The sequence below is a fragment of the Nocardia uniformis NBRC 13702 genome, assembly GCF_001613345.1.
Classification (GTDB): domain Bacteria; phylum Actinomycetota; class Actinomycetes; order Mycobacteriales; family Mycobacteriaceae; genus Nocardia; species Nocardia uniformis.
In genome coordinates, this window is the sequence record NZ_BDCE01000060.1 from 1 (window position 1) to 57,671 (window position 57,671).

Here is a 57,671-nt window from a genome sequence, read left to right on the forward strand (position 1 = left end):
GGGCCGAAACCCCCACTCCTCGGCCCGCGATGGAAAGGACACCCCCAGTGACGATTTCGCGCGCAGTACGCGGCACCGTAACCGGTCTGGCCGCGGCACTCATCGCCGTATTCCCCGCCACCCTTACCCCCGCCGCAGCCGATATCCCGATCTCGGTATTGCAATCCCCCAAGAGCGGCTCGCTCGAGATCTCCGCCCCCAATGCCCGTGACCTGGGCGGATATCCGACCCAGGGCGGCGGCGGCAAGATCAAGCCCGGGTCGGTCTACCGCGCCGACGCGCTGAACAAGTTGACCGCCGCCGACCAGCAGGCGCTGGTCACGGCGGGCATTACCAAGGTGATCGATTTCCGCAGCCCCGTCGAGCGCGATCAGAATCCCGATCAGCTGCCCGGCTCGATTCCCGCGGTGCACCTGCCGATCTACGACCCCGCCAATGATTTCTACGTCTTCTTCGGCAAGCTCGTCCAGGGCGGGCCGGAAATGCAGCAGGAAGTGCTCGGCAATGGCGGCGGCGCGAAGTATATGAGCGACTACTACGCGTGGATGATCAGCGACGCCACCGCCCGCTCGCAGTTCGCGGCGGCCTTCACCGAGATCGCCGACTCCCCCGGTCCGGTGCTCTACCACTGCACCGCCGGTAAGGACCGCACCGGCCTGATGAGCGCCATCCTCATGAGCGCGCTCGGTGTGCCGCGTGGCCAGATCTACAACGACTTCCTGGCCTCCAATGCGAATCTGGCCGCGAGTAACCAGGCCACGAAGGATTACCTGGTGTCCACCGGCAAGGTGACCGATCCGTCGCTGTTCGATTCGGTACTCGGAGTCTCGCGCGAATTCCTGGACTCCGCCTTCAATCAGATCGACGCCTCCTACGGCTCGTTCGACAACTTCCTGTCCTCCGGTCTCGGCATCGACGCCGCCACCGTGGACGCGGTGAAGGCCAAGCTGCTGGATTAGCCCGGCAATCGCTGAAAAACGGTGTGCCGACCCCACTTCGCCATGGGGTCGGCACACCGCAGCGCAGCTGGACCCGGCCCGATCATGTACCACTGCACCTCCGGTAAGGATCGCACCGGCGTGACCACCGCGATCCTGATGGGCCTGCTCGGGGTGTCACGGGCCGACATCATGGCGGACTTCCTGCTGTCCAACGACCGCTTGGCCGCCAGTAACAACGCGACGCTGGACTACCTGATCTCGCACGGTCTGATCACCGACCGGACACTGCTCGAGCCGATCATGGGCGTGCAGGCCGATTTCCTGGACTCCTTCTTCGGTCAGGTACGGAAGTCCTACGGCATTATCGAGCAGTTCGTCATCCGAGGCTTGGGCGTCGATGCGGCGACCGTCGCCAAACCGCAGAACAAGCTGCTGCAGCAGACCCGACGGTATGCCGACAATCCCGACCCTGCCGGCTGGCGGCTGACGGGTTGAAGCTGAAACCTATTGAGTAGAACGGCAGTTCGGGTCGGTACCGCCTGTGGGTCGGTGCCGACCTTTTACGTATCCGCAGTCGATCTTGCCCCGCGCCACGGCTCTCACATGCGAAAATAGTTTCGGTGCAGGAGATCTGGCGGCTCGACGGGCGGCGCACCCGATCGATCAGCGCGGAAAACCCGACGGGGCAACCCGGGGCGGGGGGTCGAGCCATCTCCGGCACCGGCGCCTACGCGGCGGCGGGGCTGGGACGCGGCTGGAAGGTCTCGCCGTCGATCGATATGGAACCGGGCGAAACCGTCACACTCGCCGATATTTCCGGGCCCGGGGTAATCCGGCATTTCTGGCTCAGCACCGACTGCACCATGCTGCACGACTTCACGCTGTACGTGTACTGGGACGGCGCGCAGAATCCGGCGATCCGGGTGCCGCTGGGCGATTTCTTCTGCAATGGCTGGGATCGGCTGGCGCTGGTGAACTCCGAGCCCGTGGTGGTCGCGCCCGCGGGCGGACTGAACAGCTACTGGCCCATGCCGTTCGGCACACACGCCCTGGTCATGCTGCACAATGGCGGCGAGCGGACCGCGCCGGTGTACTACCAGATCACCTATCTCGAAGAGGATGTCCCGGATTCGGCCGGACGACTACACGCGCTGTGGCGCAGCAGCGATCCGATCGGCAATCCCGCCGTCCATCCGATTGTCGAAGCGGCCGGCGGACCGGGTCGATATGTGGGCACCTATCTGGCGGTCGAACCGCGGGCACCCGGCTGGTGGGGTGAGGGCGAGATGAAGTTCTATCTCGATGACGACACCGAATACCCGACCATCTGTGGCACCGGTACCGAGGACTATTTCGGTGGTGCCTGGAATTTCGACCTCAATGGCGCGTACCTGCCCTACTCGACGCCGTATCTGGGGCTGGTGCAGGTGCATCCGCCGGATCGCATCTATGAACCGCAGCAGCGATTCGGCATGTACCGCTGGCACATTCCCGACCCGATCTGTTTCGAGTATTCGCTGCGGGTCACCGTACAGACGCTGGGATGGCGTGCGGACGGGCACTATCGGCCGCTCGAACACGCCTGTGTCGCGAGTACCGCGCTCTGGTATCAGGCGTGAGCGGCCCAGACAGTACAGCGCGACACCCGAACTCCGATCCCATTGCGTCCCCCATTTCCCCGCACACACCCCCCAATGGGGGAAAACGCATCGGCCACCCCTACCTCGGGTGCATGGTATTTATATGCGCGCGTTGCTCGTCGAGAAGTCTGGACAGTTCTCGGTGGAGACGGTGCCCGATCCGTCACCGGGAGTGGACGATGTGGTGGTGCGGGTCGACGCGGTCGGCATATGCGGCACCGATATTCACATTGTGGCGGGGGAATTTCCGCCGACGCCCTATCCGATCATTCCCGGAGACGAATTCGCCGGAGAGGTGGTGGCGCTCGGCGATGCCCGGAACACCTTCCGTTCGGGTGTCGGCCGCAAGATCCAGTTACGTCCCACCGCAAGGACATCGAGGTAAGACCAATGACGGTCATCGCCGGAGTGGACAGCTCGACCCAATCCTGCAAGCTCGTGGTGTGCGATGCCGATACCGGAACGGTATTGCGGCACCGCCAGATTCCCCATCCGGACGGCACCGAGGTGCCGCCGACCATGTGGTGGGAGGCGCTACGGCAAGCCTGTGAGCGCATGATGCGGGAGGTGGAGGCCATTGCCGTCGCCGGGCAGCAGCACGGCCTGGTGGTGCTCGATTCGGCCGGACACCCGGTGCGCGATGCCCTGCTGTGGAACGACACTCGCTCCGCCGAGGCGGCCGTACAACTGGTACGCGAATTCGGCGGGCCGCAGGCGTGGGCCGACGCGGTCGGCAGTGTGCCGAAGGCCGCGCATACGGTGGCGAAACTGCGCTGGTTCGCCGATCACGAGCCCGAACTCGCCGACCGCACCACCCGGGTGATGCTGCCGCACGACTACCTGACCTGGCTATTGCGCGGCGGTGAACCGGATATCGAAATGACCACCGACCGCGGCGACGCCTCCGGTACCGGCTACTGGTCACCGTCCGGTGAGCACTACCGAATGGATCTGCTGGCGTTGGCCTTCCGGGGCCGCACCCCGCAGCTGCCGCGGGTGCTGGCTCCCACCGAAGTCGCCGGTCGGACGCCCGGTGGTCGGGTGGTCGCCGCGGGCACCGGCGACAATGCGGCCGCCGCACTGGGTTTGGGTATCGGCGAGGGCGATGTGGTGGTATCGCTGGGCACCAGCGGCACCGTCTTCTCCCGGTCGCTGCAACCGATCGCCGATCCGACCGGTGAGATCAACGGTTTCGCCGACGCCACCGGGGCCTTCCTGCCGCTGGTGTGCACCCTCAATGCCGCCCGGGTACTCGATGCCACCGCAGCGCTGCTCGGTACGGACCCGTCGGGACTGGAAGTCCTTGCCGCACAGTCTCCGCCGGGTGCCGACGGCCTGGTTCTGATCCCCTATCTGATCGGCGAGCGCACCCCGAATCTCCCGCACGCCGCCGGCAGTCTGCACGGCCTGCGCCCGCACACCATGCGCCCGCATCATCTGGCACGTGCCGCCATCGAGGGCATGCTGTGCAATATGGCCGATGCCCTGGATCGGCTACCGACCGTTCCCCGCCGCATTCTGCTGATCGGCGGCGCGGCCCGCTCGCGCCTCATCGCCCACACCGCCGCAACGATTTTCAATGCCACGGTCACGGTGCCCGAACCCGGCGAGTATGTGGCGCGCGGTGCCGCCCGGCAAGCCGCCTGGGCCCTGCGCGGCGGCTCACGCCCACCGGACTGGCCGCCCCCGGCGGCTACCGAGTTCCCGCCGCCCGCCGTCAGATTCGGGGCAGCGATCCGCGAACGCTATGCCGAGGTGCGGGATATGTACTATCCGCCGGAGCGGAACTGACCGCGGTGGACAGCGCACTGTCGGCGCGGCCGAGCAGGCGGGCGCGCCGAGCCGTCACACCATCGCGCGGTCGAAGGTGAGGTCGTCCCAGGTGCGGTGCCGCTCCAGATAGGTGCGGACGGCATCGCGGGTGATCTCCTGCTTCGACCGTCCTTCCAATGCCGACTGCGCGCCCAGCGCAGCCTCGTCGTCATCGCTGAGTCGCAACGTCCATGCCACTGCGAAGTAATACCACTTCAAACTGAACTTCGCGCATGTTCACCGCATGGCCGGACCCGGTCGCCCTAGCGAGCGGAGCGGTGCTGTTCGGCGGCCAGGAAATGGGCGGTGGCGCGGGTGGATTCGTAGAGGGTGCGGTAGTGGCGGTAGTACGAGTCGTACGCCGCGGTGCGGGCCGGATCGGGTACCACCGTCGCTACCACCGGGTTCCACGCGGAGGTATTCAAGCCGACCGCTTCGGCCGCCAGCCGGGCGTTGCCCAGCGCCGCTCCCACCGTATCGGCCGGAATCTGTTGGGGCAGACCGGTGATATCGGAGATGATCCGGGTCCACAGACCACCCTTGGTGCCGCCACCCACCGCGATGAGGCGCTCGGCGCGGCCGCCCGCCTCGGCCATGGCTTCGAGGTTGTGGCGCACGCCGTAGCCGATACCCTCCAGCACGGCGCGGTAGAGATCGGCGCGATTGTGGCCGAGCGTGAGACCCGCGATCATGCCGCGCGCATTCGGATCGAACAGTGGGGTGCGTTCACCGGCGAAATACGGCAGGACCAGCAGGCCCCGGCTGCCCGCCGGAACCTCGGCCGCCTCGTCGAGCAGATCGGCGAATTCACTGTCCACCAGGGTGCGCAGCCAATCGGTGACCGCGCCCGAGGTGGCCATACCCGCGGCCAGGGTGTAGGTGCCGGGCCAGGTTCCGCAGGTACCCCACAGTCCCGGATGCGGGCGGGGTTCGGTGAGGACCTGGACCAGGAACATGGTGGTGCCGTACATGACCATGGCGTCACCGGGTGCGCGCACACCGACGCTGTCGGCTTCGGCCCAGGCGTCGATGGTGCCGGTGGTGACCGGGAGGCCCTCGGGCAGACCGGTGACGGTCGCGGCCGCGCGGGTGACGTAGCCGATGACTTCGGTGGGCCAGGCCAATTCGGGCAGCGGGAGACCGGGGGCGATGCGTGCGGCCCAATCGGTAGCCCAGGCCCGGGCGCGCAGGTCGTAGAGCGGAGTGCATTGGCTGGCGGATTGGTGGTCCAGGACGTAGCGGCCGGTGAGCCGGTGAACGAGAAAGGAACTGGCCATCAGGAGCAGGTGGGTACGCGCGCATACCTCGGGCTCGTGCCGGGCGAGCCAGCGCAGTTTCGGACCGATGGCCTGACTGGTGAGCGGTGAACCGCACCGCGCGAGAATGGCATCGGCACCCAATTCGCGGTTCAGCTCATCGATTTCGTCTCCGGCCCGGGTATCGACGCCGTAGAGGATCGCGGGCCGCAGTGGATGACCGGACGCGTCGGCGGGCAGCAGGCACGGGCCGATTCCGCTGACCGCCAGGCCATCCAGCTCAGCGGCGTCGGTGGCGGCGACCAATTGGCGGGTGATACTGACGAATTCCTCCCACCACACGCTCTCGGCATCGTGCTCCACCCACCCGGGGCGCGGGGTCGAGACACCGTGCTGCCATTGCGCTCTGGCGACCACGGTGCCGCCGCGTTCGACCAGCACGCCCTTGGCGGCGGAGGTGCCGATATCTACGCCGAGCAGCATCAGCGGGCGAATTCGTCAGTGGTGATGAAATCCGCGATGCCCGCGTGCACATAGTCGCGGCCATCGGAAACGCTGATCACGCTGATTCGGGCCATTGCCGGTCCCTCCCCGTGGTAGGTAGGTTGGTCGACTCGGATTCAACAATCGCAGCAGTCCTGCCCCGCCGCGCCGGATTCCGGGTATCAGCTTCGCTCCGTCTCACCCCCGGTAGGTGCGGGGAGCCGGAAGACACCGCCCTGTCCCCAGCCCGCGGCGGGCACCCCCGGGTCACCGTCATCGTCGATGACCTCGGCCGCAGGGGCCGCGATCCGGCCCACTCGGTCGCGGGCATCGTCGCCGTCGCGGAACAGCGAGCCGGCCGTCACGTGTCCGGCCGCACCACCCACGCGCCCGGCGTGGCCGCGGCCCGCTGCTATCTCCGCCGTCGCGCGATGATCGATGGCTACGATCGAGATCGTGCGGTCAGCGTCGCGGTTCTCCGGTCTATTCGCCTTCCTGTTCCTGGTGGCCGTCGCCGCGGCGGTGGCCTGGGAGGGGCAGCCGAGCGGATACCGCACCGCGGACGCGCCGGCCGATGTGTTCAGCGCGGAGCGCGCTATGCGAACGATCGAGGAGATCGCCCAGCAGCCGCATCCGCCGGGAACTCCCGAACACGCCCGCGTCCGCGAATATCTCGCCGATGAACTGCGGAAGCTGGGTTTGCAGACCGAGATCCAGGAGGGTATCGGCCGCTGGCCCACCACGTTCGAGCGCGAGGGGCTGGCCCTGGGGCAGGTCTTCAATATCGTCGCCAGCAAGCCGGGTACCGCTTCCACAGGCACCGTTTACCTTACGGCGCACTATGATTCGGTTCCTTCCGGACCGGGCGCCAATGATGACGGCGCCGGTATCGCGGCGATCCTGGAGGCCGTCCGCGCACTCGGGGCCGCGCCCGATTCCGCCCTGCGCAATGATCTGGTCGTACTGCTCACCGATGGTGAGGAGAACGGACTGCTGGGCGCGGAGGCCTTTGTCGCCGCCGGACAGGACGGCAAACGCACCGGCGTGGTCATCAATCACGAGGCGCGCGGTGCCAGCGGCCCGGTATTGCTGTGGCGGATAACCCATCCCGACGGCCATCTCATCGACGCCGTCGCGGCGGCGCCGCATCCGAATACCGATTCACTGTCCACGGCGCTGGGCGGTGCGCAGACCTCGAGCAATACCGACTTCGTATCCTTCGAACCCGGCGGCTTGCAGGTGCTGGACTGGGCATTCGCCGGTAGCAGCGCCTACTACCACAATCGCCTCGACGATCCCGCACATGTGAATCCGGCGACCGTGCAGCAGATGGGCGATAACACCCTCGCCCTGGCCCGCGAGTACGGCGATACCGATCTCGCGACCCTGTCCGGCGGCTCCGATCGCTCCTACTTCCAGCTGCCGTTCGGCATTCTCATCGTGCTGCCGATCTGGGTGATCATCGCCTTGGCGGTGGTTTCCGTCGCTCTGTTGGCATGGGTTGCCTGGACGGTCCGGCGCAATGGGGAGACCAAGCTACGGAAAATATTCGCCGCCGGGGCGACATTCCTGCTCGCTGTCCCGGTCGCCATGGGCGCGGTCTACCTGCTGTGGGAGGCCTTGCAGTTCATCCGACCCGAGTATCGAACGCTCGAGTATGTCGATCCCTATCGCCCGGAGAGCTACTACGCGGCGGTTCTCATGCTGTCGGCCACGGTCCTCGCCGTGTGGTGGCTGCTGGCCCGCCGCCTGTTCGACACCACGGCGTCCGCTGTCGGACTGCTGGGCGCGGTGACGGTGGTCGGTGTGGCATGCACCGTCCTCGTCCCATCCGGGGCGCAGATGCTGATTGTTCCGCTCTTCGCGGCGGCCATCGGCTTCGCGGTCACTTTCGTGGTGCCGCAACCGTGGCGGCTACCGACACTCACACTCTTCCTGATTCCGGCTGCGATATTCCTCGGCGGTGCCTCTTGGGCGGTGCTGCAGACCGGGGTTTCCGCCTCGCCATTCATGGTGGCCCCCTTGGTGGTCCTGCTCGGCGGGCTGGTCACCGTGACGCTCGTGCGGACCTGGCCGCCGCGGCGGAGCTGGCTCATCCCGACGACGACATTGACACTCACGATCGCGCTCTCGGCCCTCGGTTTGTTCGTCGACCGCTTCGATGCCGAGCATCCGCTGCCGTCGCAGTTGCTCTATGCCTTCGATGCGGATGGCAATGAGGCACGGTGGCTTTCGCAGCGTGAGCCCAACCGCTGGACCGACGAATTCGTCGACGCTGCCGCCCCGGGCGCTCAGTTCGCCGAGCTGTGGCCGAACGCGGTGGCCAGCGGGCCGGCGCCGACGTCGGCCTTGCCGCCCCCGACCGCCGAAATCGTTTCCGACACCACCGATTCCGGACAGCGAACCGTCACACTGCGGGTCAAGTCGGCACGCGACGGTATTCGGTTGGATCTGCGTTTCGATTCCGCCGTCGAGGCCCTGCGGGTGGGCGGACGCGAGGTGACTCCGGTCCCGGCGCAAGGGTTCCAGTTCTTCGCGCCCCCGGCCGAGGGGCTCGACGTCGAATTGGTGGCACCGGCCGGGCCGGTATCGCTGCGGCTGATCGACTACACCTGGCTGACGGATTCCGGGCTGGATTTTTTCGGGGCTCCACCGGCGGATATCTACCTGCGGGAGAACAGCACGGCCGCGGTATTCGTCGCCGTGCGAGGTCTGTGAACCCCCTCGGAGAATTAGGACAAGAACTGACCTATCTATCCGCCAGAATGGGCATATGACGGAACTATCGCTGCGCGAGTTGAATCGCACCCTGCTGCTGCGCCAGATGCTGGTCGACCGGGTCTCCATGCCCGCCGCCGACCTCATTCGTCATCTGGTCGCGGTGCAGGGTCAGGAGCCGAACTGGCCCTATGTGGGGCTGTGGACGCGGCTCACCGATTTCCGCCACGACGACCTGGCCACGCTACTGCGGGATCGAACGGTGGTGCGCAGCACTATGATTCGCCGGACGGTACATCTGGCCACCGCCGATGACTTCCGGTGGCTGTATCCGACGGTGGAACCGATGGTCGCGGCGTCGACACAGTTGGCCTATTATCGCGAGGCCATGGGGGAGATCGACCCGGAGCAGTTGCTGGCGGCCGGGCGGGAGTTGCTCACCGGTCGCACGGTGCCGCGTCGCGAATTGGGACGCCAACTGGCAGAACGGTTTCCGACACCGTATCCGGGTCGACTGGCGGCGGCGCTCAATGTGATGACGCCGCTGCTACACGATGCGGAGGCGGGAATATGGGGCCGCTGGCGCAATCGGTACGTCTCGGTATCGCTGGCCGAGGAGTGGATCGGCGCGCCATTGGAGGCATTGCCGCAGCCGGAGCGGATGGTGCTGCGCTATCTGGCCGCGTTCGGTCCGGCGAGTGTGGCCGATATGCAGGCGTGGTCGGGGGTCACCAGGCTCGGGCCGGTGGTGGCGTCATTGCGTCCACAGCTGAGGGTCTACCGCGACGACACCGGCCGCGAACTCTTCGATATCCCCGACGCGCCGCTCGCCGATCCGGATCTGCCGGTACCCGTGCGGTTCCTGCCCGCCTTCGACAATGCGCTACTGGGCCATCACGACCGTCGCCGCATGATCAGCGACGTCGATCGCGCCCGGATCAGCAAGGAGGCGTCGGGGGGAGTGCCCATGTACCTGGTCGACGGATTCGTGCACGGCCGTTGGTCATTGGACGGGGAGACCATCCGGATCATCCCGTGGCATCCGCTCTCCGCCGTCGACGAGGCCGCCGTGCGCGCCGAGGCCGAACGGCTGATGCCCGTGATCGCGGCGGGCGCGGGCGGGAAGATCATCATCGATCGGAGTTGAGCCCACCTGCATTGCTATGGCGGGCGGTCGGTGACAGTCGATCAGCAGGCGGCCCATTCGTTTGGCGCGCTGCGCCGCGAGCTGATCGCCCTCGGCGGCGGAAATGATCGCGCCTTTCATGAGAATGTGCCAGGAGCGGGCGAAATTATCCGGATCGGTGAGGTCCGCGCTTTCGGCGCGAGTACGGACGATATCGCGAATGGTGCCGAGGTGTTCGATTCCGGCCCGCCCGATGGGATGATCCGCACCCATTTCCAGCAGCACATTGATGAAGGTGCAGGCATCGAAATCATCGGTGCCGAACCATTCGTCGAAGACATCGAAAACGGCCAGCAGCTGTTCCAGTGGGGTCGCCCCACGTTTGCGGGACTGCTCCTCGATCAGGGCGAAGGTCCAGAGTTCTTCCCGTCGCCGCAACACGGCAATGACCAGGTCGTCCTTGCTGGCGAACAGCTCTCGGAGCGTCTCCGAGGTGACGCTCGCGCGTGCCGACACTTCGTCGATATCAACATCTCGGACGCCGCGGCGAGTGAACAACTCGTACGCGGCAGCCACGATTCGTTCGCGGGCCCCGACAACCGCGTGGCTGCTGGTCGTCATTCCTCCACCCTATCCCCGCAGCGGGTTTCCGGCGACCAGCCAACCGTCCAGTTTCAAGCGGTCGGGTCCACCAGTACGGCACCGAGCCGATCCAGTTCCGGTTCCGAAACACCATTGGCGAGCAGCCATTTCGCCGCACCGCCGTATTCGGTACGCAGATTCTCCAGAAAGCGCAGCATGACGCCCGGCTCCACGGCGAGGATGCCGGTACTGACCGGTGGTAGTCCGGCGTAGGAGGGCAGGTCGTCGAGGCGATCGCGGACTCGTCGCATACGTTCATTGGTGAGCGCGTAGTCGTGCGCGATGGCCTCGGGCACCACGCCCACCGCATCCAGGAGGACGGCGGCCAGCACGCCGGTGCGGTCCTTCCCCGCCGCGCAGTGGAACAACAGCGAGGAGCGGTCCGGGTCGATAATGAGCCGGACGGCTTCGACAATGTGCTCACCGCTGCCACTCAGCAGCTGGCGGTACAGGTCGACCAAATCCACACGGGATTTGTCGGGCACCAGATCACGTGCGGCCAAGGAGGATTGCGGGGACTTGCGGATCGGGAGATTCGCGATGGTCACATCGGCCGGACCGATCAGCCCGTACCCTTCGCGCTCCACTTCGTCGGGTAGGCGCAGATCGATGACCGTGCGCAGACCGTGAGTGCCGAGCAGCAGATCCAGGTCGGCGGCGGTGGCCTGCTGCAGGGTGCTGGAGCGGAAGAGCACACCGAAGCGAGTACTGCCGCCCGTTGTGACGGGGAGACCACCCAGATCACGCACATTGTCGATCTGCGCGAACTCCAGCCACCGCTGTCCGGCGACAGCAGGTTGGGGGGCAGCGTCGGAAGCGGATTCGGTCGGCACGGCGATATCAGTCAGCCTCAGGTTGTCGGTATTCTCGGTCGGTCCGGCATGGTCAGTGGGCACGCCCGGCCGCCGCTTCCTCGGCGCGGGTGCGGCCGCACAGTCCGATCAGGTCTTCGTGCAGTTCGAACCACACGGTGTGGTAACTGTCCATAATCGGGCGCGCCACGTAGGTGTGGTCACCGGCGGCTATGCGCTCCACCGCGCGGTCCAGGCGGGCCGCGTAGCGGGTCAGGCGCGGGGCAATGGCACCCAGTCGTGCGATGAGCGGTCGCAAACGCTGGTGGGTCGCGGTGAGGCGGCCCAATACGGCGGTGTCGTAATCGGCGTCGGCGTGATCATTGACGGTGGCCGCGTCCTTCATCTGCCAATCGGTGATGATGACCTTCAAATCCTGGTTGTAGACGCAGAATTCGTCGTAGGCACCGGTAATCGCGGCGTGGTCGACGGTGCCGCACTCGGCGGTCAGCAGCTCGTTCAGGCGCGGGCGGCCATCCGGGGTGAGACGGAAACCGGCAGGGGTGCTGGCACACAGTCCCGCCGTCACCAGATCCGCACAGCGGGCGGCGATGTCGTCGACCTCGGTGCCGAGGCTGGCGGCCAGATTCTCGGCATTGACCCGGCCCTTGATCCCGATCAGGCGGAGCAGGTCGAGCTCGGTCACCGGGGCCTGCTCGCACACCTGTTCCCGCGCAGCGTCTTCCGGTGCGGCAGCACGCTCTTCGAGGCGGGCGGGCAATTGATCCGGATTCGCTTCCGCCCAGACGGCGAGTTGGCGGATATCGGCGAGAATGGCTTCCTCGACGGGCTTTCCGGCGATCTCCCCGGGCCATACGATGCCCGCGCCACCATCGACCGTGATGGTCCGACCGGTGAGCGCGGCCACCACACCCGGGCCGCAGCCCACCACGCAGGGGCGGCCGAGTTCTCGGCTGACCAGTGCCGCATGCGAAGTCGTACCACCCAGTTCGGTGACAATGGCACGGGCGGCAATCATGCCGTGCAGATCGTCGGGGCTGGTGGTGGGCCGCACCAGAATGACGGCCTCGCCCGCTTCGGCCCGAACCTCGGCCTCATCCGGGTCGGTGACCACGACGCCGGAAGCCAGCCCGGGGCACGCGGATTCGCCGCGGGCGAGGGCTATTTGGCCGGTGATATCACCGGAAGCGGGTCGCAGCACCTCGCGTACCTGATCGGCGGTGACGCGGTCCAGCGCCTCGTCGGTGCTGATGAGCCCCTCGTCGGCCATGGCGACCGCGGCACGTACGGCGGCACGGGCGGATCGTTTGGCCGGCCGGGACTGCAAGAGCCACAGCGTGCCGGATTCGACGGTGAACTCGATATCCTGCATATCGCGACCGTCGCGTTCCAGCAGCTGCGCAGCGGCGACGATCCGCTGGTGCACCTGCGGTTGGGTGGCGGCCAGTTCGTCGAGCGGGCGCGGGGTGAGGCGGCCCGAGACCACATCCTCGCCCTGGCCGCCGACCAGCCACTCGCCGTACACCGGCCCGTCGCCGGTATTCGGGTTGCGGCTGAAAAGCACTCCGGTGCCCGATAATTCGTCGAGATTGCCGAATACCATGGCCTGTACGGTCACCGCGGTACCGAGGACGTCGGAGACACCTCGATTGCGGCGATAGGTTTTGGCGCGCGGGGAATCCCACGAGCGGAATACCGCCTCGATCGCGGCGCGCAGCTGCGCCCACGGATCCTCCGGTACCGCGCCGTGCTCGTCGCCCAGGACGGTTTCGCGATACTGATTCACGAAGCGTTGCCGAGTGTCGTTGGCGTAGTCGGGATTCCGTGTCTGCTCGGCGAGGGCGCGCTGTACCGCATCGGTCATGCCGAGATTGAGGACGGTATCCATCATGCCCGGCATACTGATGGCCGCGCCGGAGCGCACCGATACCAGCAGGGGCCGGTCGGTGGAGCCGAACCGCCGCCCGGTGCCACGCTCGATCATGGCGATACCCTCGCGCACCTGCTGCCAGATCGCCTCGGCGATACCGCCGCGCCGGGTGTAGTCCGCCCACCCGTCGGTGGTGATCACGAAGGCGGGCGGTACCGGCAGTCCGAGCGCCCGCATATGGTCGATGCTCCAGGCCTTGCCACCGATCTTCGTCCGCGACAATCCACAGTCGCCATCGAGTTCGACGACGGTCACGGCCTCGGCCGCCACGTTCGGTCGCTGGGCAAGCTCCGCTCCCGCGGTCATGTCACTCCTTCGGTTCATCTGCGCACCACGCCCCCGCGCCTCCCAGTCACCGGGGTCATGAATCGAGCGTGCCGCGTCGAGGCCTCCGATCCCCAACTCGGTCTCGATCAGCGGAACGTTCGCCACCGAGTGACGCGCCGAAGGGCGGTAGACGGGCCGGTCATCGGGATTCGCCGGGTGAAATCCGATATCGACGACCCGGTCGTGCGGCAGGATGGGCGCATGGATCGGCGGGACACGGCGGGGGTCGGTGCTATCGCGACCATTCCGGCCCTGCTCACGGACCGGGCCGAGCGATTCGGTGAGGTATTCGCCATCAGCGGACCCGAGGGGCGCCTGACGTACACCGAATTGGCGGAGCGGGCGGCGCGGGTCACGCGGGCGGCAATGAGTTCCGGGATCGAGCCCGGCGACCGGGTGGGGATATGGGCTCCGAACAGCGCGCGCTGGGTGGTGACCGCGCTCGGACTGCTCGGTGCGGGAGCCACGGTGGTGCCGATCAGCACCCGGCTGACCGGTGTCGAGGCGGCGGATATGCTGGCGCGCAGCCACACCCGGGCGCTGTTCACGGTGCGGGGGTTTCTGGGCTACGACTATCCGCGCATGCTCGCCGAAACCGGGCGGGAGCTGCCCGATCTCGCGCGGACCATCGTGGCGAGCGATGCGGACTCGTGGTCGTCGTTCCTCGAATCCGCCTCCGCGACAACCGTGGAGGAGGCGCGGGCCCGGGCCGCCGCCGTCGACCCCGACGACATCTCCGACATCCTGTTCACCTCCGGCACCACCGGCGCACCCAAGGGTGTACTCGCGACCCACCGCCAGACCCTCGCGGTGTTCTCCGGCTGGGCCGACGCGGTCACCCTGCGCCAAGGCGACCGGTATCTGCTGGTCAACCCGTTCTCGCACACCTTCGGCTATAAGGCGGGAATCATCGCGTCACTGCTGCGGGCGGCCACCATGGTTCCGGTTCCCCGCTTCGAAACCGATCTGGTGTTGGATCTGATCGAGCAGGAACGAATCACCATGATCGCGGGCGCACCCACCCTGTTCACCGATCTGCTCCACCGCGATCGCACCCGCCACGACCTGAGCTCACTGCGGCTCGCCGGTACCGGAGGCGCGACCGTCCCCACCGAGCTGGTGGAACGTATTCGCACCGATCTCGGTGTCCCCCAAGTCTTCACGGCTTACGGGCTCACCGAATCCATCGGGGTGGTGTCCGTCTGCCCACCCGACGCACCCGCCGACCTGGTCGCCACCACGGCCGGGAAAGCTCTCCCCGGCACCGAAATCCGCCTGGTCGATCGCACGGGAAACCCCGTACCCCTGGGCGATCCGGGGGAAATCACCGTCCGCGGTGCGAATGTCATGCGCGGCTACCTCGATGATCCCGAGGCCACCGCCGCCACCATCGACACCGATGGGTGGCTGCACACCGGTGATATCGGCACCCTCGACGCCGCGGGCTATCTGCGCATCACCGGTCGTCTCAAGGAGATGTTCATTGTCGGCGGCTTCAATGCCTACCCTGCCGAAATAGAACAAACCCTGTTGCGGCATCCGGGGATTCAAGATGTAGCGGTGGTGGGCATTCCCGATTCCCGGCTCGGCGAAGTCGGCCGAGCGGTGGTGGTACCGACCGACCCGGCGGCCGCCGACGCCGCCGCGATTCTCGACTGGGCGCGGTCGCGCCTGGCGGGCTACAAGGTACCGAGGGAGGTCGTCTTCACCAACGCCCTCCCCCGCAATCCCGGTGGCAAGGTACTCAAGAGCCAGCTCCGAGACCCGCGCTAACGCCCCGACATCGACGGCTCCTCATCGACCAGTTGCAGACGATCGCCAGGTCGGAGACGAACACGCGCTCCGGGTCGACGGTGTCGCGGATATGACGCCACTCCCGCAGCCGGGGGTACATCGCTCGGACCATCTCCGGTGTGGTCCGAGAGTCCCTGGCGAGGTCTCTCCCCTCAGCGGGTCGGCCAGACGTCCTTCAACAGCGGTGCGGCGTCGGCGGCCTGGCGGACTCCGGCTTCGAAGGCGGGGTGTAGCGCCGCCCGGCCGAACAGGTCATTGCCGAACGCCGCAATGGCCGCGGTATCCGGAATGATGGAAATCTCGCGTGCTGAACCCAATTCCCGGTCGGCCGGGGTTCGCGGAAAGATATGTGCCAGTGGCTCGACTATGACCACGATATCGGCGGGCAGTGCCAGATCCGCATTGATCGAGGATCGCACCCCACCGTCGATGTAATCGTTCCCGGCGATCGGAATCGGCGGGAACACACCCGGTACACAGGTGGTGGATGCGAGCGCCTGTTCGAGCGTCGCGGCCCCACCGCGCTCCCACGCCCGCAATTCCCCCGTGCGCGCATCCACCGCGGTCAGCACCAGCTCCCGCTCCGGCCACTCCGCAATGCCCACCATGGTGCCGATCCGCGCGATATGCACCGCCGGATCCCCGGCCTCGGCCGCCAGCGCCAACTCCCCGATCCGCCGCCGCGCGTCCATCGCATCGACACCGGGTGTGAACATGACGGAGAAGATCTCCGCCAGCTTCGCCGGATCCGCCTCGATGGGAGCGGCATCCGCGGGCGGCTCGGCCAGCAGGCTCATCGGATCACCACCGGCGGCCAGCACCGTCCCCACAATCGCCCCCGCCGAGGTCCCGACGAACCGATCCGCCAGCGCCAGATCGATCCCCGCCTCCCGCAACCCGACGGCCACCCCCGTCAACCACGAGATACCCACCGGACCACCTCCGCCCAGCACGAGCGCTATCCGAGATCCGTTGGGCGACATCGCATCAGACATAACGCCAGCGTAACCCCACCGGCCGTCCCGCATCGGGGCGGCAACGAAATAATCGGTACCGCGATTCTGTTGAGCCTGTTAGCGTTGCGAATACCAACCGACGAGAGCGAAAGGAACGGCGATGAACCAGTATTCAGCCTCCGCGTATCAGCGGCGCGATACTGCCGCAGAGCGCCGTTCCGAGCCGCAATCCTCGTCGTACGACACCGATCCGGCGGGCGATCCATAAACAGGACTGGTTCCTGTGCACCGGGTCGCACCACGGCGAAAGCCAAGGGAGCGGCCCTTTTCAATTCCACCCGCCAATTCCCACCTGCCGGGATGAGGCGGCAAGCCGGTGTAGAGGAGTCAGGCCGTCCTCGCTTCCCTGTCAAGGAAGAAATCGCGGGTTCGAATCCCGTCACGGGCGCAGCTATCACCACCCATGGGGGCGATGAGCCTGGTGGCTCACCCTGGCTGTAAACCAGGTGCCTTGCGCAGGGCAGGTTCGATCCCTGCCGCCCCCACGACGGCGCAGTTGCTCTGCTGGTACGGGCAGCCTGACTTTCATTCAGGCCCCACGTCGGTTCGATTCCGACCTGCGTCACGGAAGGCAAAACGGACCGGCGTCCGTCACCGTCTTGAAAACGGATGGTCCCCCGGGAGGGGGATGGAGATCGACACTTCTGCCTTCCGCTACCGCGTCTCGGAGCTAGATCTCCTTGCGCATCTGCGCGGTCAGCGGCTTCATATAGCCGGAGCCCAGCAGGCGTTGCATCCAGTTCATGGCCTTGGCGTCGGTGCCGATGAGGATGAGTGGCTTGTTCTTCTTGATGCCGTTCAGGATGGTTTGTGCGCACTGCTCCGGCGTGGTTTTGGCCAGGCCGTCGAAATTGGCGGCGAGGGCGTCGCGGTCGCGGTTGGCGGAAGCGCGGGCCTTCCAGGCGATGTCGGTTTTGATCATGCCGGGGTGCACGCTACTGACACCCACCTGGTGTTCGGCGATGATCATTTCCTGGCGCAGGGCGTCGGTGAAGGCACGCATGGCGAACTTCGAAGAGCTGTAGCCACTCTGGCTCGGGCACGCGACCAGTCCGAACATCGAGGAGACGTTCGCGATATGCCCGTCACCGGAGGCGATGACGTGCGGCAGGAATGCCTTGGTGCCGTTAGCGGTGCCCCAGAAGTTGATGTTGAAGATCCACTCGAAGTCGTCCCAGCTGACGTCCTCGATATTGGCGGTCAGCGAGACACCAGCATTATTGATGACGATATTGACCTTGCCGAAATCGGCCACCACCTCATCGGCGTGCGCGTACACGGCGGCGCGGTCGGTCACATCGAGCTGGTAGGCGCGGACCTTGGCGCCCTCCTTCTCACACAGCGCCGCCGTCTCGGCCACACTGTCGAGGTTGCGCCCCGACAGCGCGAGCTGCGCTCCACCGCGTGCCAGCTCGATCGCGAGGGCCCGCCCGATACCGGCACCGGCTCCGGTAATCACGGCCACCTTGCCGTTGAAGTTCTTCATGTGAATGTCCTTGTCTCGCAGGCGGAACCCGCCGGGTACTACTGGGAGGTGAAGCCGCCGTCGGCAATGAACTCGGCGCCGGTGGAGTAGGAGGATTCGTCGGAGAGCAGGAAGAGCACCAGGTTGGCCAGCTCCTCGGGTCGCGCCGGGCGTGTGATGGGTTGCTTGGCGGCGATCTCGTGCGAGCGGTCCGAGTCGGCCGTCATCTCGGTGGCGACAATGCCGGGATGCACCGAGTTGACCCGGATATTGTCGGCGGCCAGCTCCTGCGCCGCCGTCTTGCTCATCCCGCGCACCGCCCACTTGGACGCCACATAGCCGAGAATGTTGGAGTAGCCGATGAGTCCACCGGTCGAGGAGATATTCACGATGGACCCGACGCCCGCACGGCGCATGGACCCGATCACGGCCTTCATGCCGAGGAATACCCCGACCTGATTGACATCGATGACCCTGCGGTAATCGGCCTCGGAGAGTTTCTCGATGGGATCGACATGCACAATGCCCGCGTTATTGACCAGACCGGAGACCGGGCCGAACGACTCCTCGGCGGTGGCGACCACCGCGTTCCAGCCTGCCTCGTCGGTGACGTCGTGTGCGAGAAACAGTGCGGTGTCGCCGATTTCGGTGGCCAATGCCTCGCCCTGCTCGACGAGCACGTCGGTAATGGTCACCTTCGCCCCCTCGGCGGCGAGCGTGCGCGCGAACGCAGCGCCCATACCGCGTGCGCCGCCGGTGACAATGACGTGCTTGGTAGCGACCCTGCCCATCTCACTTCTCCTGATTCGCGGCGCTATTGGCGTGAGCGCGTCGCGCCGGCCGCTTGGCGGGCGCGGGCTTGCTCTCGGATTTCTGCCCGGGTTCGAGATCGGCGAGGTGGTTGGCGGCGATATACCCGAACACCATGGCGGGTCCGATGGTCGCGCCCGCGCCCGCGTAGTCATTGCCCATGACGGCGGCCGAATTATTGCCCGCCGCATACAGTCCCGTGATCACCCGGCCCTCGTGGTCGAGTACCCGAGCGTGTTCGTCGGTGACCAGACCACCCTTGGTGCCGAGGTCGCCGGGCACCATTTCCACCGCGTAGAACGGTCCACGCTCCAACGGCGCGAGCGTGGGATTCGGTTTGACAGTCGGATCGCCGTAGTACCGGTCATAGGCGGAATCGCCCCGCCCGAAGTCCTCGTCACGACCGTTGCGGGCCATGCCGTTGAACCGCTGCACGGACGCCGCGAGCCGGTCGGCCGGGACGCCGATCTTCGCCGCCAGCTCGGCGAGGGTATCGGCCGACTTGATAATGCCCGAGTCGTAATACTTCTGCGGCAGTGGGCGTTTCGGGAAGTTTCCGAGGAACAGGTACCGGTCGCGGAAGTTCTGGTCGAAGATGAAGTGCGCCGGAATGGTGCCGGTGCCCGCGGCCTCGTCCTCGTACATCTTGTGCACGACATTCACATACGGCGCGGATTCGTTGACGAAGCGCTCACCGTTGCTGTTGACAATGATCGCGCCCGGCTGCGACCGCTCCGCCAGGCAGAAGAACGGCGGACCCTCGGGGTTACGCACCGACGGACCCCACCACGCGTCATCCATCAGATCCACCGCGCCGCCGACCTTCTGGCCCGCCACAATGCCCTCACCGACGTTCTCGGTCGCACCGACGGTCCACTCGGTGGACTGCGGGCCTGCGATGTACTGCTTGCGCATTTCGAGGTTGTGCTCGAAACCGCCCGCGGCCAACACCACACCGCGCCGTGCCTTGATAACCACCGGCCGGCCCTCGTGCTCGGCACGCACGCCGACCACAGCTCCGCCCTCCACCATGATCTCGGTGAGCGGGGTACTCAGCCACACCGGCACGCCGGCATCGCGCAGCGACAGCCACAACCGGGCCGCCAGAGCCTTGCCCAGACTGAGCGGCAGCGCACCCTTGAGCATATTCAGGGCGGTCTTCGCGCCGACCCTCACAGCGGCCTTCTTGCCCGCCCAGGTGCGCGCGATCATATTCAGATCGTGGAAGTCGCTGACCGTAATGGCGATGCCCGCGGGGGCGGACATAGTCGGCTTGTTGATTTTGTGCAGATCAGCGCCGAGCAGTCGCCCGTCGATCGGCTTGGGCTCGATACTGCGGCCCTGTGACAGCCCGCCCGGATACTCCGGGTGATAGTCGGAGTATCCCCGGTCGTAGACGAAGTCCCAGTACCTGGACCGTGCGCCGAGGTAGTTGAACATCTCCGGCCCGTTGTCGAGGAACGCACGCTGCTTGGCCTCCGGAACCCGATTGCCGACAACGGCTTTCAGATACGTGCGAGCCATCTCGGCACTATCGGGCACGCCCGCCGCCTGCAGCACCGGATTATTGGGCACCCAGATGCCGCCGCCGGAGCGCGCGGTGGAGCCACCGAACAGGCGGCTCTTCTCGATCAGGGTGACCGACAGTCCGCGATAGGCGGCGGTCAGCGCGGCGGTCATACCGGCCGCGCCGGATCCGATGACCACGACATCGAATTCGAACTCGACCGGCTCGGACTCATGAGCCTTCGAAGCAGAATTACTGGATACCACTGTGTCCAAATCCCTTTCAGTATCCGCAGCTGGTGAGCATGCCGCCGTCGACGACGAATTCGCCGCCGGTGCAGTAGCTGGATGCGTCCGAGGCCAGGAAGAGCGCCACCTCGGAAACCTCCACGGGCTGACCCCAGCGCGGAATGGGCAGACCGGAAAAGAAGCTGTTGCCGTCGATACCGCTCGCACCGGAGACAGCGGCGGTCATCGGCGTGGCGATACCGCCCGGGTGAATGGAATTGACCCGGATCCCGGAGTGACCGAGTTCGCGCGCCGCCGACTTGGTGAGGCCACGCAGCGCGAATTTGCTGGCGCTGTATGCGGAGAGCTTGGCCGCGCCGACGAAACCCTCCACCGAGGAGACATTGACCATGGAGCCGCCGCCGGTGGTGATCATGGCGGGCGCGGCGGTCTTGATGCCGAGGAACGCGCCGGTCACATTGATGGACATGACGGTGTCGAACTCGTCCAGGCTCATCTCCAGGATGGGCGCGAACCGCAGGATGCCAGCATTGTTCACCAGCACATCGAGGCGGCCGAAACGCGAGACCGTCTCCGATACCGCTGTGCCCCAGTCACTTTCACTGGTCACATCGTGGTGGACATAGTGTGTGTCCGCACCCAGCTCGGCGGCCAGGGCCTTGCCCTCGTCATCGAGCACATCGCCGAACACCACTCGCGCGCCCGCGGCCGCGAAGCGGCGCACATGCTCGGCACCCATACCGCGCGCACCGCCCGTGACCAGGGCTACCTTGCCGTCCAGCTGTCCCACGAATTTCAGTCCTTCCTCACGGTCCCCCGCGCCAGTGCCCGGGCCGTGCACCCCGGCAGGGCCGCGATCGGGCCGGCGTCGAGACGGGGGTGCGGTTGTGTTCTCGACGCTAAGTGCGCGATCGGGCCCCGGCACGGTGTGGTCCCGGCCACTGGGACATCCCGATGACCTCCGCTTATGCGTGCAGAACTATTTCGTCTAGGCATAGCTCTCGGCCCGACCGGGCCGAAGCGGCGAGGAGTGGCGGCGATGAAGTTCTCGATGATCTTCGAAGCGCAGATGACGAACCCGACTGCCGAGCACGAGGCCCAGGTGCTGCGCGACTGTGTGGAGCAGGCCGTACTCGCCGACCAGGTCGGCTTCGATACCGTCTGGGCCGTCGAACACCACGGGCTCAAGTGGTACGCGCATATGAGCGCGCCCGAGATCTTCCTGACCTGGGTCGCCGCCAGGACCGAGCGTATTCGCATCGGGCACGGGGTGGTCTGTATGCCGTTCAACTTCAACCACCCGGTCCGCGCCGCCGAACGGGCCGCCATGCTGGATGTGCTGTCGAACGGGCGATTGAATCTCGGGGCGGGACGCGGGGCCACGGCCGTCGAAACCTCCATGTGCGGAGTCGATCCCGACCGCACCCATCAGGAGGTCGAGGAATCACTGCGCATGATCGCCGCCGCGTGGCAGGACCCGGAAGCCGAATTCTCCTATCACGGTGAGCTTCTCGATATCGACCCGCATCATCTGCTGCCCCGGCCGGTACAGCGTCCGCATCCGCCGCTGTTCATGGCGTGCACCAGGCAAGACACGCTGAAGCTGGCCGCCGACTACGGAATCGGCGCTCTGGTACTGGGTTTCGCGGGCATCGAGGAGATCGCGCAGCTGCGCCGCACCTATGACACCGCCATTGCCGCACGCACCGGGGAACGTTTCGTCTCCACGGTAGTGAACGATCATTTCGCCGCGCTCTGCCCGACCATCGTGCTCGACGATCGGGACCGGGCCCAACAGATCGGTGCGCGTGGGCAGCGCTTCTTCGCCCAGTCCATCAAGTACTACTACGGTGCGGGCCCCATCCCCGATGAGGCGGTCGATCCCGGCGTGGACGAGGTGGCCAGGATTCGGGCGGCCGCCGAGCAGCATGTGGCCTATCTGCACGAGGCCAAGATCCCTGTAAAGGCCAGCTCCACAGCGATTTTCAATACCGAGCACGCCTACGGGACCGCCGATGACGCCATCGCGTATGTCGAGCGGCTACAGGAGGCGGGCGCGGACGAGATCCTGTGCCTCATCCAAATGGGCACCGTGCCGCAGGACGCGTGCCTGGAGACAATCCGTCAGTGGGGCGAGAAGGTCATCCCCCACTTCCGCAACAAGTAGAAGGAACCGAAATGGCTGATCTGAACGGCAAAGTCGCCCTCATCACCGGTGCCGCGCGCGGGCAGGGGGCGGCGGAGGCACGGCTGTTCGTGGCGCGGGGCGCTCGGGTGATCATTACCGACGTCCTCGACACCGAAGGGAAGGAGCTTGCCGAATCCCTCGGTGACGCGGCCCGTTTCGTACGCCACGATGTCACCGACACCGACAGCTGGGATATGGCTGTGAGCGAGGCCGTTTCGGCATTCGGAACGCTCAATGTGCTGGTCAACAATGCCGCCATCTACACGATGAAGCCGCTGCTCGAGACCACCACCGAAGAGCTGAAGCGGATTCTCGAGGTGAATCTGGTGGGCGCGTTCAACGGCATCAAGGCGGTCGTTCCCGCCATGACCGAGGCGGGTGGCGGCTCCATTGTGAACATCTCCTCGCAGGCCGGTATCGAGGGACTGATGAACCACTCCGCGTACGGCTCGTCCAAGTGGGGTCTGCGCGGGCTGAGCAAGATCGCCGCACTGGAGTTGGGCCCCGCCCAGATCCGCGTCAACTCGGTACATCCCGGCCCCATCGCCACCCCGATGGTGCCGTATCTGACCACCGGCCCGGGTAGTTTCCCGACCCTGCCGCTGGAGCGCACCGGCCTGCCCGAGGAAGTCGCCGAACTGGTCGCCTTCCTGGCCTCCGATGCCGCCGCATACATCACCGGTGCGGAGGTGACTGTCGACGGCGGTCTGGCGGCGGGCAAATTCATCCCACGAAATATGTAGTAACCCAACCCCATTGGGCCGCCGCCGGTCGGCGGCGGTTCACCGGAAGGATCTCGCCGTGCCTCTCTCCCCCGAATGGCAAGTCTTCGTGGATGCCGCCACCGCGGCCTTCCCCGCGATCGGCACCGAAGTATTCGACGCTTCGGAAGCTCGGGCGTTCCTCGCCTCCCGACCGGCACCGGCGGTGGAGCCGATACCCGTTGCGGGGGTGGAGGAATGGCTGGTACCTGGCCCGGTCGGCGCACCCGAGGTCGCGGTGCGACTGTACCGCCCGCTCGAGGCGGAGCAGGCTCCCGGCGTCGTCGTCTTCTATCACGGCGGCGGGTTCGTGCTGTGCGGTCTCGACAGCCATGACCGCTTCTGCCGAACCATGGCCAATGCGGCCGGGGCAATTGTGGTGTCGGTCGATTACCGCCGCGCCCCCGATGCGCGCTTCCCGGCCGCCGCCGATGACGCCTACGCGGTGCTGCGCTGGGTCGCCGACCACGCCGAATCCCTCGGTGGCGATCCGGCCCGCGTGGCCGTCGCCGGTGATAGCGCGGGCGGCAATCTCGCCACGGTCGCCGCTATCGCGGCCCGCGATAACGGCGGCCCGGATATTGCCTTTCAGCTGCTCATGTACCCCATGCTCGACCCGGCCTGCGGTAGCGCGTCCTACCGCGACAATGCCGAGGGCTACTTCACCACCGCCGCGCACCTGCGCTGGTACTGGCAGCAGTATCTGGCGCCGGAAGCCGATGCCGACAATCCCTACGCGAATCCCTTCCGCGCCAACCTGTCCGGCCTCCCACCCGCCTATATCGCCACCGCGGAGTTCGACCCGCTGCGCGATGAGGGCGAGGCCTACGGCCAAATGCTGCGCGATGCCGGGGTCGATACGGAGATCCACCGATGGAACGGCACCGTCCACGGCTTCATGTCCATGGCCTGGCATCTGCGTGAAACCGATCTCGCCAATGCCTCCGCATTCACCGCGCTCCGCACCGCCCTCACTCGCCAGGTCCCCGCGACCTGGTAGATCGCACACGATATAGTACGCTCGCTCTATATAGAGAGAATCCTCTATATCAGAGTAGGGAGATCGACCATGTCCGAGGAACTGTTCGACGCGGCAGTGGGAATCGTGCGGGCCGGCAAGTACGGCTTCCTGACCACCCTCGCCGACGGCCACCCGCACACCCGCCTCGTCCAGACCATGAGCGTCGACGCCGATGCGACGGTCTGGATCGGCACCAGCCCGAAATCCCGCAAAGCCCTCGATATCGCCCTGCACCCCGAGGTGACCTACGCCGTGGAGGATCGCGTCGGCCTGTCCTACGCGTGCCTCTACGCCGCCGCCGAAATCATCGACGATCCCGCGGAATTGAACGCCAAATGGATGCGCGAGTTCGAGATGTTCTTCCCCGACGGCCCCACCGGTGGCGACTTCATCCTGCTGCGTCTGCGTCCGACCGCTGTCGAGGTCCTGGACTTCACCCGCGAAATCCATCCCGCCCCATTCGGTCTGGTACCCGCCCGCGCCGAGCGCACGGCCTGAGCTGCCCCTGCCGCACTCGGCCACCGAAACCGTGGCCGAGTTGCCCGAGATAGCAAGGTATTTCCCAAAACTCACGCCCCGAGCGGCACCCGTTTCGTCTAGCATCGGCCTCGTTCACCAGTTTCTGAAATACCGAGGATTCTCTTGTCGCTCGCCCGCAGTGCCGCTTTCACCGCCGCCACAGCCGCCGCCTTTGCCCTCACCGTCGCCGGTAGTGCGAACGCGGCCAGCCAATACGGCACCATCGCCCTCTCCGAGCTGAATGGATCCGCGGTCGCGTCCACCGATTCCAGCAAGGTTTCGTCCGACGCCGCCGCCATCCGCGATTGCGCCGTCTACGACTGCCGAATAGTCCTGCGTTTCACCGACGGCTGCGGCGCGATCGCCCGGGGCGCGGACGGCACCTACGGCTGGGCCGCCGCACCTTCCCGCGCCGAGGCCGAGACCATCGCCGTAACCGCACTGGGCGAAACGAACCCACCCTTCCCCGACCTCGGCAGTGCCTCCCCGCGCCCCGCCCACGTCATCCTCTCCTCCTGCACCCCCAACGCGATGTAAGGCAATTTCCTATGGATGCCGCGGGCTTTATCCGATCCCGAATTCGGAGCCGGCGGCAATATTGAGGTGCGCGGGACCTCGTCCGATCCCTACGGTGGGGTATTCGGATGTTGAGGAAAGGTAAGGACGATGTTTCCCGTCGAGCTGCGCGGAACGCGCGCGCAGACGCTCATGTGGGCCCACGAGAACGAGGTCGAACCGGCCGCGCTCCAGCAGTTGCGCAATATCGCCGGACTGGAATGGGTGTATGGCGTGCGCGTCATGCCCGATGTGCATCTCGGTAAGGGCGCGACCGTTGGGTCCGTCATTGCCATGAAGGATGCCGTCGCGCCTGCTGCGGTGGGTGTCGACATCGGCTGCGGAATGGAGGCGGTGCGGACTTCGCTGACCGCCTCACACCTGCCCGACAACTTGCATGCCCTGCGGTCTCGGATTGAAGCGGCTGTGCCGGTTGGTTTCTCGGCGCACGCCGATCCGGTGAACGTGCAGCGGCTGGAGAGCGAGATGTATGGGCAGAAGGCGGCTGGCACCACGTTGCGCAGCGGATGGGAGCGGTTCTGGAAGTCGTTCAGCTCACTCGACTCCGGCGTGCAGGCACTGGAATCCAAGGCGCAGAGGCAGATGGGGTCACTGGGCTCCGGAAATCACTTTTCAGAAATTTGTCTGGATTCCGAGCAGCGCGTGTGGATCCTGCTGCATTCCGGAAGCCGTAATATCGGTAAGGAACTCGCCGAGCGCCATATGGCTGTAGCGCGGAACCTAGCGCATAACCAGGAACTGCCCGATCGGGATTTGGCGGTATTTCTTTCCGGGACACCGGAAATGGATGCTTACCGGCGAGATCTGACGTGGGCGCAGGAGTATGCGGCACGTAACCGGGCGGTCATGTTGGCGCTTGTGTGTGAGGCCGTGCGGGATGAATTCGCTGGGCGCGACGTGCGTTTCGACGAGCCGACTTCATGCCACCACAATTATGTCTCCGAGGAGACCATCGATGGGATGCCCATGCTGGTGACCCGTAAGGGTGCGGTGCGGGCGGGGGCCGGGCAGCTGGCACTTATTCCGGGATCGATGGGTACGCGGTCGTATGTGGTTCGCGGCCGGGGAAATCCGGCCTCGTTCCAGTCGGCGTCGCATGGCGCGGGGCGGCGGATGAGCCGCAATGCCGCCAAGAAGCAGTTCACGGTGGCCGATCTGATCGAGCAGACCGAGGGTGTGGAGTCCCGTAAGGACGCCGGGGTGATCGATGAGATTCCGGCCGCCTACAAGGACATCGATCAGGTCATCAATGCCCAGCGCGATCTGGTCGATATTGTCACCACGCTGCGTCAGGTGCTGTGCGTGAAGGGTTGAGTCGCGGTCCGGCGGTGCTGAATTCAGCGCCGCCGGAACGTGGCCGCCACGCCCGCGCCGATCAACACCATGCCGACGATGAGCGGGAATCCCGTCGCCAACCACTCATAGAGCGCGATATGCATTTCGTCGGAGAGCAGCGGCAGCTCGCCGATGGTTCGAAACGAGTCGTCGGGAAATATCAAGTAGATCAGCCCCGGGATCACACCCCACACCAGCCCCGCGATCATGGTGCTCGCCGGTGAGTAGGCGGCCATCGCCGCCACCACCAGGAACAGCGTCGCCCCGACCAGGATCTGCAATGCGGACCCCCACCGATCCGCGAGATTCCCGAGAATCACCCAGCGCTTGGTATCGGCCGCCCCGAGCGCCGCCAGGGCGATCGCGACCGGCGTAACCACCAACCCGACCAGTGTCGCGCCCACCGTCCTGGAAATCGTTGCCTTGCTGGAAAATTGCGCCCCCGGCGGAGTCCACCCCGCAGGCGACACAAACCTCTCACCCATCACGCCTCCCTGCACCCGAGAAGACCGGCCGGCCCCTCCGCCCCATTGTCCCGGGACAATCCGGCGACGCGCCCGATCTTGGCCACACCGCAATCAAGCCGATCAGCGTGGGCGGTTCTTCTCGATCTGGTCGAGCAGACGGGTGACATCGGCCTGGCTCACCGCCTCGGCATACAGATCGTATTTGGCCGAGTAGCGGGTCTGATAGCTGACCGTGCGGCGCTCGGCCTGGGCTCGACGGTCGGCGTCGGCCTGCTGTCCGGCGCGAATGGAGGCGTAGACGCCGCCCGCCGCGGGGATGTACAGGAGAGGGTTCCGGAGAGAGTGGTCGCGGTGAAGGGGTAGGCACCCCGCTCCACGGACGCGAACGCACGTCACGAAGGGGGTGCGTCAGCCAATAATGGGTGCGCGAAGGTGGTGCGCGGGGTCGGATGTCGGTGCGGTGAGGCACCATGGAGCGCGTGACCTCGACCGATGGGACCGATACCACGACGCCGACCGCCCTGCGGGCGGATGCCGAGCGGCTGCTGCGGGAATTGGCGGGACCCGCCGCGCGGCTGCGGGAGGATCAGTGGACCGCTATCGAGGCGCTGGTGGTGCAGCGGCGGCGAGCTCTCGTCGTGCAGCGCACCGGCTGGGGTAAGTCGGCGGTGTACTTCATTTCCGCCAAACTGCTGCGGGCCGCCGGGCGGGGACCGACGGTGATCGTGTCACCACTGCTGGCGCTCATGCGCAACCAGGTGGTGGCCGCCGAGCGAGCGGGCGTGGTTGCGGCGACCATCAATTCGGGGAATGTCACCGAATGGGACGAGATTCACGCCAGCGTCGCCGCGGGGGATGTCGATGTCCTGCTGGTCAGTCCGGAACGCCTCAACAATCCGGACTTTCGCGATGCGGTCCTGCCCAAGCTGGCGGCGGATGCCGGACTCGTCGTCATCGACGAGGCGCACTGTGTATCGGACTGGGGACATGATTTCCGGCCGGACTATCGGCGAATTCGGACCTTGATCGCCGATCTCGGATCGGATGTGCCGGTACTGGCCACCACCGCTACCGCCAATGACCGCGTGGTCACCGATGTGGCCACCCAGATCGGCACCGATACGCTGGTGCTGCGCGGCAGCCTCGATCGAGAGTCCCTGCATCTGTCGGTGGTGCGGATCGCGGATGCGGTCGAGCGCACGGCCTGGCTCAGTGAACATCTGCGGGCGCTGCCGGGCTCCGGAATCGTCTACACCCTGACCGTCGCCGCCGCCCACGATCTCGCGGATGTGCTGAATTCGCATGGGCACCATGTCGCCGCCTATACCGGCCAGACCGATCCCACCGAGCGCGAAGCCCTCGAAATAGCGCTGCTCAACAATGAGGTGAAGGCACTCATCGCCACCTCGGCACTGGGTATGGGTTTCGACAAACCCGATCTGGGATTCGTGGTGCACGTCGGTGCGCCCTCCTCGCCCATCTCCTACTACCAGCAGGTGGGCCGTGCCGGGCGCGCTACCGAACGTGCCGAAGTGGTGCTGCTGCCCGGGCCGGAAGACCGGCGGATCTGGAGCTACTTCGCCTCGGTCGCCTTCCCGCGCGAACATATCGTGCGATCGGTCCTCGATGCCCTCGATACCGATCGAGCGCTGTCCACCGCCGCGCTGGAACCCCTGGTCGAACTCAATCGCTCCCGCCTGGAAATGGTGCTCAAGGTGCTCGATGTCGACGGCGCGGTCAAACGCGTACGCGGCGGCTGGATCTCGACCGGGGAGCCCTGGGTCTACGACACCGAACGCTATGAGCGCCTCACCATCGCCCGCGATGCCGAACAACAGGCCATGGTCGACTACCAGGCCACCGACGAATGCCGAATGAACTTCCTGCGTCGCCAACTCGACGATCCGGGTCTGTACCCCGACTCCCCCGGCTGTGGGCGCTGCGACAACTGCACCGGCACCCGCCTCGATACCGCGGTCGACACCGAATCCCTGTCGGCCATCCGCGCCCGTCTGGACCGGCCCGGTATCGACCTGGCCCCGCGCAAACAGTGGCCGACCGGTATGGCGAAATTGGGAATCTCGCTGTCCGGCAAGATCTCCCAAGGTGCGGAAGTCGGTCGTGTCCTCGGCCGCCTCAGCGATCTCGGCTGGGGCCAGCGCCTGCGTGCCCTCCTCGACTCCCCCGACGGCCCGGTCCCCGACGAGGTGTTCAAGGCCTGCACAGTCGTACTGCGCGAATGGGATTGGTCGCAGCGCCCCATGCACGTCATGGCCATGGAATCGGCCACCCACCCCATGCTGGCGGCCTCACTGGCCGCCCGACTCGCCCAGGTGGGCCGTCTGAACGACCTCGGCATCCTGCACCTGCGCCCGGACCTCCCGCCGGTGTCGGCCGCCAACTCCGCACACCGCGTCGCCGCCCTCCACAATGCCTGGGAGATACCGGATCTCACCGATGTCCACGGCCCGATCCTGCTCGTGGACACCCTCACCGATACCGGCTGGACACTCACCATGGCGGTCCGCACCCTACGCGCGGCGGGAGCCGACGCCGTCCTGCCTTTCGCGCTGGCCACTCCGTCCTGACACCCGCTCCGACCTGACACTCACCACGTCAAAGCCACCGAACTCGCGATCCCGGTGTGCCTTTGGCCGGGATCCATGTCCCGCAACACCGCGACCAATGGGTGGATTCCGGCCGAGCATGCCGGAATAACGAGGTGGCGGGCGGCATCCCGCCTCGCATCGGATGAGCGTCACATCCGCGAAGTCCCGCTGCTGCACCACTGTCACGGGCCGGGGCCGCGGTCGCGCGTACACTCGAACTTCCATTGGGGAGGGAGCCCGATCATGGCCGCACAGGTGAACCCGAGCGAGACGCCGGATCCACGAGCACACTGGCGACAGCTGCCCGCGGAGCCCGGTGAGTGGATCGAGGAGAAAGCTACCGAGCCGTCCTCATCGAGCTATACACCCGAGCCGGATGCCGGACAGGAAGCCGCACGCTACAGCGGCTGACCCGGATTCGTGGCCGGACCGGCGTAGGCTCGGACCCGTTCTGAGCAGTGCCGACCAGCGATGGAGTCGTCATGGCGTCCGGATCCACCAAGCTTCCACCCCTGCCCCTGCTGCGCGCGCTCGGACTATTCCGGGACGGGCTCGCTGCCCTGCACCGACGCCTGATCCCCGGTCATATCGCGCTACTCGAGATGCAGATGACCGGGTTCCTGGCCCAGGCCATCAATGCCGCCGCTCAACTGGGTATCGCCGATGCGCTCGCCGACGGGCCCAAAAAGCCGGCCGAGCTCGCGCGGGTCCTCGATGTCGACGAGGACGGGCTGCGCCGCCTCATGCGGCTGCTGTTGAGCTTCGATGTATTCGCCGAGCGGCGCGACGGATCCTATGCGCTGAACGGGATTTCGCGGGCGCTGAGCTCCGACGCGCCGATCACGCTGCGGGATATGCTGCTGTTCTTCGGCTCCGACTACCACCGCAACCACTGGACCCATCTCGCCGACGCGGTACGCACCGGCTCCGCCGTCGGTCCGGCACTGGAGGGTGCGACCTTCTTCGAGTACGCGGCCACCCATCGGGAATTCGGTGACCTGTTCGACCGCGCCATGTCGAGCATCGGCACCCTCTCCATCGACCCCCTGCTCGCCGCATACGATTTCGGCCGCTACCGCACTCTCGTCGACCTCGGCGCGGGTCAGGGCAACCTGCTCACCGCCATCCTGCGCCGCACCCAATCCACCCGGGGTGTCATCTTCGACCTGCCCGAAGTAGTCGCGCCACTGCCCGCCGAACTCGCCCGGCTCGGCCTGGCGGACCGCTGCACGGTGGAAACCGGCTCCTTCTTCGAATCGGTTCCCAAGGGCGGCGACGGCTACATCCTCAAACATATCGTCCACGACTGGACCGACGCCGAAGCCGAACGTCTGCTCCGCACCGTCCATGCCGCCATGGACCCCTCCAGCACCCTGCTCATTATCGAAATGGTGCTCCCCGAACACCACCGCCCCCATGCCAGCAAATTCATCGACCTGGAAATGCTGGTCAATGCGGGCGGCCGCGAGCGCTCCGAATCGGACTACCGAAATCTGCTCGCCCGCAGCGGCTTCACCCTGCACCGCACCATCTCCACCGCCGCCCCCGACTGCATCCTCGAGGCCCATCCCGCCCATTGACCCCGTTCGCACACTCCCCCTCGACCGCTGACGCACGGATGGGCGCGGCCGCGCCCCCTGCGCGCCACCGCGTCCACCGCACCCCGAGCCCGCTGGTCGCCACTATCCCGCAGGCCGAGCCGTACGTCGGCTACCGCCGCCGATGCCGACCGGTCGGCAGCTATGCGGTCCGGCGCACGGGCTGCTCGATCACGCCCGCGACACGATCGGTCCAGCCGTCGGCCATGGAGGCCAAGCGGAACCAAGCCGCGTGGACTCGGTCATCGGATACGTCCTCCACGGTCCGCAACAGGTGCACGGCGCGCACGTGGGCGGCGGCCATGGCGTCTACGACCGAGCCGAGCGATTCCCCGCTCGACGTGGCGCCGCGTCGGCTGCGTATGACGACGAAATCGTCGATACACGTGACGATATGGGCGCGCCGGTGATCGATCTCAGCGATGCGGTCGGGCTGCTGTCTGCGGGCCAGATGCAATTCCGCGAGCAGCCGCGCCCAGCGGGTCACCATGTGATCCTCCGGCTGGTCGCCGATATGACCGCAGAACGCGGCCAGCAGTTCATGCCAATTCGGCAGCAGGGGACGGGTTTCGACGTGCGAGCCACGGCCACCCACCCGCCACAACTGCGTACTGTCCGGTACGTACATACCTACCTACCTCCGGGGCGGTGCGGGCGCACCCGGCGCCGCGGGCGATTACCGGATCGCGAGCCCGACGCGGCAAGGGCGGACCGCGCCGGATCCGGAAATCGCTTATCGGCGAAGGGCACATGCGATTCGGCACCGGGTGCACCTCCAGAATGCGCCACCCCCGCCGCCCGCCCACTGCCATTCCCCCGACCCTCCGTCGCCCCTGACCCAGCCCTCAATCCCACCCGAGCGCACCTATGAACGAATTCGCGTACTTTCCGTGCGTGTCGCGCATATTGCAACGGCTGGCCCGGCGCGAATTCAGCGAATATTGAATCGAGACCGATTGGTATTCCAGTGTTTTCGAGTAATGGCGTACTCGACCTCGCCGTGCTCCGCGCCGGGAATCGGATCCTCCCATCGCAGATGGAAGGTGCGGACGTATTCCAGCCCGATGGCCGCCATGGTCGCGCGGGATGCGGTATTGACAGCCATTGTCTCGGCGAAGACCCGGGTCAGGCCGAGGTCCTCGAAGCCGTACCGAAGCAGCTCACGAGCACCCTCGCTGGCGAGCCCCCGCCGCCAATAGCGCGGCAACAACCGGTACCCGAGTTCGGCCTGACTTTCCACGGGACCCTGATCGGGGCGGTCCGGAGCCGCGAGAATCCACCAACCGACGAAGCGATCGCCAACGAGGCCTATCCAGTACCCGAGTCCCGGCACCTGCGTCGCCGCCGCCATTCGATTGCGGTGCGCCCGTTCGACTTCCAGGCGGGAACGCCCCGTGCCATTGCCGAGATAGCGCATGACTTCCGGATCGGCGTCCAACTCGACCTCATGGTCGAGGTGTTCATCCGCGAGCGGTAGCAGGGTGATGCGAGGTGAGCGCAGGATCGCTTGCGACATCGGCGGGTCCTCGGAAAGATGTTGGCGGTCAGACCTTTACGAGATCATCGGCGTGAACCACCGGACGCTGCATACCCTCTGGGAGATCCGTGGTGGATCGCCCCTTCATGGTCTCGAGCTCATCGCTGTCATAGGAGACGATGCCGCGGGCGACCACATGCCCGTCGGGTGCTACCAGGCTGATCACATCGCCACCGTAGAAACGGCCGCGGACCTCGGTGATTCCGGCCGCCAGCAAGGAGCTGCGGCGGGCGGCGACGGCTTGGACCGCACCCGCGTCGAGATGGACCGCCCCGCGACTGTCGGCCGCGTGGCGGACCCAGAACTTCCGGGCGGACAGCCGGACCGGCCGGGCTGCGAAGGCGGTGCCGACCGATGCACCGGACAGCGCCGCGGCGGCATCGGAGGCGGCGGCCAGCAGAACAGGCACTCCGGCGTCGGCGGCCAGCCGAGCAGCCGAGAGCTTCGAGGCCATCCCACCCGTACCCAAAGCGCCTCCGCTGCCCGCGATTACGCCATCGAGGTCGGCGGTGCCACGGACTTCGGGAATGAATTTGGCGCCACCCTTGCGGGGGTCGCCGTCGTAGAGACCCTCGACATCGGAGAGCAGAATCAGCGCATCCGCGCCGATCAGGTGGGCCACCAGGGCGGCCAGCCGGTCATTGTCGCCGAAGCGGATCTCTTCCGTTGCGACCGTGTCGTTTTCGTTGACCACGGCAATGGCGTGCAGGGCGCGCAGCCGATCCAGAGTGCGCTGGGCATTGCGGTGAGATTCCCGGCGGGAGAAGTCATCGGCGCTCAACAGCACCTGGCCGACAACCCGGTCGTAACGCGCGAAGGAGGTACCCCAGGCGTGCGCGAGAGCCAGCTGGCCGACACTCGCCGCAGCCTGTTTGGTGGCCAGATCCTTTGGACGACTGGATAATCCGAGCGGCGCCATGCCCGCGCCGATAGCACCGGAGGACACCACCACCAGATCGGATCCGGCGCGCATCCGCCCCTCCACCGCATCGGCCAGGCGATCCAGCCGCGCGTTATCGAGACCACCCTCCAGACTGGTCAGGGCGGACGATCCGATCTTCACCACCACACTGCGTGCCGACGCGATCGCCTGCCGCGCCGCGCTCGGCTCAGCGGACTCCGCATCGACCACGGGGCCCCGCGTGATACCCGAACTCATTGCACCACACCTCAATTCACCAGCATTATGCGATTCGCGGCGGTATTGCGCTCGCACCTTCCGCATCGGCAAGGTGCCGCCACCACAGCAGCTTCCGATTGCCGCGCCGGTCCAGCATCCCCGGAGGGAGACCGGATCCGGTGCGACGGTCACTATTTGTCCTCGTCCTCCGACAGCAACCCACGGCGCGCACGCGAGGCGTACTTACGCTCGGCGGCACCGATGCGTTCGCTCTGATCCAGTCGCGGATCGACGCCGCGGCGGGTCAACAGGGTCTCCACGCCGGCGGAGATCTGCGGCTCCCAGTCGAAGCACACATGGCCGATGGTCACCGGCGCCCCCGGCTGCGCACCCTGCTTCACCAGCTCATCCTCGACACCGAGGCGAGCCAGGCGGTCGGCCAGGTAACCGACGGCTTCCTCATTGTCGAACGCGGTCTGCGCCACCCAACGCTCGGGACGCTCACCGATGACAATGAAGCCACCCGGCGTCTCCGGATCCGGTTTCACCTTGAATCCACTGTCGCCCTTGGCAACCGGACGGATAATGGCACGACCCGGCTCGGCCTTCGGATGCGCCTTGCGGTACTCGTCGACCATCTTCGCGAGCGCGAAAGTCAATGGGCGCAAGCCTTCCCGGCTCACCGCCGAGATCTTGTACACCGGCCAACCACGCTTGGTGAATTCCGGGGTCACCATATCGGCGAGCTCATCGGCATCCGGAATATCGGCCTTATTGAGAATGACCACACGCGGGCGGTCCGCCAGATCACCCAGGCTCGCATCGCCCTTGAGCGCGGGCTGGTACGCGGCGAGTTCGGCTTCGAGCGCATCCACATCGGAGACCGGGTCGCGGCCCGGATCCAGGGTGGCGCAGTCCACCACGTGGGCGAGCACCGCGCAGCGCTCCAGATGCCGCAGGAAGTCCAGGCCCAGACCCCGGCCGTCGCTGGCGCCCGGAATCAGACCCGGCACATCGGCCACGGTGAAAGTAGTGTCACCCGAGAGCACCACACCGAGATTCGGCACCAGCGTGGTGAACGGGTAGTCGGCGATCTTCGGCTTGGCGGCCGACAGCACCGACACCAGCGAGGACTTACCGGCCGACGGGAAGCCCACCAGGCCCACATCCGCGACCGACTTCAGTTCCAGGACCAGTTCACGTTCCTGGCCCGCCTCACCGAGCAGTGCGAAACCGGGAGCCTTGCGCGCCTTCGATACCAGCGCCGCATTGCCCAGACCGCCACGACCGCCCAGCGCCGCGATGAACTGGGTACCGGCACCCATCAGATCGGCCAGCACCTCGCCCTCGGGGCTCATGACGACGGTGCCTTCGGGCACCTTCAGCAGCAGACTCTCACCCTGCTTGCCATTGCGGTTATTACCCTCGCCGGGCTTGCCGTTGCCGCCCTTGGCGTGCGGATGGAAGTGGAAGTCCAGCAGGGTGTGCACATTGGGGTCGACCTCGAGGATCACATCCCCGCCGTTACCGCCATTGCCGCCGTCTGGCCCGCCGAGCGGCATGAACTTCTCGCGGCGCACCGAGGAGCATCCGTGCCCGCCCTTGCCCGCGCTCACGTGCAGCACGACGCGGTCGATGAATTTGGACATACCGGTGATCATCCTCCTTCAGGACTGGTCGGCTGTAGTGACAGCGCCGCTTCCGCGCCGCCGGTTCGGGTGCCATTCGAACACCAAAGCGGGCCAGGGTATTCACCCTGACCCGCTTCGGAAAGTGTGTGGAGAGGCTCCGGTGACGGCGTCAGGCCGAAACCGGCTCCGGAACCACGATGTTCACGGTCTTGCGGCCACGCTTGCTGCCGAACTCGACCGCACCCGCCGCGAGGGCGAACAGCGTGTCGTCGCCGCCACGACCGACATTGACGCCGGGGTGGAAGTGCGTGCCACGCTGGCGAACCAGGATCTCGCCGGACTTGACGACCTGACCGCCGAAGCGCTTCACGCCGAGTCGCTGGGCATTCGAGTCGCGACCGTTGCGCGAGCTGGATGCACCCTTCTTATGTGCCATTGCTAACTCCTCGTGCCGGGGAACGACCCCCTGGTCGGAACTACTTGATGCCGGTGACCTTCAGGACCGTCAGCTTCTGACGGTGGCCCTGACGCTTGTGGTAGCCGGTCTTGTTCTTGAACTTGTGGATACGGATCTTCGGGCCCTTGGTCTGTTCGACGACCTCGGCGGACACGGAAACCTTCGCCAGCTTGTCAACATCGGTGGTCAGCTCGGCGCCGTCAACTACCAGCACCGGCGACAGCGACACCGAAGTGCCCGGCTCACCCTCGATCTTCTCGACCTTCACCAGGTCACCGACCGCGACCTTGTACTGCTTTCCGCCGGTCTTGACGATTGCGTACGATGCCATCGGTCGGCTGCCCTTCTTTCCTGTACAAGTGCCATCGGCACTGTGCTCACACGGCTTGGCTCCGGCTCACACCGGTTACCGCCGTACGACTGGTCTGGTAATCACCGCCGCCTCAGCGCCTGGTGGCTCTCGAATGAACCGGGCCACGGGCTCACAGCAGATTTGCTGTCACCGGGCAGCGACCGTCCTAGGCTACAGGACCCGGGCCGACCCCTCCAAACTGGGGGCCGATGGCCTCCGGCACATTCCGAACCGGTGCCGCGCCCACTCACAAAGCTGTCGGTGCACCGGCCTATGGTGCCGAGGTGCCCCGTGAGCTTACCGACCTCCCGTACGCCCGCCACCTCGAACCGTTCGCCGCCGAACTGGAGCCCGACAGCCACTACGACACCGTCCACCTGAACGGCGAATACTTCGACGCCGTGGAGGCCAGTGGCGCGCGGTTCGACGAATCGGCCTTCACCGGGGTGACATTCCAGGGCGGCAGCCTGCGCTTCGCGCGGTTTGCCGATGTGTGGCTACGCGACAGCCGCTGGGTCGGCACCAATCTGAGCCAGACCAACTGGGTCAATGTGGAAATGGTCGACAATGCCCTGTCCGGCGTGGAGATCATCGGCTCCGGTCTGCGCCGAATCCGGTTCGAGGGCTGCAAGTTCGATGCCGTGAACTTCCGCAACGCCAACCTGCAAGAGGTGCAGTTCGTCGACTGCGTGCTGCGCGATACCGATTTCGCCGAGGCGAAGCTCACCAAGGTGAGCTTCCCCGGCACCATCCTCGAGGGACTGTCGCTGCACCAGGCACAGCTGAAGAACGTCGACCTGCGTGGCGCGACCGCGATCGGCATCACCGCCGGTATCGAGGCACTCCGGGGCGCGACAATCAACCCGCTCCAGCTCATGGACCTCGCCCCGGCCTTCGCCCGGACATTCGGCATCACGGTCCGCGACTGAGCGACTGAGCGACTGAGCGAACGGTACCGCGATGGCGCCTGGCCGCTTCGTCATTCCGGCGTGCTTTTGGCCGGAATCCACACCTCCGCAGTAGTGGATCCTGGCCAAAAGCACGCCGGGATGACGGGTGGGCAGCCCAGTCGGGACGGCGGGGCTGCACCGAGACCACGGAGCTGCACCAAGGCGACGGAGCTGAGCCGAGGGCGGGGACTGAGCCGAGGGGGCGGGGGCCTGAGCGGAGACGACAGCAGGTGAGGACGACGGGAGCGATAGCCGACACCACACGTTCAACCTCAGTAAGCAGCCGCCGTGAAACGAGTGTGGCCCCGCTGTTCGACAGCGGGGCCACACTCGTTCATTCGGAGCTAGTTGCCACCCTCCGGGGCACCGGCCGGGCGACCGGCGGCGCGACGGCGGGGACGGGCACGCGGCGGTACATCCACCGGGGCCGCATCCTCGATGGTCAGGGCCGCGGGCGGAGCCTGATCCGTACTGGAGAGCACGAAGACCGCGCCCTTGCTGTCCGCGGCCGGGGCGGCAGCCGTACGGGCCACCCGGCGACGACGGCGACCGGTCGAGGGCGCTACCTCTTCGGCGGCGGCCGCCTTCGGCTCGGCCTGCTCGGGCTCGTACTGCTTCGGCTCGGCCTGCTTCGGTTCGGCCGCCGCGGCGGTTTGAACACCGGTCGCGGCCTGCGCCTCGGTCACCGCCACGGCGGCTTCGGCAGCGGCCTCCTCGGCGTACTGCGCGACCACCGCATCGGCGGCGGCCGCCTTGGTCTCGGTCACCTTCGGGGCGGTTCCATTGGACTTGGCAGCCTTGGTGGATTGCGCCACCGCGGCCTTCGCCTCGGCCGCGGCCGAATCGCGGGCCACGGCGTTCTCGGTGGCCTCGACAACCTCGTCGACACCGACGGTTTCGGCCTCGGCGACCTCGACCGCCGCAGCGGAGTCCTCCGAATCCTCGTCGTGGTGCGCGGCCATCGCCAGCGCGACGGGGTGTGCCCGCCGAGCGGCGGCCTTCTCCTCGGACTCGTGCGGTTCGGCCACGGCCGCGGCGACCGGCTCCGGAGCAGTCGCGTTGCCGCCCTTGTCCTTACGGCGGCGACGGCCCTCGCGGCGACCACCACCCTCTTCCGCGGGTGAGGCCTCCACCGGGTAGTCGTGCACGATGAGGCCGCGACCATGGCAGTGCTCACAGTTGGTGGAGAAGGCCTCCACCAGTCCGGTGCCCAGCTTCTTGCGGGTCATCTGCACCAGACCCAGCGAGGTCACCTCGGACACCTGATGGCGGGTGCGGTCCCGGCCCAGCGCCTCGGTGAGGCGGCGCAGCACCAGGTCCCGGTTGGATTCGAGCACCATATCGATGAAGTCGACGACGATCATGCCGCCGATATCGCGCAACCGCATCTGGCGCACGATCTCCTCGGCCGCCTCCAGATTGTTGCGGGTGACCGTCTCTTCGAGATTGGAGCCGCCCGCACCGGTGAACTTGCCGGTATTGACGTCGACCACGGTCATGGCCTCGGTGCGGTCGATCACCAGGGTGCCACCCGAGGGCAGCCACACCTTGCGGTCGAGCGCCTTGGCCAGCTGCTCGTCGATTCGCATCGCGCCGAACACATCCACGCCGGTGTTCTCGTACCGCTCGACCCGGGCCAACATATCCGGGGCGACGGTGCGGACGTAGTTCTCCACGGTCGTCCAGGCGCGATCGCCCTCGATGACCAGCTTGGAGAAGTCCTCGTTGAACAGGTCGCGGACGACCTTGACCAACAGATCCGGCTCCTCGTACAGCGTCTTGGGCGCGCCGGACTTGTCCTTGGCCTGCTCCTCGATGGTGCGCCAGGTCGCCTGCAACCGCTCCACATCGCGGGCCAGCTCCGTTTCGCTGACACCTTCGGACGCGGTGCGAATGATGACACCGGCGTCCTGGGGCACGATATCGCGCAGGATCTCCTTGAGGCGCTTGCGCTCGGTATCGGGCAGCTTGCGGCTGATACCGGTGGAGGTCCCGCCCGGCACGTAAACCAGGAAGCGACCGGCCATGCTGATCTGGGTGGTCAGGCGAGCGCCCTTATGGCCCACCGGATCCTTGGAGACCTGCACCAGCACGGTGTCGCCGGGCTTGAGCGCCTGCTCGATCTTGCGCTCGCGGCCACCGAGACCGGCGGCCTCCCAGTTCACCTCGCCCGCATACAGCACGCCATTGCGACCGCGGCCGATATCGATGAAGGCGGCCTCCATCGACGGCAGCACATTCTGGACCTTGCCCAGGTAGACATTGCCCACCATGGACGCGGAACCGGTGCTGGTGACGAAGTGCTCGACCAGGATGTTGTCCTCGAGCACCGCCACCTGTGTGGTGGTGGTCGGGTGTTCGGCGAAGTGCTTCTGGCGCACCACCATGACCCGGTCCACCGATTCACGGCGGGCCAGGAATTCCGACTCGGTCAGAATCGGCGGGCGGCGACGACCGGCCTCACGACCGTCGCGGCGACGCTGGCGCTTGGCCTCGAGCCGGGTGGAGCCGGAAATGCCCTGCACCTCGTCGCGATCGACATTGGTGGCGGCAGCCGCGGCGGCGCGCCGCTTATTGCGCGGTTCGCGCTCGTGCACGACGGTGTTCGGCGGATCGTCCTCGGTGGGATCGGCCTCGCTGTCCTCGCCCGAGCCCTTGCGGCGACGGCGACGACGGCGACGGCGGGTGCTGGAGCCCTCCGACTCGGCCGCATCGTCGTTGTCGTCCTCGTTCTCGTCGGCCGAATCCTCGGCGTCGGCGGTCGCGAGGGTGTCATCGTCCTCATCGTCGGACTCGGAGTCCGAGCCGTTGTCGTCACCCTCGCCCTGCTGTTCGCCACGGCCGCGACCACGACCACGACGGCCGCGACGGCGACGACGCGACGCGCCATCGCGCTGCTCGCGGGTCTCGTCCCAGTCGGCGTCCTCGGTATTGTCCTCGGCCGCGGTGTCGTCGGTGATGACGGCGGCCGGCTCGTCGACCGGCTCCTCGACCTTATTGACCTTGTCTGCTTTATCCGCTTTGGCGGCCCTGGACTTGCGCTCGGCCCGCTCAGGGCGCTCGGTCCGTTCGGGGCGCTCGGCCGGTTCGCTGCGCTCGGCACGTTCGGCACGCACCTTGCGACGCAGATCCTCGGCGGCGGTGGCATCCGGCGGCAGGAACAGCGGTGCGGCCACCGAGGCTGGCGGCGCGAACATCGGCTGTTCCTCGACCTCCTGCTGCGCCGAATAGGGGCTGGCGAACAGGGTCGGGAGCTTCTTCCGACCCGCCCGCTCCGGCTTGGCGGCGGCCTCGGCCTGCTCGACCTCTTCGGCGGCCAGCTCATCGGCGACGAGCTCATCGCCCGTGCCAACGGCCTCGGCGACCGTCTCGGGCACGGTGGTCTCGGCGACGGTCTCGACGGAACGCGGCCCGAAGGCGTCGCGCACCGTTTCGGCGACCGTGCGATCGAGACTCGATTGCGGGCTGCGCGCCTGCGCGCCCATATCGGTCAGGTGGGCCAGGATGCGCTTGCTGGTAGTGCCCAGCAGCTTCGCCAGTGCATGCACTCGGATCCGTTCCGGCAACTGTTCGGCAGCCGGAGCGGTGTCCGTCTGCTGTTGTTCCGAACGGCCCGCCTCCCCTTCGCCGTTCACCTGCGGTGTTTCCTGCGGCTCTTGTTCGGCCACGAATTCTCCTCGGGCCCCCGGGCGCGTCCCTCCGAGAAACTACGGAGTCACGCCGCCGACGCGGGGGCACTGTCAGTTCGCCTCACGCCCGAGGGCGCAAGATCATATGGTCTCGCCCCACGTGCCCGATGTTCGCCTGTTGTCTTCGTTCGTTCGGCTAACTGGTCACGCGGTGCCTGGTTGGTTTGGCTCAACACCACCGCACGAGCGTTCATCCAGCGTGCCGCCCGACAACCGAGTCTCAGAAGCTGTCGGCAGCAGCGATGATCGTCCGTCATGCTGCGGTGCCTTGGTTGTGGCCGCTACCTGCCATGAACGGCGGGTGGTGGCTACTTCCAGAGCCAGTATCCCACACACCTCCGCGAGCGCCGCCCCACGAACCCCCGAGATACCTTTTCAGGTCGTTGCGGTGAGTGCGCCGACCAGCCCCGCCACGCACTCGGCCAGGAGAGCGAGCCGCGCGTGGTACGGGGTGTGGCAACGATGTGGCGAACTGTATTCAGAGGGTGAAGTCGGGGAACCAGAGGGAGATTTCGCGCTTGGCCGACTCCTCGGAATCGGAGCCGTGCACCAGGTTGAACTGGGTCTCCAGGGCGTAGTCGCCGCGAATGCTGCCCGGTACGGCCTTCTCGACCGGATCGGTGCCGCCGGCGATCTGGCGGAAGGCGGGGATGGCGCGCGGACCTTCGAGGACCGCCGCGATAACCGGGCCGGAGGTAATGAACTCGATCAGCGAACCGAAGAACGGCTTCTCGGCATGTTCGGCGTAGTGCTGCCCGGCCAACTCCTCGGAGACATTCTTCAGCTCCAGCGCGGCGATCTTCAGACCCTTGCGCTCGATACGAGTGATGATCTCCCCGATCAGGCCGCGGGCCACGCCGTCCGGCTTGATGAGTACCAACGTCTGCTCAGTCACGGCGCACAGCCTAGCCGGGCAGGTTGTCAACTCCCGAATCGTGGGGTCGCGGTGTGACCTGGCGGAAAACTGTTCAGGGCGCGTTCTGGGTGCGCTGGCTCGGGAGCAGGCCGAGTTCCATGCGCTTCCTGACGTCGGCACGCAGGACCAGCAGGAAGATCCAGACGGCGGCGAAGACCACACCGATAATCCCGATGGACAGGTGGATGAAGGTGCCCGCCATGAGCAGGACCTGCAAGCCCAGGTTGAACGGGACGGCCCACGACTTCTTCTGGACACCCGCGCCGAGGATCATCAGCACCGCGAGCGCCACCAGGTAGAGGATGGACCACCAGGTGAGACCGCCGCCGACCGTGGCCACCACGGGCAGGGCGAGCAGGACCGTAATCGCTTCCAGGATCAGCGCACCGGCCATGACACCGCGGAAACCCTTCCACGGGTCCGCGGCGGGCGGCGGAGTTGGTTGCGTATCCTCGCTCATCAGGAGGGGTCCTTTCCGAACAGCGAGCGTGCCGCCCCGGCGGAGACGACCGATCCGGTGACCACGATGCCCGCACCGGAGACCGCTTCGCCACTCTCGCCCTCTTCGGCGAGGGCGATCGCGGTCTCGATGGCATCGGTGAGATCGTGAGCCACCGCTACGCGTTCGTCGCCGAAGCGCTGTACGGCGAGGTTGGCGAGATCGTCGACGGGCAGGGCGCGCGGGGAACCGTTCTGGGTGACGACCAGTTCGTCGAAGATCGGCTCCAGGGCATCCAGAATGCCGCCGACGTCCTTATCGGCCAGCACCGCGACCACGCCGACGAGTTTTCGGAAGTCGAATTCGTCACTGAGGGTTTTGGCGAGGGCCTGGGCGCCGGCCGGATTGTGCGCGGCGTCGATGAAGATGGTCGGCGCGCTGCGCATGCGTTCCATCCGGCCGGGACTGACAGCGGCGGCGAAGCCCGCGCGAACGGCCTCGATATCGAGTTGGCGCTGCGAGCCCGCACCGAAGAACGCCTCGACGGCCGCGAGCGCGAGTACGGCGTTGCGGGCCTGGTGTTCGCCGTGCAGCGGCAGGAAGATCTCGTCGTACACGCCGCCGAGTCCCTGTAATTCGAGCACTTGGCCGCCGACGGCGACGGCGCGCGACAGCACCCGGAACTCCGAACCCTCACGCGCGACAGCGGCGTCGACCTCGACAGCCCGGCGCAGCAGCACATCCATGACTTCGGGGTCCTGCTCGGCAATGACGGCGACGGTGTCGCGGGGGACGAGGTCGTCTTCGGGAGCCTTCTTGATGATTCCGGCCTTCTCCCCCGCGATGGAGGTCAGGTCCGGTCCGAGGTACTCGGTGTGGTCCAGCCCGATGGGGGTGATGACCGCGACCTGACCGTCGATCACATTGGTGGCGTCCCAGGTTCCGCCGAGTCCGGTTTCCACAATCGCCACATCGACGGGCGCTTCCGCGAATGCGGCGTACGCCATGGCGGTCAGCACCTCGAACTTGCTCATGCGCGGACCGCCCGCCGCCTCCGACCGCGCGTCGATCATCTCGACGTACGGCTGGATATCGCGGTAGGTCTCGACATAGCGCCCGGGGGTGACGGGCGCGTTGTCTATGGCAATGCGCTCGGAGGCCAGTTGCAGATGCGGGCTGGTGATCCGGCCGGTGCGCCGGTGCAGCGCGGTCATCAGGGAGTCGATCATGCGGGTGACCGAGGTCTTGCCATTGGTGCCCGCGATATGGATGGCCGGATAGTTCCGCTGCGGCGAGGCGAGCAGATCCATGAGGGTGGAGATGCGGTCGAGCGACGGCTCGATCTTGGTTTCCGGCCAGCGCTTATCGAGTTCGGCCTCTACCAACGCCATTTCGGCGAGGTCGACCGGGGAGGTGCCGGTGATCGGCTCCTCGGCGTACCGGCGTTCGGGTTCGTTGTTCATTTGCGCTCCGCCAGCTTCGCGATTTCGGACAGCCGCGCGCCGATGCGTTCGACTTCGGAGGCGGCGATCTCCTTGCGGCCCTTGATCTTCTCGACCACCTCATCGGGAGCCTTGGCGAGGAAGCCCGCATTGCCGAGCTTGGCGGTGGTGCCCGCCAGTTCCTTCTGCGCGGCGGCGAGATCCTTCTCCAGGCGACGGCGTTCGGCGTCGAGGTCGACGGTCCCGGAGGTGTCGATTTCGACGGTCACCGTGGCATCGGTCAGGCGCACCTCGAGGGAGGCGGTGGCGGCGAAATCCACGCCCGCCTCGGTAAGCCTTGCCAGGCTGGTGATTTCGCCGAGCTGGCCGGTGAGGTCGGCGGCGTCGAGGCCGATGAGCTTGGCCGCCACCTTCTGGCTGTCATTGAGATCCTGGTCGCTGCGGAAGCGGCGGATCTCGGTGATGAGGCGCTGGGTATCGGCGATACGGCGATCGGACACCGCGTCGGCGGGCACGCCGGAAACCTTGGGCCATTCGGCGACCACAATGGATTCCCCACCCGTGAGTGCCAGCCACAGCGATTCGGTGACGAACGGAATGGCCGGATGTAGCAGGCGCAGTACCGAATCCAGCACATTGCCGAGCACGATGCGGGTGCTGGCGGCCCGCCCTTCCGATTCACCGAACTGCACCTTGGCCAGTTCCAGGTACCAGGCGCACAGTTCATCCCAGGTGAAGTGGTACAGACCCTCGAACGCCTTGCTGAACTCGTAGCGGTCCAGCGCCGAATCCACTTCGGCCACAACCTGGTCCAGGCGATCGAGGATCCATCGGTCGGAGTCGGTGAGGGTGTCGCGGGCGGGCAGCTCACCCGGCTGCGCACCGTTCATGAGCGCGAACTTGCTGGCATTGAACAGCTTGGTAATGAAGCTGCGCGAGGCCGTCACATGCGAGGTGCCGACGGACAGGTCACCGCCCGGCTGCGCACCGCGCGCCAGGGTGAATCGGGTGGCGTCCGCGCCGTACTCGTTGATCCAGTCCAGCGGGTCGATGCCATTGCCGCGCGACTTGGACATCTTCTTGCCGTGCTCATCGCGAATCAGGCCGTGCAGGAACACATCCTGGAACGGCACCTGCTTCGTGTCCTTGCCGACGCCGAGCACCGAGTCGTCGGACACGTACATGCCGAACATCATCATCCGGGCCACCCAGAAGAACAGGATGTCGTAGCCGGTGACGAGAACGCTGGTGGGATAGAACTTCTCGAGCTCGGCGGTGGCGTCGGGCCAGCCCATGGTCGAGAAGGGCCACAGGCCCGAGGAGAACCAGGTGTCGAGCACATCCGGGTCCTGGACGAAGCCCTCGGGGGCCGGCTCATCCGGTCCCACACAGACGACCTCACCTTCGGGGCCGTACCAGATCGGGATGCGGTGGCCCCACCACAGCTGCCGGGAAATGGTCCAGTCGTGCATATTGTCGACCCAGTCGAACCAGCGCGGTTCCTGGCCCGCGGGGTGAATCTTGACGTCGCCGTTGCGCACCGCGTCACCGGCGGCCTTGGCGAGCGGTTCCACCTTCACCCACCACTGCATGGACAGGCGCGGTTCGATGGGCTCGCCGGAGCGCTCGGAGTGGCCGACGCTGTGCGAGTACGGGTACTTGCGTCCTGTCACGCGGCCCTCTGATTCGAGGCGCTCGCGGATCTTCAGCCGCGCCTCGAATCGGTCCATCCCGTCGAATTCGGTTCCGGTTCCGGCGATCTTGCCGGTTTCGTCCATGATGGTCGGCATCGGCAGGTTGTGGCGCAGGCCCAGCTCGAAGTCATTGGGGTCGTGCGCGGGGGTGATCTTCACTGCGCCGGAACCGAATTCGGGATCGACGTAGTCGTCGGCCACGATCGGGATCTGACGGCCGGTGATCGGGTGGTACAGCGTGCTACCGATGAGTGCCCGGTACCGCTCGTCGTCCGGGTGCACCGCCACCGCGGTATCGCCGAGCATGGTCTCCACTCGGGTGGTGGCGACAATCACATGCGGCTCATCATCGTTGAGCGAGCCGTAGCGCAGCGAGACCAGTTCGCCGTCGACGTCCTTGTAGTCGACCTCGAGGTCGGAGATACCGGTCTTCAGCACCGGCGACCAGTTCACCAGTCGCTCGGCGCGGTAGATCAGTCCCGAGTCGTAGAGCTTCTTGAAGATGGTCTGCACGGCCCGCGACAGGCCCTCGTCCATGGTGAAGCGGTCGCGGCTCCAGTCCACGCCGTCACCGAGGCGCCGCATCTGGCCCTGGATCTGGCCGCCGGATTCGCGCTTCCAGTCCCAGACCTTGTCGATGAACAGCTCGCGGCCGAAGTCTTCCTTGGTCTTACCGTCGACGGCGAGCTGCTTCTCCACCACGTTCTGGGTGGCGATACCCGCGTGGTCCATACCGGGCAGCCACAGCACCTCGAAGCCCTGCATGCGCTTGCGGCGGGTCAGGGTGTCCATGAGGGTGTGGTCGAGGGCGTGGCCCATATGCAGGGTGCCGGTGACATTCGGCGGCGGCAGCACGATCGAGTACGCGGGTTTGTCGCTGCCGGCATCGGCGGTGAAGTAACCAGCCGCTACCCAGCGTTCGTACAGGTCGGCCTCTACTTCGCTGGGGGTCCAGCTTTTGGGGAGGGCATCGGCACGATTACGCGGGTTCTCTGAGGCTGCGCTGGTCACCGGAAGATTCTAGTTGTTGGCAACCTCGGCGAGCGAGCAGGTTGCTTCCGCGTGGTCCGCGGCCGCCGGAGGCGGGGTGAAATAGCCGAAGGGCGAGGCTCTCGGCGGATGAGGGACACCGAGAGCCTCGCCCTCGAAAGCCAGCCTACCGCCGATCCGGGCAACCCCTTGGAATCCATAAGCAATTCTCAGGTTTTCGCCTAATCGCCCAGGATAGGCCAACTTTCGTCAGTGCGGATCACAATCGTCTGCCATCAGATCGGTGTTGATGGCGATGGCGACAGCGGCGGCGGTACCGGCCGCGGTGATCACCTGCATTCGCGGATCCACCACATTGCCCGCTGCCCAGACGCCGGGCACGCTGGTCTGCCCGTTGGGGTCGGTGCTGACGAAGCCCTGGTGTCCGATTTCGCAGCCGAGCGCGTCCAGGACCGCATTGTCCGGGATCATGGCGGCGACGACGAATAGGGCGGAGCGGGCGACCGAGCTGCCGTCGGTGAGGTCGACCGTGTGCAGGCGGTCCTCGGCAATGGTGAGTCCGGACACCTTTCCGTCCATGATGCGCACCCCGCGCGCGGTAATGCGCTCACGATCGATATCGGACAGGTCCAGGGTGTTCGGGAAGAACACCAGGTCGCGAGACCACTGCGGCAGCATCAGTGCCAGGTGGACCGAGCGGGAGACGGGTCCGGGTTCGGCCATGCCCATCAGACCGAGGGGCTGGTCGGCCACTTCGTGGCCGTGGCAGTAGGGGCAGTGCAGCACATCTCGACCCCAGCGCTCGAGTAGGCCCGGAATGGGCGGCAGTTCGTCGCGCAGTCCGGAAGTCACCAGCAGCCGCCGGGTGCGCAGCGTGCGTCCGCCGGTCAGGCGGACGGTAAAGCCCGGTTCACCCTCGATCCTCTCGGCCGTTGTCGCCCGGTCGTCGACCAGTTCACCGCCGTATCCGGCCACCTCCTCGCGGCCGACACTGAGCAGGTCGAGCGGCGGCATACCGTCTCGGGACAGGAACCCGTGCATATGTGCGGCGGGGGCATTTCGCGGCATGCCCGCGTCCACCACGGCCACCCGGCGTCGGGATCGGGTCAGCACCAGTGCCGCCGACAGTCCCGCTGCCCCGCCGCCGACGATCACTACGTCGTATGTTGTTTCGCTCATTGCGATCACCTCCACGGACAACAGTCGTGCAGGAGTGACAGGGCGGCAAATTTCGTTGCCGTTTCCGGGAATTCGCGCGGCCTTCACCGCATTGGCGGCCACCACCGGGATGCGGCTCCATGTGCGGGTGCAGCCAACCGATCACGGCAGGGCCCGCCTCCCATTCGGGTACCGTCCAGTATCCCAAGTAGGCTCGCCCCCAGGCGATCTGGAGCCAGGATCGGGGTTTTCCCGGTTGCCGAACGGTGGGCGAGTGCGGAGGCTGGGAGACGTGAACCCTCCGCTCGAATCCGGCCCGCTCCACCTCTCCCCCGAACCGCGCAGTATGACGCCTCGTGAAGTGCATGATTTACGCGGTGACGGAGTCAGCGAATTGCGTTATCCAGCAATGGCTGCTGTGATGGTGACCGGAGTCCCCGGGGCGGGGAAGAGCACCGCACTGCGCAATCTCTTCGGTGCCACCCAAGACGCCGTCCAACCGGTTGTCGGACAGGACGGGGCGGTACTGCTGGATTCCGGACACGCCCGCAACTGGTGGGCGCCGCGGCTGGGCGCGATCCCCTATCCCCTGTGGCTGCCGATCGTGCATATCACGCACTTTCTGCGGATTCGTGCGGCGCTGTACACCGTGAACGGCCCGGTGGTCATTCACGACTGCGGGACGCGGCAGTGGGCACGCCGGCTGGTCGCGATGTGGGCACGGGGCGCGGGGCGGCAGGTGCACATGATCATGATCGACGCGCCCGCCGAAGCCGCACTGGCCGGGCAGATTTCCCGGGGACGCGAGATCATCGGGCTCAGTTTCACGGTGCACTGCGTGAAGTGGCGCAGACTGGTCGATTCGGTGGCGACGGGCAAGAAACCAAGGCCCGCACCGACATCGGTGGTCATTCTCGATCGGGCGGCCGTCACCGAATTGTGTCAGGTGTCGTTCGCGGCGTGAAGCCATCGCGAACGCCGATCCCGTATCCGACCCGACACCGTTCCGGTACCGCGGGCCGGTGCTATCGGTATGAGACTGAATAATGGTGAGACGCAGGTACTTGCGACCAGTTCGGTACCGCCTCTGCTGGATGGATTCATACCACCTCCCCCGAACCCAGAGTGGGTGCACGTGCCAGCGAAGGAAACTGTCGGTGCGGCCGGAAACGGGCAAGGTGGCGGCATCGATGTGGCCCGGGTGCGAGCCGACAGTCCTGCAGAACTGGTGGAAATCGTGTGAGCGCCCCCGACCGGGCATGGGTCGGGAATGCTCACACGTCCGAGGGCGGGCTGGAGGCTCCGGACCGGCCGCGACGGGCTACGGCACCAGGACCGCCTGGGCGCCCGGTACCGCACGGAATGTGGCCGGAAGCATGCCCGCCGGTTCCCCGTCGGCCGTCGCGGGTGCACCCGAGGCCGACAAGGTGATGGTGGCGGCACGGTACTGGCTGACGGCCGGGTGGTCGATGCGCTTGCCGGAGGACAGCGACGGCAGCATCTTGAGCATCGCGAGCCGCGACATGGCCCCGACCACGGTCAAATCCAGCATCCCGTCGTCCACGACCGCGTCGGGACAGATGAGCATGCCACCGCCGTAGGTCTTGGTATTGCCGACGGCGACCATGATCGCGTCCAGTTCCACCACGGTGCCGTCGGGGTGGTCGGGCGATCCGGTGAGTTCGATGCGGTACGGCACCGCCAGCCCGTTGAACAGTTCGATGAGCGCGGCGAACGTGTAGCGCATCGGCCCCTTCGGCCAGCGCAGTTCGTTGGCGCGCAACGTGACTCGGGCATCGAGACCGGTACCGGTGACGGTGGCGAACCAGAACGGACCGGAATCCGCGGCGGTGGCCGCGGTTTCGACGGTGCCCAGGTCGATGTCCTGGGTCTTGCCCGCGAGCACCACATCGACCGCGGCATCGGTCGCATCCGGAATACCGAGCTGCCGGGCGAGGTCATTGCCGGTACCGCCCGGCACCAATCCGAGCGGAACACCGGTCCCCGCGAGCTCTTGCAGCACAACACAGGTCAGGCCGTCGCCGCCCGCGCTCACCACGGCATCGGGGCGATGCTCCGGATCAGCGAGGGCTTCGCGCACCAGCCGTGCGGTATCGGCCGCCGAGGTGCCGCACAGCTCCCTGACCCGCACGCCATGGGTGGTGAAGCGGGCGATGGCGGCGGCGCCGACCTCGAGGCCACGGCCGTGCCCGGACATGGGATTGGTCACCAGGGCGACCGAGTGGATCTCTTTCACGGGATCAGCTTCCCAGGGTTGAGGATTCCGGTGGGGTCGATGGCCTGCTTGACCGCGCGCAGCACCTGGACGCCCAGGTCGCCGATTTCGTCGGTCATCCACGGGCGGTGATCCGCGCCGACGGCGTGATGGTGGGTGATGGTGCCGGCGGCGGCCACGATGGCGTCACCGGCGGCGCGTTTCGCGGTGGCCCACTGGGTGATCGGGTCGTCGGCCTGTTTGGCGATGACGGTGAAGTAGAGGGAGGCACCGGTCTGGTAGGTGTGCGAGATGTGGCACATGACCAGGGCGGGGGTGCCCTGGGCGGTGAGCGAGTCCGTCAGTGCCTGGGTGACTTTCGCCTTGAGGTTGGCGAGGTTGGACCATTCGGTGGCGGTTTCCAGTGTCTCGCAGAGGATTCCGACATCGAGGAGGGCGTCGCGCAGATACGGGGCGTTGAAGCGGCCGTGTTCCCATTCCCGGGCGGGGGTTTCGCCGAGGGCGGTGCCGCCGGCGGCGGTCAACAGGGCTTCGGCTTCGCCCTTGCGGGCCTCGACGTGAGCGGGGGTGCCCTCGAAGGTGGTGATGGCCAGGCAGCCGCCGACGGTCGCGCCGCCGATATCTCCGGCGCGGGCCAGGTTGAGTCCGGTCTCCGCCTCGTCGGACAGCCGCAGCACGGTGGGGTTCGCGCCGGTCTGGATCACGGTGCGCAGAGCGTTCGCGCCGGTGGTGAAGTCGGGGAATGACCAGGCCTGGTAGGCGGTGGTTTCCGGGACGGGGTGGACGCGCACGGTGACGGCGGTGATAACACCGAGGGTGCCCTCGGATCCGGCGAAGAGTTCCCGCAGATCGGGTCCGGCGGCCGAGGCGGGGGCGCGACCCAGGTCGAGGCTGCCACCCGGGGTGGCGACGCGCAGCCGCTGGATCATGTCGTCGAAGCGGCCGTATCCGGCCGACGCCTGTCCGGAGGAGCGGGTGGCAGCGAAACCGCCGATACTGGCGTATTCGAAGCTCTGCGGGAAGTGGCCGAGCGAAAGCCCCTGCGCGGCAAGCAGTTCCTCTGCCTGCGGGCCGGTGAGTCCCGCGCCGAGGGTGGCGGTGCCGCTGATCGGATCGACGTCGGTGAGGGTGTCGAGGCGGCGCAGGTCGAGCGCGATGACGGTGGGGAATCGGCCACGCACCGGGTCGAGACCGCCGACCACGCTGGTGCCGCCACCGAAAGGCACCACGGCAATGGCGTTTTCGGCACAGTAGGCGAGGATCGCGAGGACTTCGTCATGGTCGGCGGGGAAGACAATGGCGTCGGGGGCGTCCTGCTCGCCGTCGGCGCGGCGGCGCAGTAGATCGGGGGTGCTCTTACCGCCCGCGTGGCGCAGCCGATCGCGATGATCGGCCGAAACATTCTCCGCGCCGACCACCGCGACGAGCCCGGCATGCTGCTCGGACGTAATCGCGGTCGCGCGCAACGGCACATCGCCCTCATCGCGACGGGTCACCGGCTCGCCGGACACGCCGAACACCTGCGCGAGCAGTCCCCGAATCTGTTCGGGCAGTGGTTTATGTCCGGACGGGGCGCCCCAGGCGTCCCAAACCATACCCGCGCGGACCTGCGGCTCGCCCGGGTTTTCCGCGGATGTGGCGGGTGCTTTCGTGTCGACCATGCGTTACAGTCTGACATAGAATGTCAAGTAGTAACGATGATGGTGGTGACAGATGACCGAACCGTCCTCCGCTGTCGATCGGGCGATCCTCGACGCGGCGCGGGCCTGCGTGTCCGAATTCGGGGTGCGCCGCACGACGCTGACCGAGGTGGCGCGGCGGGCGGGTGTGAGCCGTCCGACCGTTTACCGCCGGTGGCCCGATACCGGGTCGCTGGTAGCGGATCTGCTGGTACGGGAGTTGCGCCAGATCGTCGACGGCACCCTGCCCGCGGAAGGCACCGCCCGCGAGCGGTTGTGCCGGGGCATTGTCGGCGGCGGTGCGGCACTGCGCGAGAACCCGCTGTTCCAGAAGATTTTTCGGACCGACGCCGACGTCATGCTCACCTACGTCTTCGATCGCCTGGGCCGCAATCAGCGCCACCTCATCGAAATGTTCGCCGAGACAATCGAAGTCGGACAGCGAGAAGGTTCGATCCGCGACGGCGATCCCAACCACCTCGCCACCATGCTGCTACTCATGAGCCAATCCGCGGTGCAATCCGCGGGTACGGTCGCCCACCTCCTCGACGCCGAACACCTCGACGCCGAACTCGCCTATGCCATCGACAGTTATCTGACTCCGCTCCGAAAGGCCAAGTCATGACCGGAACCTCGAACAACGGCAACTCCGCGCTGAATGCCGCTCGGCGGCAACGGGAGCTGCTCGCGTTGGGTGATGGCGGCGCGATCGATGTGCTGGTGATCGGTGGGGGGATCACCGGGGCCGGGGTGGCCCTCGATGCCGCGTCGCGGGGGCTGCGAACGGTACTGGTGGAGAAGCACGACCTGGCGTTCGGGACCAGTCGGTGGAGTTCCAAGCTGGTGCACGGCGGGCTGCGCTATCTGGCCAGCGGCGGGGTGGGGATCGCCCACGAGAGCGCCGTGGAGCGCGATATTCTGCTGACCCGCACGGCCCCGCATCTGACCCGGGCACTGCCGCAGGTGGTGCCGCTGCTGCCGGGAATCGGTGTGGCACAGCGAAGTCTGATTCGGGCCGGGTTCGTGGCGGGAGATGTATTGCGGCGCACGGCCGGAACATCGGCCGCGGTGCTGCCGCGATCGCGGCGGGTGGCGGCCGCGGAGGCCCTACGGTTCGCGCCCACGGTACGGCGCGACGGTTTACGTGGCGGGCTGCTCGCCTGGGACGGGCAATTGGTGGACGATGCCCGCCTGGTGGTCGCCATCGCGCGAACCGCGGCGCTGCACGGCGCGTCAATTCTGACGCGGGTGGAGGCGACCGATGTGACCGGCGACTCGGCCGTGCTGCGCGACCGGCTCACCGGCGAAACTCTCACCGTGCGAGCACATTCGGTTGTCAATGCCACCGGCGTGTGGGCCGATGAGGTCGACCCGAGTATCGAATTGCGCCCGTCGCGTGGCACCCATCTGGTCTTCGACGCGGCCGCGTTCGGCGGCCTGACCGCGTCGCTCACGGTCCCGATTCCGGGCAGTATCAGCCGTTTCGTCTTCGCCTTCCCCGCCGCGCACAATCGCGTCTATCTCGGTCTCACCGATGAGGAGGCTCCCGGTCCCGTCCCCGACGTCCCGCACGCCACCGACTCCGAAATCGACTTCCTCCTCGACACGGTCAATACGGTCCTGCGGGAGCCGCTGACCCGCAACGATATTCGCGGCACCTACGCGGGTCTGCGCCCCCTGCTGCGCACCGCCGGGAATACCACCGCCGATATCTCCCGCGAACACGCCGTCCTGCGCGCCCCCACCGGCGTCATCACCGTCGTAGGCGGCAAGCTCACCACCTACCGCAAAATGGCCGAGGACACGGTAGACGCCGCCCTCGCGGGTTCCGGTCTGACCGCCCGTCCGTGCCGAACCCGCGACCTACCCCTGGTAGGCGCGGTCTCCGGGGCGGCCCGCGACCGCATTCCCGCCCCCACCCGCCTGGTCGAGTGCTACGGCAGCGAAGCCACCGCCATCCTCGAACTGTCCCGAGCCACCCCCGCGCTGGCCGACCCGGTAGCCCCCGGCCTGGACGTCACCGCCGCCGAATTCACCTTCGCCACCACCCACGAGGGCGCACTCGACGCAGACGACCTCCTGGACCGCCGCACCCGCCTCGGCCTGGTCGTCGCGGACCGCGCCGCCGCCGAACCGGCCGCCAAGGCCGCCTTCGAGTAACCACCCACGTCGCCGCCGAGCGCTGAGCCCGCTCTCAACACCCTGGATTGGTATTTGGCACCCGCTACCAGGCGGTGCCGAGTCGCTCGTGATCGACGAGCGGTCGCTACTTGGGGTAGGCGGCGGGTGGGTTGGGCGGCGTTGGTCCGGGTTCGTTTCGATCGACGCGGTATCGCGGGACTACGGCCGGTTGAGGTAATCGCTTCGGCTTGGGCACGAAACGGATGTGGGTTCCACGGGATCCGAGGCCGCGGACTGGCACCCTGGTAGAGCGCGGCTGGTCGACCGGCAGCGTCGCGGTCGCCGATGTCCGCGGGGTGCGGGCGGCCGGATCGTCGGGCGCGGGGTTTCTCATCGACCCCGAGCGGCGTCCCCGGGGACGGCTGCCTGGCTCAGCCCCAGAACGCGGCGATTCGGTCGGCTTCCGATTTGCCCTGGGCGCGACCGGCTTCGGCGGCGGGGATGCGGGTGGCGGTGTCGAGGGGGTTGTCGCCGAAGGCGGTCTGGGTGGCCTCGTCGGGGGTGATCAGTTCGACCCGGATACCGCGGGCGGTGAGGTCGGCGATTTCCTGGTCCACGGGTGGACCGGGCATCGGCGCGATAATCAGTACTCGGGCGCAGTCGGCGGCGTAATCGGCATTGGTGGTGCTGCGGACGCCGCCGTCGGTGTAGTGCGCGCCATTGATGGTGACTGTCGGCCAGACGCCGGGGACGGCGGAACTGGCGGCGACCGCGTCGACCAGGGAGGCGCCGGAATCTCGGTCGAAGACACGGGGTTGTCCGGATTCGGCATTGACGGCGATGACGAGCAGGCGTCGGTTCGGCCACTCGTGCGCGGGTAGTCGGGTTTCGACGACCGCGCGGCGGGCCGCCTCGGGGACGGTGCGGGTGGCGAGGGCTACCGCGCCTACTCGACGTCGCTCTTCGAGCGGGTCGCCCCCGGATTCGGCACCGATCGCGGCCCAGACGGGAGCGAGGTCGGCGAGCGGGTTGCCGGGTGGCACCAGTTCGCGGCTCTGGACCCGCGGGTCGATCTGCCTGCGAAACAGCTCTTCTCGCGATAGCCCACTGGCGAATTGGGCGGCGACATTCGCACCCGCCGAGGTGCCGATCAGCAGCTCGGCATCCGCCACCTCCACACCGGCGTCACCGAGCCCGACGAGTACGCCGTTCTGCCACGCGATTCCGGCCACTCCCCCGCCACCGAGTACCAGCGCACGGTCGCCTGCCATATCGACTCCTCTCGCCTCAACTAGTAGCCAACGTACAGCTACTGGCAGACACGCCGTGTGGGAGCCGAAGGCGCTCTCTCAGTGGAGAACGATGCACCCCGACCCGCTGTGCAACCCCGTCCCCACCCGCAGATCCACATAGGGCACCACATCTTCGCCCGGCGCACTGTGCTGAATCACCTGCAACCGGTGCGCACCCGGCGTCGCGGGCGCCCAATGCGCCGTCGCGATGGCTCCCGACGGGTGCGCCACCGCGAACGCGATCCCATTGTCATAGAACACAACCGGTGTCACCGGATCATTCACATACGCATTGACCGGATAGGAACATCCGGTCCCATAGTTGGTGGCCGGCCCGAAACTGATCCCCGGCTCCACCCCCACCCGCGTCGCCGTACCGGCGGCATTCGGCGCGGCGAGCACCGCCGCCCCAACCAAGGCGGCCACTCCCGCCACCACCACGCGTCCCCGCGCGCCCGTACCGCTGGACATTCGAATGCGCGGCCGAGCAGAGATCCGGTTCCCAATGCTCATAGGGCAGTCCTCGTCATGCCGAGTCGACGCCGGGTGCGCCGACGATCTTTCCGTCGATCGTGACGTGTGATGAGCTCCACCGCATCGAAACGCGCGGAAATGGGCTCGAGTTGGCGCGTCCTGCATAGGCTCGCCGTCTATCCACGTGCGGAAACACCGTGCTGCGGTAACGGAAGACCCCCCGACGAGCGCACTGCTACCTGAGTGCGGCCGCCGCACAGTCACCTCGAGGCACACCTCCGCGCATGACTCTCCGGGTGCCGCGGCGTGCGAGCCGGTCTGGAACCGGGAGAAGGAACGCTGGTGGCGGAGGGTACTCGGCCTACGCCACCGCGGCTTCCCCCCGATCTCGACGGCTGCCGGTGCTCGGGACACCACCCGTGCGATTGCGGCCGCCGGTGGGGGTACCGCCGGGTGAGGGGTGACATAGACATCGCATCCGGGCGGTGGAACGTCCTATTCTGGGCTGCAATGTTCGGTGCGCCGGGTTGGTTTTCCCGGCCGCGATGCGCCGGGGAGAGGAGGCGCGAATGGGGCGAATTCCGTCCAGTGTGAGGTTGTCGCGCGGGGAGGGGCTGATCGCGCGGTTCGGCGGTGTGGTGCTGTTCCTGACCGGCGAAACTCCTTCGACGGAACGGATCCTCGGAGCTGTTGAGGCGGCGGCCGGGGCGAGTGATCCGGGAGTGGCGGTCGCACAGCGGTTGGCGGCGGCGATCTTCTCGAGTGGGTCCGGGCAGTCGCCCTCGTTCGGGGTGGTCGCGCCGACTTCCGAGGGGCTGCTGGTATTGCTGCGCGGGCCGGTTCGTGCGGTGATCGAGGGGCCGGAGGGTGCCCACGAGCTATCCGGTCATCGGGCTATGACCTGGGCTGACGAGATAATCCGGGATCCGGTGCGGCGCATTACCGTCAGCGGCGACGGCACGGCCAACGAGGTCGCGCACACCGACCTACGCTCCGGTGTGGTCCCCGGCGGCGGTTTCGTCCTACACGCCCCGCCCACGGGCATCGCCGACCGTCGGCGCTCCGCCGCCACCCCCAAAACGACCGCACCGCTGCCGCCGACCGACGCCACCGCACGCGAGCCCTTGCCGACCCCCTCCCACACGCGCTTCACTCCCACCGCCGACAGCGCCCCGACCCCGCCGCGCAGGACGGGTAATGCGGCACGCGGCACCCCGCGCGGCGGCAGTTCATCGGACATTCCCCGTAGCGAGGCGGCATCGAGAACACCCCGCAGCCCAGCCGCTCCGGGAAATCCGCTGGGCGGCGCGGGAGCGGATATGGCACGAATCGGCCCGAGGGACCGAACCACGCCCAATCCGGGGAGCACCTTCGCCCGGCGCAGCGCCGAAACGAGTCCGAACCCCGAACGCTTCGGACCAGGAGCCCCACCTGGGACCGAAGCGATGGCACAGGTCGAGGCACAGGTCGAGCATCCCGAGGCAGACGCGGCGGAGTACGTCCCGACCGAGCGTGGACCGAGGACACCAGGGAAGACACCGGAGGCGGCGGCATCCGGTGCCCCACAGAAATCACGACCCGGAACCTCAACGGTCGGCACACCGGGCGGTCGGGCGGTATCGAAGGAGTCGCACACCGCGACCGACGATGTCTCCCCGGAGGCGGGCTATCCCCCGGCGAAACCACGAGCGGGCACTGCGGGGACGGCCACATCGGGTCGCGGCACAGGATCGAAGGATCCGCACGCCGTATCCGGCGACGCGGACAGCCCACCACCCACTGCGCTCTTCGAGAAGCAGTCCGGCACACCAACAGCGCCGCCCGGCCGATCGAAACGCCCAGCCGCCGAGGCGCAGCGAACTCCGAAACACCCGGCCGCGCAGCCCGACACGC

Annotated in this window: 51 protein-coding genes, 3 tRNA genes and 1 pseudogene (1 of these 55 running past the window's edge); 25 read left to right on the top strand and 30 right to left on the bottom strand. The window is 66.9% G+C overall.

Translation table 11 applies throughout. From position 1 onward, the window contains the following. Positions 1–47: 47 nt before the first annotated feature. From NU1_RS21695 to xylB, 5 genes are all read left to right on the top strand, one after another. Entirely contained in the window at positions 48–959 is a 912-nt protein-coding gene (locus NU1_RS21695; RefSeq protein WP_245720243.1) for a tyrosine-protein phosphatase, read from the top strand. A 42-nt stretch (positions 960–1,001) separates the two neighbouring features. Further along, positions 1,002–1,436, top strand: coding sequence for a tyrosine-protein phosphatase (locus NU1_RS21700; RefSeq protein WP_084521691.1), 435 nt, complete (start codon positions 1,002–1,004; stop codon positions 1,434–1,436). A gap of 125 nt (positions 1,437–1,561) precedes the next feature. Beyond that, positions 1,562–2,560 carry a glycoside hydrolase family 172 protein gene (locus NU1_RS21705; protein WP_067523661.1) on the top strand — a complete coding sequence of 333 codons (999 nt, stop codon included), beginning with the start codon at positions 1,562–1,564 and terminating at the stop codon, positions 2,558–2,560. A gap of 124 nt (positions 2,561–2,684) precedes the next feature. Then, on the top strand, positions 2,685–2,966 hold the full coding sequence (locus tag NU1_RS21710) for an alcohol dehydrogenase catalytic domain-containing protein (protein ID WP_084521697.1): 282 nt from the start codon (positions 2,685–2,687) through the stop codon (positions 2,964–2,966). A gap of 5 nt (positions 2,967–2,971) precedes the next feature. Then, on the top strand, positions 2,972–4,372 hold the full coding sequence (xylB, locus tag NU1_RS21715) for a xylulokinase (protein WP_067523663.1): 1,401 nt from the start codon (positions 2,972–2,974) through the stop codon (positions 4,370–4,372). A 54-nt stretch (positions 4,373–4,426) separates the two neighbouring features. Here the strand turns inward: xylB and NU1_RS41625 are convergent, their stop codons facing one another. The 3 genes from NU1_RS41625 to NU1_RS21725 all read right to left on the bottom strand — a co-directional run bounded on the left by NU1_RS41625 (position 4,427) and on the right by NU1_RS21725 (position 6,497). Next, a complete protein-coding gene (locus NU1_RS41625; protein ID WP_169815119.1) occupies positions 4,427–4,591 on the bottom strand; it encodes a YlcI/YnfO family protein in 165 nt (54 codons plus the stop codon). A 65-nt stretch (positions 4,592–4,656) separates the two neighbouring features. Continuing rightward, on the bottom strand, positions 4,657–6,132 hold the full coding sequence (locus tag NU1_RS21720) for an FGGY-family carbohydrate kinase (protein ID WP_067523664.1): 1,476 nt from the start codon (positions 6,130–6,132) through the stop codon (positions 4,657–4,659). A gap of 182 nt (positions 6,133–6,314) precedes the next feature. After that, positions 6,315–6,497: a hypothetical protein gene (locus NU1_RS21725; RefSeq protein ID WP_157552753.1), complete on the bottom strand. Its 183-nt coding sequence runs from the start codon at positions 6,495–6,497 to the stop codon at positions 6,315–6,317. A 91-nt stretch (positions 6,498–6,588) separates the two neighbouring features. On the opposite strand from NU1_RS21725, the gene NU1_RS21730 reads away from it, so the two are divergent. Next, on the top strand, positions 6,589–8,850 hold the full coding sequence (locus tag NU1_RS21730) for a M20/M25/M40 family metallo-hydrolase (RefSeq protein WP_169815120.1): 2,262 nt from the start codon (positions 6,589–6,591) through the stop codon (positions 8,848–8,850). A gap of 55 nt (positions 8,851–8,905) precedes the next feature. Continuing rightward, positions 8,906–9,997: a winged helix DNA-binding domain-containing protein gene (locus NU1_RS21735; RefSeq protein ID WP_067523667.1), complete on the top strand. Its 1,092-nt coding sequence runs from the start codon at positions 8,906–8,908 to the stop codon at positions 9,995–9,997. Positions 9,998–10,009: 12 nt separating this feature from the next. Here the strand turns inward: NU1_RS21735 and NU1_RS40530 are convergent. The 3 genes and pseudogenes from NU1_RS40530 to NU1_RS42825 form a co-directional block, all read right to left on the bottom strand. Continuing rightward, positions 10,010–10,597 (bottom strand): annotated as a pseudogene (locus NU1_RS40530) (TetR/AcrR family transcriptional regulator); the annotation flags it as partial. 53 nt (positions 10,598–10,650) lie between these two features. Next, positions 10,651–11,514 (bottom strand): tyrosine-protein phosphatase, encoded by an 864-nt coding sequence (locus NU1_RS21740; protein WP_084521692.1) that lies wholly within the window; start codon positions 11,512–11,514, stop codon positions 10,651–10,653. After that, positions 11,504–13,666, bottom strand: coding sequence for a pyruvate, phosphate dikinase (locus NU1_RS42825; protein WP_084521698.1), 2,163 nt, complete (start codon positions 13,664–13,666; stop codon positions 11,504–11,506). Before NU1_RS42825 ends, NU1_RS21740 begins: the two co-directional genes overlap by 11 nt. Before the next feature lie 129 nt (positions 13,667–13,795). On the opposite strand from NU1_RS42825, the gene NU1_RS21750 reads away from it, so the two are divergent. Next, on the top strand, positions 13,796–15,460 hold the full coding sequence (locus NU1_RS21750) for a FadD3 family acyl-CoA ligase (protein WP_245720245.1): 1,665 nt from the start codon (positions 13,796–13,798) through the stop codon (positions 15,458–15,460). Here the strand turns inward: NU1_RS21750 and NU1_RS41630 are convergent. Next, positions 15,432–15,593, bottom strand: coding sequence for a hypothetical protein (locus NU1_RS41630; RefSeq protein ID WP_157552756.1), 162 nt, complete (start codon positions 15,591–15,593; stop codon positions 15,432–15,434). The two genes, NU1_RS21750 and NU1_RS41630, sit on opposite strands and share 29 nt — an antisense overlap. Before the next feature lie 40 nt (positions 15,594–15,633). Continuing rightward, entirely contained in the window at positions 15,634–16,476 is an 843-nt protein-coding gene (locus NU1_RS21755; RefSeq protein ID WP_067523669.1) for a patatin-like phospholipase family protein, read from the bottom strand. Between the two features lie 333 nt (positions 16,477–16,809). Here NU1_RS21755 and NU1_RS21760 point away from each other — a divergent pair. The 3 genes from NU1_RS21760 (at position 16,810) to NU1_RS21770 (ending at position 17,062) form a co-directional block, all read left to right on the top strand. Continuing rightward, positions 16,810–16,885: transfer RNA gene (locus tag NU1_RS21760), tRNA-Asp, on the top strand. 17 nt (positions 16,886–16,902) lie between these two features. Then, positions 16,903–16,982: transfer RNA gene (locus NU1_RS21765), tRNA-Tyr, on the top strand. 4 nt (positions 16,983–16,986) lie between these two features. After that, positions 16,987–17,062, top strand: a tRNA-Glu gene (locus NU1_RS21770). Positions 17,063–17,167: 105 nt separating this feature from the next. Here the strand turns inward: NU1_RS21770 and NU1_RS21775 are convergent. Genes NU1_RS21775 through NU1_RS21790 form a run of 4 tightly spaced genes read right to left on the bottom strand, consistent with a single transcriptional unit; the run spans position 17,168 to position 21,317 of the window. Then, positions 17,168–17,983 carry an SDR family NAD(P)-dependent oxidoreductase gene (locus NU1_RS21775; protein WP_067523670.1) on the bottom strand — a complete coding sequence of 272 codons (816 nt, stop codon included), beginning with the start codon at positions 17,981–17,983 and terminating at the stop codon, positions 17,168–17,170. A gap of 38 nt (positions 17,984–18,021) precedes the next feature. Then, entirely contained in the window at positions 18,022–18,753 is a 732-nt protein-coding gene (locus NU1_RS21780) for a glucose 1-dehydrogenase (protein WP_067523671.1), read from the bottom strand. 1 nt (position 18,754) lies between these two features. Continuing rightward, positions 18,755–20,545, bottom strand: coding sequence for a 3-oxosteroid 1-dehydrogenase (gene kstD / locus NU1_RS21785; RefSeq protein ID WP_281221260.1), 1,791 nt, complete (start codon positions 20,543–20,545; stop codon positions 18,755–18,757). A 16-nt stretch (positions 20,546–20,561) separates the two neighbouring features. Continuing rightward, positions 20,562–21,317: a glucose 1-dehydrogenase gene (locus NU1_RS21790; RefSeq protein WP_067523699.1), complete on the bottom strand. Its 756-nt coding sequence runs from the start codon at positions 21,315–21,317 to the stop codon at positions 20,562–20,564. 249 nt (positions 21,318–21,566) lie between these two features. Here NU1_RS21790 and NU1_RS21795 point away from each other — a divergent pair, with 249 nt between their 5' ends. From NU1_RS21795 to NU1_RS21820, 6 genes are all read left to right on the top strand, one after another. Then, positions 21,567–22,694 carry an LLM class flavin-dependent oxidoreductase gene (locus tag NU1_RS21795; protein ID WP_067523672.1) on the top strand — a complete coding sequence of 376 codons (1,128 nt, stop codon included), beginning with the start codon at positions 21,567–21,569 and terminating at the stop codon, positions 22,692–22,694. An 11-nt stretch (positions 22,695–22,705) separates the two neighbouring features. After that, positions 22,706–23,458, top strand: a complete 753-nt coding sequence (locus tag NU1_RS21800; RefSeq protein WP_067523673.1) for a glucose 1-dehydrogenase — start codon at positions 22,706–22,708, stop codon at positions 23,456–23,458. Positions 23,459–23,516: 58 nt separating this feature from the next. Beyond that, entirely contained in the window at positions 23,517–24,476 is a 960-nt protein-coding gene (gene lipP1 / locus NU1_RS21805; RefSeq protein ID WP_084521699.1) for a LipP1 family hormone-sensitive lipase, read from the top strand. A gap of 69 nt (positions 24,477–24,545) precedes the next feature. Beyond that, positions 24,546–24,995 (top strand): pyridoxamine 5'-phosphate oxidase family protein, encoded by a 450-nt coding sequence (locus tag NU1_RS21810; protein WP_067523675.1) that lies wholly within the window; start codon positions 24,546–24,548, stop codon positions 24,993–24,995. Positions 24,996–25,139: 144 nt separating this feature from the next. Continuing rightward, positions 25,140–25,553 (top strand): DUF4189 domain-containing protein, encoded by a 414-nt coding sequence (locus NU1_RS21815; protein ID WP_157552762.1) that lies wholly within the window; start codon positions 25,140–25,142, stop codon positions 25,551–25,553. Between the two features lie 129 nt (positions 25,554–25,682). Beyond that, positions 25,683–26,906, top strand: a complete 1,224-nt coding sequence (locus NU1_RS21820; protein ID WP_067523677.1) for an RtcB family protein — start codon at positions 25,683–25,685, stop codon at positions 26,904–26,906. Positions 26,907–26,929: 23 nt separating this feature from the next. Here NU1_RS21820 and NU1_RS21825 read toward each other — a convergent pair whose 3' ends face one another. Together NU1_RS21825 and NU1_RS21830 are read right to left on the bottom strand one after the other, a co-directional pair. Next, entirely contained in the window at positions 26,930–27,412 is a 483-nt protein-coding gene (locus tag NU1_RS21825; RefSeq protein ID WP_067523678.1) for a hypothetical protein, read from the bottom strand. A gap of 102 nt (positions 27,413–27,514) precedes the next feature. Further along, the gene (locus tag NU1_RS21830) at positions 27,515–27,790 is read right to left on the bottom strand and encodes a hypothetical protein (protein WP_067523679.1); all 276 of its coding nucleotides are present in this window, start codon (positions 27,788–27,790) and stop codon (positions 27,515–27,517) included. Between the two features lie 74 nt (positions 27,791–27,864). Between NU1_RS21830 and NU1_RS21835 the strand changes: the two genes are divergently transcribed. From NU1_RS21835 to NU1_RS21840, 3 genes are all read left to right on the top strand, one after another. Continuing rightward, positions 27,865–29,982, top strand: a complete 2,118-nt coding sequence (locus NU1_RS21835; RefSeq protein ID WP_067523680.1) for a RecQ family ATP-dependent DNA helicase — start codon at positions 27,865–27,867, stop codon at positions 29,980–29,982. Between the two features lie 264 nt (positions 29,983–30,246). Then, on the top strand, positions 30,247–30,414 hold the full coding sequence (locus NU1_RS41635; RefSeq protein WP_157552765.1) for a hypothetical protein: 168 nt from the start codon (positions 30,247–30,249) through the stop codon (positions 30,412–30,414). Between the two features lie 71 nt (positions 30,415–30,485). Then, the gene (locus NU1_RS21840) at positions 30,486–31,583 is read left to right on the top strand and encodes a methyltransferase (RefSeq protein WP_067523701.1); all 1,098 of its coding nucleotides are present in this window, start codon (positions 30,486–30,488) and stop codon (positions 31,581–31,583) included. A 160-nt stretch (positions 31,584–31,743) separates the two neighbouring features. Here NU1_RS21840 and NU1_RS21845 read toward each other — a convergent pair whose 3' ends face one another. The 6 genes from NU1_RS21845 to rplU all read right to left on the bottom strand — a co-directional run bounded on the left by NU1_RS21845 (position 31,744) and on the right by rplU (position 36,677). Next, the gene (locus NU1_RS21845) at positions 31,744–32,229 is read right to left on the bottom strand and encodes a DUF4254 domain-containing protein (RefSeq protein ID WP_245720246.1); all 486 of its coding nucleotides are present in this window, start codon (positions 32,227–32,229) and stop codon (positions 31,744–31,746) included. Between the two features lie 303 nt (positions 32,230–32,532). Then, a complete protein-coding gene (locus tag NU1_RS21850) occupies positions 32,533–33,117 on the bottom strand; it encodes a GNAT family N-acetyltransferase (protein ID WP_067523681.1) in 585 nt (194 codons plus the stop codon). Between the two features lie 28 nt (positions 33,118–33,145). Next, positions 33,146–34,297, bottom strand: coding sequence for a glutamate 5-kinase (proB, locus tag NU1_RS21855; protein WP_067523682.1), 1,152 nt, complete (start codon positions 34,295–34,297; stop codon positions 33,146–33,148). Between the two features lie 152 nt (positions 34,298–34,449). Next, positions 34,450–35,907, bottom strand: coding sequence for a GTPase ObgE (obgE, locus tag NU1_RS21860; protein WP_067523703.1), 1,458 nt, complete (start codon positions 35,905–35,907; stop codon positions 34,450–34,452). 151 nt (positions 35,908–36,058) lie between these two features. Beyond that, complete coding sequence (gene rpmA / locus NU1_RS21865) at positions 36,059–36,325, bottom strand: 50S ribosomal protein L27 (protein WP_067523683.1); 267 nt, start codon at positions 36,323–36,325, stop codon at positions 36,059–36,061. A gap of 40 nt (positions 36,326–36,365) precedes the next feature. Then, entirely contained in the window at positions 36,366–36,677 is a 312-nt protein-coding gene (gene rplU, locus NU1_RS21870) for a 50S ribosomal protein L21 (protein ID WP_067523684.1), read from the bottom strand. A gap of 305 nt (positions 36,678–36,982) precedes the next feature. On the opposite strand from rplU, the gene NU1_RS21875 reads away from it, so the two are divergent. Continuing rightward, complete coding sequence (locus NU1_RS21875) at positions 36,983–37,627, top strand: pentapeptide repeat-containing protein (RefSeq protein ID WP_067523704.1); 645 nt, start codon at positions 36,983–36,985, stop codon at positions 37,625–37,627. A 365-nt stretch (positions 37,628–37,992) separates the two neighbouring features. Here NU1_RS21875 and NU1_RS21880 read toward each other — a convergent pair whose 3' ends face one another. The 6 genes from NU1_RS21880 to NU1_RS21905 form a co-directional block, all read right to left on the bottom strand. Then, entirely contained in the window at positions 37,993–41,316 is a 3,324-nt protein-coding gene (locus NU1_RS21880; RefSeq protein ID WP_371859827.1) for a translation initiation factor IF-2 N-terminal domain-containing protein, read from the bottom strand. A gap of 499 nt (positions 41,317–41,815) precedes the next feature. Continuing rightward, entirely contained in the window at positions 41,816–42,232 is a 417-nt protein-coding gene (gene ndk, locus NU1_RS21885) for a nucleoside-diphosphate kinase (protein WP_067523685.1), read from the bottom strand. Positions 42,233–42,305: 73 nt separating this feature from the next. Next, entirely contained in the window at positions 42,306–42,713 is a 408-nt protein-coding gene (locus NU1_RS21890; RefSeq protein WP_067523686.1) for a DUF4233 domain-containing protein, read from the bottom strand. Next, complete coding sequence (gene folC / locus NU1_RS21895; protein ID WP_067523687.1) at positions 42,713–44,155, bottom strand: bifunctional tetrahydrofolate synthase/dihydrofolate synthase; 1,443 nt, start codon at positions 44,153–44,155, stop codon at positions 42,713–42,715. Before folC ends, NU1_RS21890 begins: the two co-directional genes overlap by 1 nt. Beyond that, a complete protein-coding gene (locus NU1_RS21900; protein ID WP_067523688.1) occupies positions 44,152–46,839 on the bottom strand; it encodes a valine--tRNA ligase in 2,688 nt (895 codons plus the stop codon). The genes folC and NU1_RS21900 overlap by 4 nt, the downstream gene beginning before the upstream one ends. 228 nt (positions 46,840–47,067) lie before the next feature. Continuing rightward, a complete protein-coding gene (locus NU1_RS21905; protein WP_067523706.1) occupies positions 47,068–47,997 on the bottom strand; it encodes an NAD(P)/FAD-dependent oxidoreductase in 930 nt (309 codons plus the stop codon). A 388-nt stretch (positions 47,998–48,385) separates the two neighbouring features. Between NU1_RS21905 and NU1_RS21910 the strand changes: the two genes are divergently transcribed. Beyond that, positions 48,386–48,940, top strand: a complete 555-nt coding sequence (locus NU1_RS21910; RefSeq protein WP_245720247.1) for an AAA family ATPase — start codon at positions 48,386–48,388, stop codon at positions 48,938–48,940. A gap of 357 nt (positions 48,941–49,297) precedes the next feature. Here NU1_RS21910 and NU1_RS21920 read toward each other — a convergent pair whose 3' ends face one another. Continuing rightward, complete coding sequence (locus tag NU1_RS21920; RefSeq protein ID WP_245720248.1) at positions 49,298–50,233, bottom strand: YegS/Rv2252/BmrU family lipid kinase; 936 nt, start codon at positions 50,231–50,233, stop codon at positions 49,298–49,300. After that, positions 50,230–51,807 (bottom strand): FAD-binding oxidoreductase, encoded by a 1,578-nt coding sequence (locus NU1_RS21925; RefSeq protein ID WP_067523708.1) that lies wholly within the window; start codon positions 51,805–51,807, stop codon positions 50,230–50,232. Before NU1_RS21925 ends, NU1_RS21920 begins: the two co-directional genes overlap by 4 nt. Positions 51,808–51,925: 118 nt before the next feature. Here NU1_RS21925 and NU1_RS21930 point away from each other — a divergent pair, with 118 nt between their 5' ends. Together NU1_RS21930 and NU1_RS21935 are read left to right on the top strand one after the other, a co-directional pair. After that, positions 51,926–52,516, top strand: coding sequence for a TetR/AcrR family transcriptional regulator (locus tag NU1_RS21930; RefSeq protein ID WP_067523690.1), 591 nt, complete (start codon positions 51,926–51,928; stop codon positions 52,514–52,516). Then, entirely contained in the window at positions 52,513–54,051 is a 1,539-nt protein-coding gene (locus NU1_RS21935; RefSeq protein WP_067523691.1) for a glycerol-3-phosphate dehydrogenase/oxidase, read from the top strand. Before NU1_RS21930 ends, NU1_RS21935 begins: the two co-directional genes overlap by 4 nt. Before the next feature lie 392 nt (positions 54,052–54,443). On the opposite strand, the gene NU1_RS21940 is transcribed toward NU1_RS21935, so the two are convergent. Further along, entirely contained in the window at positions 54,444–55,283 is an 840-nt protein-coding gene (locus tag NU1_RS21940) for a patatin-like phospholipase family protein (RefSeq protein WP_067523692.1), read from the bottom strand. Between the two features lie 78 nt (positions 55,284–55,361). Beyond that, positions 55,362–55,817: a hypothetical protein gene (locus NU1_RS21945; RefSeq protein WP_157552768.1), complete on the bottom strand. Its 456-nt coding sequence runs from the start codon at positions 55,815–55,817 to the stop codon at positions 55,362–55,364. A gap of 530 nt (positions 55,818–56,347) precedes the next feature. Here NU1_RS21945 and NU1_RS21950 point away from each other — a divergent pair. Beyond that, positions 56,348–57,671: the 5' portion of an FHA domain-containing protein gene (locus tag NU1_RS21950; RefSeq protein ID WP_157552771.1), read on the top strand. 974 nt of this gene lie beyond the right edge of the window; the window shows 1,324 of its 2,298 coding nt (coding positions 1–1,324); its start codon is at positions 56,348–56,350; the stop codon falls past the right edge of the window.

Excerpts from the sequence above, each read along its gene's own strand:
- NU1_RS21700 (WP_084521691.1), top strand. The coding sequence starts at position 1,002 with ATGGGGTCGGCACACCGCAGCGCAGCTGGACCCGGCCCGATCATGTAC.
- NU1_RS21710 (WP_084521697.1), top strand. The coding sequence starts at position 2,685 with ATGCGCGCGTTGCTCGTCGAGAAGTCTGGACAGTTCTCGGTGGAGACG.
- xylB (WP_067523663.1), top strand. The coding sequence starts at position 2,972 with ATGACGGTCATCGCCGGAGTGGACAGCTCGACCCAATCCTGCAAGCTC.
- NU1_RS21720 (WP_067523664.1), bottom strand. The coding sequence starts at position 6,132 with ATGCTGCTCGGCGTAGATATCGGCACCTCCGCCGCCAAGGGCGTGCTG.
- NU1_RS21735 (WP_067523667.1), top strand. The coding sequence starts at position 8,906 with ATGACGGAACTATCGCTGCGCGAGTTGAATCGCACCCTGCTGCTGCGC.
- NU1_RS42825 (WP_084521698.1), bottom strand. The coding sequence starts at position 13,666 with ATGACCGCGGGAGCGGAGCTTGCCCAGCGACCGAACGTGGCGGCCGAG.
- NU1_RS41630 (WP_157552756.1), bottom strand. The coding sequence starts at position 15,593 with ATGGTCCGAGCGATGTACCCCCGGCTGCGGGAGTGGCGTCATATCCGC.
- NU1_RS21755 (WP_067523669.1), bottom strand. The coding sequence starts at position 16,476 with ATGTCTGATGCGATGTCGCCCAACGGATCTCGGATAGCGCTCGTGCTG.
- NU1_RS21775 (WP_067523670.1), bottom strand. The coding sequence starts at position 17,983 with ATGAAGAACTTCAACGGCAAGGTGGCCGTGATTACCGGAGCCGGTGCC.
- NU1_RS21780 (WP_067523671.1), bottom strand. The coding sequence starts at position 18,753 with ATGGGCAGGGTCGCTACCAAGCACGTCATTGTCACCGGCGGCGCACGC.
- NU1_RS21795 (WP_067523672.1), top strand. The coding sequence starts at position 21,567 with ATGAAGTTCTCGATGATCTTCGAAGCGCAGATGACGAACCCGACTGCC.
- NU1_RS21800 (WP_067523673.1), top strand. The coding sequence starts at position 22,706 with ATGGCTGATCTGAACGGCAAAGTCGCCCTCATCACCGGTGCCGCGCGC.
- NU1_RS21810 (WP_067523675.1), top strand. The coding sequence starts at position 24,546 with ATGTCCGAGGAACTGTTCGACGCGGCAGTGGGAATCGTGCGGGCCGGC.
- NU1_RS21820 (WP_067523677.1), top strand. The coding sequence starts at position 25,683 with ATGTTTCCCGTCGAGCTGCGCGGAACGCGCGCGCAGACGCTCATGTGG.
- NU1_RS21825 (WP_067523678.1), bottom strand. The coding sequence starts at position 27,412 with ATGGGTGAGAGGTTTGTGTCGCCTGCGGGGTGGACTCCGCCGGGGGCG.
- NU1_RS21835 (WP_067523680.1), top strand. The coding sequence starts at position 27,865 with ATGGAGCGCGTGACCTCGACCGATGGGACCGATACCACGACGCCGACC.
- NU1_RS41635 (WP_157552765.1), top strand. The coding sequence starts at position 30,247 with ATGGCCGCACAGGTGAACCCGAGCGAGACGCCGGATCCACGAGCACAC.
- NU1_RS21840 (WP_067523701.1), top strand. The coding sequence starts at position 30,486 with ATGGCGTCCGGATCCACCAAGCTTCCACCCCTGCCCCTGCTGCGCGCG.
- NU1_RS21845 (WP_245720246.1), bottom strand. The coding sequence starts at position 32,229 with ATGTACGTACCGGACAGTACGCAGTTGTGGCGGGTGGGTGGCCGTGGC.
- NU1_RS21850 (WP_067523681.1), bottom strand. The coding sequence starts at position 33,117 with ATGTCGCAAGCGATCCTGCGCTCACCTCGCATCACCCTGCTACCGCTC.
- proB (WP_067523682.1), bottom strand. The coding sequence starts at position 34,297 with ATGAGTTCGGGTATCACGCGGGGCCCCGTGGTCGATGCGGAGTCCGCT.
- obgE (WP_067523703.1), bottom strand. The coding sequence starts at position 35,907 with ATGTCCAAATTCATCGACCGCGTCGTGCTGCACGTGAGCGCGGGCAAG.
- rpmA (WP_067523683.1), bottom strand. The coding sequence starts at position 36,325 with ATGGCACATAAGAAGGGTGCATCCAGCTCGCGCAACGGTCGCGACTCG.
- rplU (WP_067523684.1), bottom strand. The coding sequence starts at position 36,677 with ATGGCATCGTACGCAATCGTCAAGACCGGCGGAAAGCAGTACAAGGTC.
- NU1_RS21890 (WP_067523686.1), bottom strand. The coding sequence starts at position 42,713 with ATGAGCGAGGATACGCAACCAACTCCGCCGCCCGCCGCGGACCCGTGG.
- folC (WP_067523687.1), bottom strand. The coding sequence starts at position 44,155 with ATGAACAACGAACCCGAACGCCGGTACGCCGAGGAGCCGATCACCGGC.
- NU1_RS21905 (WP_067523706.1), bottom strand. The coding sequence starts at position 47,997 with ATGAGCGAAACAACATACGACGTAGTGATCGTCGGCGGCGGGGCAGCG.
- NU1_RS21910 (WP_245720247.1), top strand. The coding sequence starts at position 48,386 with ATGGCTGCTGTGATGGTGACCGGAGTCCCCGGGGCGGGGAAGAGCACC.
- NU1_RS21925 (WP_067523708.1), bottom strand. The coding sequence starts at position 51,807 with ATGGTTTGGGACGCCTGGGGCGCCCCGTCCGGACATAAACCACTGCCC.
- NU1_RS21930 (WP_067523690.1), top strand. The coding sequence starts at position 51,926 with ATGACCGAACCGTCCTCCGCTGTCGATCGGGCGATCCTCGACGCGGCG.
- NU1_RS21935 (WP_067523691.1), top strand. The coding sequence starts at position 52,513 with ATGACCGGAACCTCGAACAACGGCAACTCCGCGCTGAATGCCGCTCGG.
- NU1_RS21940 (WP_067523692.1), bottom strand. The coding sequence starts at position 55,283 with ATGGCAGGCGACCGTGCGCTGGTACTCGGTGGCGGGGGAGTGGCCGGA.
- NU1_RS21945 (WP_157552768.1), bottom strand. The coding sequence starts at position 55,817 with ATGAGCATTGGGAACCGGATCTCTGCTCGGCCGCGCATTCGAATGTCC.